The organism is Burkholderia sp. WP42 (genome assembly GCF_000745665.1).
Classification (GTDB): domain Bacteria; phylum Pseudomonadota; class Gammaproteobacteria; order Burkholderiales; family Burkholderiaceae; genus Burkholderia; species Burkholderia vietnamiensis.
Window position 1 is genome coordinate 383,491 of sequence record NZ_JQJT01000003.1, and the last position, 55,797, is coordinate 439,287.

Genomic DNA, 55,797 nt, shown 5'->3' on the forward strand with positions numbered 1-55,797 from the left:
CGCGCTGGAGCGGGCGGCCGCGTAGCCCGCTTTCGCGCGCAATCCCGGCGGCGGCCGCGCAGGTCCACCGCTGCCGGAGCGGTTCGACCGGCCTGCTACAATGCCCGCCTGCCCGGTGCCGCGACCAGCGCGCCGACGGCCCGGCGGTCGGGCCGAAACCGTTGCAAGGCTGAACATGACACGTTTTCCCCACTCGCTATGCTCGTTGCCCCGCCACGGGGCGGAGGCAGTCTGACATGGCCGGGATCCTGATCATCGCGCATGCGCCGCTCGCCACCGCGTTGCGCGACTGCATCGCCCATATCTACGGCGGCGTGCCCGCACGCATCGGCTGCATCGACGTACTCGCCGACAGCGACCCCGCCCAGGTGATGGCGTTCGCGCATGCCGAGCTCGCACGGCTGCGGGAAGAAAACGGCGTCGTCGTGCTCACCGACATGTACGGCGCGACGCCCGCGAACATCGCCGGGCAGCTCGCGAAGCTCGAGAACGTGCGCGTGCTGGCCGGCGTGAATCTGCCGATGCTCGTGCGCGCCGTCTGCTACCGTTCCGTGCCGCTCGACAAGCTCGTCGACAAGGCGCTGTCCGGCGGCGCGAAGGGCGTCCACGAAGTGGCGGCCGGCACGCCGCCGCCGCCGTCAGAAGCCGGCTGCGGGCAGTGCGCGCCGATTCCGCCCGAGCCGCAGCCGCGCACGGAATCGCACTGACGCCCCGTATTCACGTTTTAGACTGACCCGCCGACGGCACGTCGCCGGCGGCCTCGACCGACCCGACCGAGAATCATGCTTCAACAAGAAACCACCATCGTCAACAAATTGGGGCTGCATGCGCGCGCATCGGCCAAGCTCACGCAACTGGCCGGCAACTTCCAGTCGGAAGTCTGGATGACGCGCAATGGGCGCAAGATCAATGCGAAGAGCATCATGGGTGTGATGATGCTGGCGGCCGGCATCGGCAGCACGGTCACGATCGAGACCGAAGGTCCGGACGAGCGCGAAGCGATGGACGCGCTGCTGAAGCTGATCGCCGACAAGTTCGGCGAGGGTCAGTGAGCGTCGCGGGATCGTTGCCGTTTCCGAGCAGAATGCCGCGTTTCCCGCGGCATTTTTTTCGCGCGCGGCATTGATGCGGAAGGTGCAATGCTGCACTGCTCGCAGCCAGCGGGCAGGCGCGGAATTTATAATCGCTGACCGGGGTCATAATCGCATCGCAGCAGTGTGCCGCGGCTTTTCATGTACAGAGGAGGTGCGCGTGTCCTTCACGCTGCATGGCATTCCCGTCTCACGTGGTATCGCGATCGGGCGAGCGTATCTGATCGCGCCGGCGGCGCTCGACGTCGCCCATTACCTGATCGACACGAGCCAGATCGATGCCGAGGTCGAGCGTTTTCGCGCGGCGCGCGAGGGTGTGCATCGCGAGCTCGAGGCGCTGCGTGCCGACCTGACCGACGACACGCCGACCGAAGTCGGCGCATTCATCGACGTCCACGCGATGATCCTCAGCGATGCGATGCTCGTGCAGGAGACCATCGACCTGGTCCGCACGCGACGCTACAACGTCGAATGGGCGCTGACCGAGCAGCTCGAGCTGCTCACGCGTCACTTCGACGACATCGAGGACGAATACCTGCGCGAGCGCAAGGCCGACATCGAGCAGGTCGTCGAGCGGGTGCTGAAGGCGCTGGCCGGCGCGCCGTCGGCGTCGCAGGCGCTCGACCGTGCCGCCGCGCAAGGCCAGAACGAGATGATCGTGGTCGCGCACGACATCGCGCCGGCCGACATGATGCAGTTCAAGTCGCAGTCGTTCCAGGCCTTCGTCACCGATCTCGGCGGCCGCACGTCGCACACGGCGATCGTCGCGCGCAGCCTCGGCATTCCGGCCGCGGTCGGCGTCCAGCATGCGAGCGCGCTGATCCGTCAGGACGACCTGATCATCGTGGACGGCGACCAGGGGATCGTCATCGTCGATCCGGCGCCGATCGTCCTCGAGGAATATTCGTACCGGCAATCGGAGAAACTGCTCGAGCAGCGCAAGCTGCAGCGGCTGAAGTTCTCGCCGACGCAAACGCTGTGCGGCACCAAGATCGACCTGTACGCGAACATCGAGCTGCCCGACGACGCGAAGGCGGCCGTCGAGGCAGGCGCCGTTGGCGTCGGCCTGTTCCGCTCCGAGTTCCTGTTCATGCATCAGAAGCAGATGCCGGAGGAGGAGGAGCAGTTCGCCGCGTACAAGCGCGCCGTCGAATGGATGAAGGGCATGCCGGTGACGATCCGCACGATCGACGTCGGCGCGGACAAGCCGCTCGAGGCGCTCGACGAAGGCTACGAGACGGCGCCGAACCCGGCGCTCGGGCTGCGCGCGATCCGCTGGAGCCTGTCCGAGCCGCAGATGTTCCTCACGCAACTGCGCGCGATCCTGCGCGCGTCCGCGTTCGGGCAGGTGAAGATCCTGATCCCGATGCTGGCCCACGCGCAGGAGATCGACCAGACGCTCGACCTGATCCGCGAGGCGAAGCGCCAGCTCGACGATGCGGGGCTCGCGTACGATCCGAACGTGCGCGTCGGCGCGATGATCGAGATTCCGGCCGCGGCGATCGCGCTGCCGCTGTTCCTGAAGCGCTTCGACTTCCTGTCGATCGGCACGAACGACCTGATCCAGTACACGCTCGCGATCGATCGCGCGGACAACGCGGTCGCGCACCTGTACGACCCGCTCCATCCGGCGGTGCTGCATCTGATCGCTTATACGCTGCGCGAGGCGAAGCGCGCGGGCGTGGCGGTGTCGGTATGCGGGGAAATGGCCGGCGATCCGGCGCTGACGCGTCTGTTGCTCGGCATGGGGCTCACGGAATTCTCGATGCACCCCAGCCAGTTGCTGGTGGTCAAGCAGGAGATCCTGCGGGCGCATCTGAAGGCGCTCGAGAAGCCGACGGCCGACGTGCTGGCCGCGTTCGAGCCGGAGGAAGTGCAGGCGGCGCTCCAGCGCCTGGCGGTCGCCGAGCCGCGCGCGGACGCGGCGGCTTAGGCCGCGGGCCGCCACGCCTGCAATGGCAGCGCGACGTCATGCAGGCGCCCGCGGGCGCATGCATGACGCAATCAGTGCCGGCCGCCGCATACCGGGCAGTCGGCCTGCCGCGCGATCTTCATCGTGGTCCATTCCATCCGCAGCGAATCGAGCATCATCAGCCGGCCGTTGAGCGTCGTGCCGAACGCGCCGATCACGCGCAGCGCCTCGGCGGCCTGCATCGCGCCGATGATCCCGACCGTCGGCGCGAACACGCCCATCGTCGCGCACGCGACTTCCTCGAACGGCTGGTCTTCCGGAAACACGCACGCATAGCACGGCGCGGCCGCGTCGCGGAAGTCGAACGTGCTGATCTGGCCGTCGAAGCGCAACGCGGCGCCCGACACGAGCGGCACGCCGTGCGCGACGCACGCGCGGTTGATCGCATGGCGCGTCGCGAAATTGTCGGTGCAGTCGAGCACGACGCTCGCACGCGGCACATGTTCGTCGAGCCATGCATCGTCGGCGCGCAGCGCGGCCGCATGCACCGTCACTTCCGGGTTCAGCTGCGCGAGCGCGTCGCGGCCCGACTCGACCTTGCTGCGGCCGACCGACGCCGTCGCGTGCAGGATCTGTCGCTGCAGGTTGGTGAGATCGACGGTGTCGGCGTCGGCCAGCGTGATCGTGCCGACGCCGGACGCCGCGAGATACATCGCGGCCGGCGAGCCCAGGCCGCCCGCGCCGACGATGAGCGCATGCGCGTCGAGAAAGCGCTGCTGCGCGTCGATGCCGATTTCGTCGACGAGGATGTGGCGGGAATAGCGAAGGAGTTGATCGTCGTTCATGGAGTGTCGGGCGCCGCATGCCGGCGGCGGCGCGCTTGCCTTGGCGTCTGTCTGCGTATTCTAGGCGCACATGAAAAACGGGCCATCGCGGTCTTCCCGCGATGGCCCGTCGGATGCCGGCCGAGGCTTACTGCGGCGCGGACGCCGGCTTCGGTGCGGCTGCCTTTGCGCCCGACGCCTTCGCGGCGGACGCGGCCTTGCCGGCCGGGCTCTTGGTCGTGCTTTCGGCGAGCAGCGACTTCGATTCCTGCACCGGCTTGCCTTCGAGCTTGTTCAATGCCTGCTGCATCATGAAGTCGTCGGCGCTGCCGAACTCGATCGGCTTGCGATCGCGATCCTTCTGGCGTTGCTCCGGCGTCTTCTTGTCGTTCTGCTCTTCGAGCAGGCGCAGCTGATCCATCCGGCGCTGCTCGCGCTCTTCCTGTTCCTTCTTCTCGTTCGGGTCCTGCGTGTTCGCGAGGTGGTTCGTGTAGTCGACCTCGCGCGTCACGAGCACGTCGTCCGGATCGCCGTCCGCGTACTGATCGACCGGCACGTCGGGCGTGATGCCCTTGTTCTGGATCGAGCGGCCGCTCGGCGTGTAGTAGTAGGCAGTCGTCAGGCGCAGCGCCGTGTCGGCCGTCATCGGGCGCACCGTCTGCACCGAGCCCTTGCCGAACGTCGTCTTGCCCATGATCTGCGCGCGCTTCGAATCCTGCAGCGCGCCGGCGACGATTTCCGACGCGGACGCCGAATACGCGTTGGTCAGCACGACCATCGGCACGGTCTTGAAGATCGGCGGCAGATTCTTCAGCGGATCGCCGTCGAACGAGGGCAGACGGTAGTTGTCGTAGGTGTCGCGGTAGACCTGCTTCGAATCCGGGATCTGGCCGTTGGTCGATACGACGACGGAATCCGGCGGCAGGAACGCGCCGGCGACGCCGACCGCGCTCTGCAGCAGGCCGCCGCCGTTGTTGCGCAGATCGAGAATCAGGCCCTTCAGGTTCGGCTGCTGACGCGCAATGTCCTGCAGCTTCGCGGCGAGGTCGGGCGTCGTGCGTTCCTGGAAGCTCGTGATCCGGATGTAGGCGTAGCCCGGGTCGAGCATCTTCATCTTGACGCTCTGGACCTTGATGATCGCGCGCGTGACCGTGACCGGGAACGTGCGGTCGTCGCTCTTGCGGAAGATCGTCAGCGTGACCTTGGTGCCCGGCTCGCCGCGCATCTGCTTGACGGCCTTGTCGAGCGTCATGCCGCGCACCGGCTTGTCGTTGATGCGGGTGATCAGGTCGCCCGGACGGATGCCGGCGCGGAACGCGGGCGTGTCCTCGATCGGCGAGATCACCTTGACGAGGCCGTCTTCCTGCGAGATCTCGATGCCGAGGCCGGCGAAGCGGCCCTTGGTCTGCTCCTGCAGCTCGTCGTAGTCGGTCTTGTCGAGGAACGACGAGTGCGGATCGAGGCTCGACACCATGCCCTTGATCGCCGCCGTCAGCAGCTTCTTGTCGTCGACCGGCTCGACGTACTCGCGCTTGATCTGGCCGAACACTTCCGCGAACAGACGGAGTTGGTCGAGGGGAAGCGGCGCCGTGGCCGTCTGCTCGGCCGACGCCGAAATCTGCAGCGTGGCGAATACGCCCGTGGCGAGGCCCGCGGCAATCAGGCCGATGTTCTTCAATTTCATTCGCATAGAGAGTCTGGTGCGGTCGGGAAGCGCGTGGCGGTAGCGGGGATGTAGCGGACAAGTATAACTGTTCGTCCGATTACTCAGTGCAACGGTGCGAAACCGGTGCAAAACCGGTGCCAAGCGGCTCCGGCGCCGCACCGCCGCACGCGCGGCGGTGTTCGAAAGCCGCTTCGACAGCGCCGGGGCGGCAAAGGTTCGCGTCGCCCGCCGGGCAGGCCGCGCGCAGCGCGGGCCGCCCGGCGCGACGGGCGTCAGCCCGCCTTGCCTTGCTTCGCGACGGCGGCCTGCGCCTTCGCGATCGCGTCCTGGTCGCCCAGGTAGTAATGCTGGATCGGCTTGAGGTTCTCGTCGAGTTCATAGACGAGCGGCACGCCGTTCGGGATGTTCAGGCCGACGATGTCGCTGTCCGAGATGCCGTCGAGGTACTTGATCAGCGCGCGCAGCGAGTTGCCGTGCGCGGCGATCAGCACCTGCTTGCCGGCGCGCACGGCCGGCGCGATCGACTCGTTCCACAGCGGCAGCACGCGCGCGACCGTGTCCTTCAGGCATTCGGTGAGCGGCAGCTGCTCGCGCGGCACCTTCGCGTAGCGCGGATCGCTGAACGGCGCGCGTTCGTCGGTCGGCTCGAGCGCGGGCGGCGGCGTGTCGTAGCTGCGGCGCCAGACGAGGACCTGGTCGTCGCCGAACTTCGCGGCCGTTTCGGCCTTGTTCAGCCCCGACAGTGCGCCGTAGTGGCGCTCGTTCAGGCGCCACGAGTGAACGACCGGCAGATACATCAGGTCCATCTTGTCCTGCACGTGCCACAGCGTGCGGATCGCGCGCTTGAGCACCGACGTGTACGCGATGTCGAACGTGTAGCCGGCCTCCTTGAGCAATGCGCCGGCCTGGTAGGCTTCGTTGCGACCCTGTTCGGTCAGGTCGACGTCGACCCAGCCGGTGAAGCGGTTTTCCTTGTTCCACGTCGATTCGCCGTGGCGGATGAGAACGAGTTTGTACATGGATCTTGCGGTCGGTAGTGATAGGGAAGCGGGGCGCGTCGCGCGGCTCCCGATCGGGGTCCGCCATCGCGCAAGACGGTTATTTTATAATGGCGGGATTGTCCTTTCCCGATTTCTCTCTTTCTTCTCTTTCCGGCGGCATTCAGTGACGTTCTTTACTCAATACACGAACTTGGCCCTCATCGCGATCCTGCTGGTTTCCGGCGGCCTGCTCGCGTGGCCCGTGCTGCGTCGCGGCCGCGGCGGCCTGTCGGCTGCGGAAGCCACGCAGCTCATCAACCGCCGCAACGCGGTCGTGATCGACCTGCGCGCCGCGCCCGAATTCGCCGCCGGCCATCTGCCGTCGGCGCGCCAGATCGCCGCGGGCGAGCTCGGCGCGAAAATTGCGCAGATCGCCAAGAACAAGAGCACCCCGGTGCTGCTCGTTTGCCAGAACGGCCAGCAGTCGCAGAAGGCGGCGCGCGAGGTCGAGGCGGCAGGTTATGCCGAGGTGCACGTGCTCGAAGGCGGCGTCGCCGCGTGGCAGCAGGCCGGGATGCCGGTCGTCAAACAAGGAGTGGCGAAGTGAACAAGGTTCTGATGTACAGCACGCAGGTGTGTCCGTATTGCATGCAGGCCGAGCGTCTGCTGAAGCTGCGCGGCGTCGAGCAGATCGAAAAGGTGCTGATCGACCGCGATCCGGCCCGCCGCGAGGAGATGATGACGCGCACGGGCCGCCGCACGGTGCCGCAGATCTACATCGGCGACACCCACGTCGGCGGTTACGACGATCTGTCGAAGCTCGATCGCGAAGGCGGCCTGTTGCCGCTTCTGCAAGCGGCCTGATTAGGGCAGAATGGCCGCCGGCCGCGCCGCGGCTCTTGGCGCGCAGGATCCAACCGCGGCGGCCGGCATCGAGCCGGGCCGCCTCGTCACCACTTTTAGGGAAACACCATGTCCGACGTCGAAAACCAACCGTTCTTCAACATCCAGCGCGTCTACCTGAAGGATATGTCGCTCGAGCAGCCGAATTCGCCGGCGATCTTCCTCGAGCAGGACATGCCGTCGGTTGAAGTCGAAGTCGACGTCAAGGCGGAGCGCCTCGCGGAAAGCGTGTTCGAAGTCGTCGTGTCGGGCACCGTCACCGCGAAGGTCAAGGACAAGGTCGCGTTCCTGATCGAAGCGAAGCAAGCCGGTATTTTCGACATCCGCAACATTCCGGACGAACAGCTCGATCCGCTCGTCGGCATCGCTTGCCCGACGATCCTGTTCCCGTACCTGCGTTCGAACATCGCCGACGCGATCACGCGTGCCGGCTTCCCGCCGATTCACCTCGCGGAAATCAACTTCCAGGCGCTGTACGAGCAGCGTCTCGCGCAGCTTCAGCAGCAGGCCGGTGCGGCCGGCGCGCCGAACGGCACGACGCTGAACTGACGTTTCACTCCGGACCGGTGCTGGGTATGAAAGTAGCCGTTCTCGGCGCCGGTGCCTGGGGCACCGCGCTCGCGGGCCATCTGGCCGCGCGGCACGATACGCTTCTCTGGGCGCGCGACGCCGCGCTGATCGCCGGGCTACAGGCCCGGCACGAAAATTCCCGCTATCTGGAAGGCATCGCGCTGCCCGATGCGCTGCGCTACGACGCCGATCTCGACGCCGCGCTCGCGCACGGCGCCGCTGACGACGCGTTGTGCGTGATCGGCGCGCCGGTGGCCGGGCTGCGCACGCTGTTGCGCGCAATGCGCGACGCGCGCTGCGTACCGGCGCACGTGGTGTGGGTGTGCAAGGGCTTCGAGGCCGACACGCATCTGCTGCCGCACCAGGTGATCGCGGCCGAGCTGCCCGAGCAGCGCAGCAACGGCGTGCTGTCGGGGCCGAGCTTCGCCCGCGAGGTCGGGCTCGGGCTGCCGGTCGCGTTGACGGTCGCCAGCGCGTCGGCCGCGTGCCGCGAGCGCACGCTTGCGGCGTTCCATCACGGCGCGATGCGGATCTATACGGGCGACGACGTGGTCGGCGTCGAGGTCGGCGGCGCGGTGAAGAACGTGCTGGCGATCGCCACCGGCATCGCCGACGGCCTCGGGCTCGGGCTCAATGCGCGCGCCGCGCTGATCACGCGCGGCCTCGCCGAAATGTCGCGCCTCGGCGTGGCGCTCGGCGGCCGGGCGGAAACCTTCACGGGCCTCACGGGCCTCGGCGACCTGATCCTCACCGCGACGGGCGACCTGTCGCGCAATCGCACGGTCGGGCTGCAACTGGCGTCCGGCCGCTCGCTGGCCGACATCCTCGGCGCGCTCGGCCACGTGGCCGAAGGCGTGCGCTGCGCGCAGGCGGTGCTCGCACTCGCGCACGCGCAGGCGATCGAAATGCCGATCACCGAGGCCGTGTGCGGCGTGCTGTTCGACGGCGTCGCACCGCGCGATGCGGTGAGCGGGCTGCTGCGCCGCGACGCGCGCGCCGAATGACGCGCTGACGCGTCGGTGCGGGCGCAGCGCGCCGTTCTCGCGCCCGCGTGCCTTCGCGCAACGCGCGCGGCGCGAAAGCGCATTACGCTCGAACCGTCGCCATAGCTTTCGGGAGAGCGTCATGCTGCAGATCGGTTCCACCGCGCTCGACGCGCAACTCGTCGACATCACCACGCTCGACGTCGACGCGATCGTCAACGCCGCGAACGGCTCGTTGCTCGGCGGCGGCGGCGTCGATGGCGCGATCCATCGCGCGGCCGGCCCCGGGCTGCTGGCCGAATGCCGTACGCTCGGCGGCTGTGCGACCGGCGACGCGAAGCTCACGCGCGGGCACGGGCTGCCGGCGCGCTACGTGATTCATGCGGTCGGCCCCGTCTGGTACGGCGGTGCGCGCGGCGAGCCCGAGCTGCTCGCGTCGTGCTACCGGCGCGCCATCGAACTCGCCGAAGAAGTCGCCGCGACGTCGATCGCGTTTCCGGCGATCAGTTGCGGCGTGTACCGCTATCCGGCTGAAGACGCCGTCGACATCGCGGTCGGCACGGTAATCGACATGCTGCCGCAGGCGCCGAACGTCGCACGTGTGGTGTTCGCGTGCTTTGCGCCGGACATCTACGACCTCTATCGCGCGCGGCTCGCGCGCATCTAGCGCGGCCGCGCGCCGCCGTTCAGGCGCCGCCTTCGAAGCCGGCCTGGCGCCAAGCCTCGAACACGACCACGGCCACCGTATTCGACAGGTTCAGGCTGCGGTTGCCGGGCCGCATCGGCAGGCGCACGCGCTGCTCGCCCGGAAAGCGCTCGAGAAGCTCGGCCGGCAGCCCGCGGGTTTCGGAGCCGAACACGAACCAGTCGCCCGGCACGAACGCGTGGTCGTGGAAGCGCCCCGAGCCGCGGGTCGTGAACGCGAACATCCGCGCGGGATCGGGCGACTCGGCCGCGACGAACGCATCCCAGTCGCGGTGCACGCGCATTTCCGCGTATTCGTGATAGTCGAGGCCCGCGCGGCGCATCTTCGCGTCGTCGAGCGGGAAGCCGAGCGGCTCGATCAGATGCAGGCGCGCGCCGGTGTTCGCGCACAGGCGGATCACGTTGCCGGTGTTCGGCGGAATTTCGGGGGCGACGAGAACGACGTTGAACATGGGTTGGGTCTGGCTGGGCCGGCCGGGGCGGAGCAACGCTGCTGCTCGTTCCCGGCCGGCCGGTTCGTGGCGGCCGGCGCCGCATCCGGGCGGCCGGCCTCTTTGCTGTCCATCTAATTAATCCCTCGCGGTGCGCAGCGCAACCAGATTCGTTACGCGCACGGCGCCCGCCGCCTTCAATGCATGCGCGGCGGCCGCGAGCGTCGCGCCGGACGTCATCACGTCGTCGACCAGCGCAACGTGACGGCCGGCGAGCTCGCGCGTCACCGCGAACGCCGCGCTCACGTTGTCGCGCCGCGCGCGGCGGTCGAGCCGCGACTGCGGCGCGGTTTCGGTCACGCGTTCGAGCAGCGCCGCGTCGGCGCGCACACCGAGCTGGCGCGCCAGCGGTCGCGCGATCGCCCACGCCTGGTTGTAGCCGCGCGCGACCAGCCGTCCGCGCGCGAGCGGCACCGGCGCGATCACGTCGAAGCCGCTCGCGCGGCGCAACGTGTCGGTATCGTCGATCCGCGAGGCGAGCCGCGCGGCGAATTCCGCACCGAGCGCGAGGCGCGCGCGAAATTTCAGCCCGCGCGCGAGCCCGTCGAGCGGTGCGCGGTAATCGGCGAGCGCGAGCGTCGCGTCGAACGGCGGCGGCGTCGCGCGGCATCCGTCGCAACAGTAGGCGGACGTCGCGTCAGCGCCGCCGTGTCGGCCGCCCGGCCTGCGCGTGCTTGCTCGACCGACGCCCAGCGGTAGCGCGCAGACCTCGCAACGCAGCCGCGCTTCATTCCAGTACGCGGCATCGCAGGCTTCGCAAATGACGTTATGTGACAAATTGCCGCACAGCGCACACCGATTCGGCAGCGCGGCTGCAATGACGTGTGTCAACAGCATGCGAGCATGCGACAAAACGACGCGCGTGACGCGCGCCGACGAACGGCCGTCCATCGCCAACACTCCGCAGGTGCCCGCTCGCTGAAGGCCGCGAGGCGAGCGAGTATACTTCGGGCTCTTCGCCAGTGTGCCCGACATGTCCCCAGCTTCGACTCCAACCGGCCGTCCGGCCAATGACGCCCGGCGTTTGCGGCGAATCTTCGATCGTCGCGCGGCCGCATTCGACGCCGTTGCGTTCCTGCCGCGCGAGATCGCGCAGCGGATGAACGAGCGGCTCGAATACATCAAGGTGAGCCCCGCGGCCGTGCTCGATGCGGGCTGCGGCCCGGGCGACGACCTGCCGGCGTTGCGCGCGCGCTTTCCCGAAGCGCCGGTGTTCGGCGTCGACCTGTCGGGCGCGATGCTGGCGCGCGCGGGCCAGCGCGAAGTCGAGCAGACCAGCTGGCGCCGCTGGCTGCCCGCCTCGCTCGGCCGCGCGCTGGGCCAGCGCGGCGCGCGCGTCGCACAGGCCGACTTCTCGGTGCTGCCGTTCGCGGCCGGCGCATTCGACCTGATCTGGTCGAATCTCGCGCTGCACTGGCATTCGCGTCCCGATACCGTGTTTCCCGAATGGCAGCGCGTGCTGCGCGTCAACGGCCTGCTGATGTTCAGCACGCTCGGCCCCGATACGCTGCGCGAGCTGCGCGCGGCCTGCGCGGACGCCGAAGCGGCGCTCGGCATCGCGCCGCCCGCCGCGCGCGTGATCGATTTCGTCGACATGCACGACCTTGGCGACATGCTCGTCGAGAGCGGCTTCGAGATCCCCGTGATGGACCAGGAAGTGCTCACCGTTACATATAAGACGCCCGATTCGCTGCTGGCCGACGTACGTCGCTGGGGCGCGTATCCGTTCGAGCGCGTCGCGCCGCAGCGCGCGACGCGGCGCTTTCGCGCGGCGCTCTGCGAGGCGCTGGAAGCGCGCCGCCGCACGGACGGCACGATCGCGCTGACGTTCGAGGTGATCTACGGCCACGCGTGGAAAGCCGTGCCGCGCACGACCGCGGACGGACACGGGATCGTGCGCATCGAGGACATCGGCAAGGGGCGTCCGAAGAATCGGTGAAGCGGTAAAGAGCGGTTTTGTTATGTCAGAAATTAGCGGCGCGAAGCGCGGTCGAAGTGATCCGAAAAACGGCCAGGAGGCTTGTGGCGCTTGGCTCGCGGGCCGATAGTCGCTTGCTTGTGGATGCCATTGAACGCGCCTATAATGCGTCAGCTTGTCGCCCCGGGGTCCCCGCAATACGGTGCGACGAGTCCGATGCAGGCATGCATCGCATGCCATTCGCGTGAGGCGGCGATGGAAGCAGCGAGTGTTTTGGCGGAGTCGACGAACGGCGAACCGGTCATCGCAGACTGGCTCATGAAACGCAACTGTTCGGTATCGCCGCGGCAGTTCGTGCTGTTTTACGTGTCGCTCGCGGGCTTCTCGCTGGTGATCGCGGCATTGCTGATGTGGCGGGGAGCGTGGCTCGTCATGCCCTTCACCGGGATCGAATTGCTGGCGGTAGGCGTCGCGTTCGCGATCTATGCGCGCCATGCAGTCGATTACGAGCGTATCAGGCTGTTTCCGCACCGGCTCGTGATCGAGCGGATGGATGCGGAGCGGTTCACGCAGATCGAATTCAACCCGCGCTGGGTGCGGGTCGAGCCGGGTGCGACGCCACGCGATCCGATTCGACTGGTATCGCGCGGGCAGACCGTCGTAATCGGGCAGCATCTCGCGCAGTACAAGCGTGCGCAGTTCGCCGACGAACTGCGCGTGTCGCTCAGGCGCTGCGGCTGACGAGGCGCAGGCACCGGCCCAGGGCCGGAGGCTTGCGACGGGGGAGGGTTTGAATGGAAATTTTGGGTAAGGATGCTATGAAAACAATCAAGCGAGCCCTCACGGGCGTGCTGGCATGCAGCGGTCTGCTCTTTGCCGGCGCTGCTCTGGCGGTCGGTGATAGCCCGGGCGGCCCCCGCGTCAACGAGATCAACTTTCAGCCGCCGGTCACGAAGATCGCCGAGGAGCTCTACGATCTCCACACGATGATGCTGATCCTCTGTACGGTGATCTTCGTCGGCGTGTTCGGCGTGATGTTCTATTCGATCTTCGCGCACCGCAAATCCAAAGGCCACAAGGCCGCCAATTTCCATGAAAGCACGACCGTCGAAATCATCTGGACGATCGTGCCGTTCATCATCGTCGTGCTGATGGCGCTGCCGGCCACGAAGGCCGTCGTCGCGATGAAGGACACCACCAACGCCGATCTCACCATCAAGGTCACCGGCTATCAGTGGAAGTGGGGCTACGACTACGTGAAGGGCCCGGGCGAGGGCATCAGCTTCCTGTCGACGCTCAGCACGCCGCGTGACGAAGTGATGGGCAAGAAGCCGATCACCGAAACCTATCTGCAGGAAGTCGACAACCCGCTCGTCGTGCCGGTCAACAAGAAGATCCGGATCATCACGACCGCGAACGACGTCGTCCACTCGTGGTACGTGCCCGCGTTCGGCGTGAAGCAGGATGCGATCCCCGGCTTCGTGCGCGATACGTGGTTCAAGGCCGACAAGGTCGGCACGTTCCGCGGCTTCTGTACCGAACTGTGCGGCAAGGAACACGCGTTCATGCCGGTCGTCGTCGAAGTGCTGTCGGACGAAGACTACGCGAAGTGGGTCAGCGCGCAGAAGGGCAAGCTCGCGAACGCAGCGGTCGATCCGAACAAGGTCTACACGATGGCCGAACTCGTCGCGCACGGCGAGGAAGTCTACAAGGCGAACTGCGCGGCCTGCCACCAGGTGAACGGCAAGGGCCTCGGCGCGTTTCCCGCGATGGACGGCAGCGCGATCGTGAACGGCCCGATCGCCGGCCACGTCGAGCGCGTGCTGCACGGCAAGGGCGCGATGCCGTCGTGGGCGTCGCTGTCGGACCTCGACATCGCATCGGTCATCACCTACGAACGCAATTCGTGGGGCAACCACAAGAACGACCTGCTGCAACCGAAGCAGGTAGCCGACGCACGCAACGGCAAGATGCCGGAAGACGCAGCAGGCGCGGCCGCACCGGCCGACGCGGCATCGGCGCCGGCGCAAGCCGCGTCGGGCGCGGCCGAGCAGCCGGCCGCAGCGGCGGCAGTGTCCACGGTCTACTTCGAAACGGGCAAGAGCGTGCTGCCGGCCGACGCGAAGGCGGCGATCGCCGCCGCGGCCGATTATGCGAAGGCGCATCCGGACGCGAAGCTCGCGCTGTCGGGCTTCACCGACAAGTCGGGCTCGGCCGACGCCAATGCGGAGCTCGCGAAGCGCCGCGCGCAAGCCGTGCGCGATGCGCTGAAGGCTGCAGGCGTGGCGGAAGACCACATTGTTCTCAAGAAGCCGGAAACGATCACGGGCGGCGCCGACGCGAAGGAAGCGCGGCGCGTCGAGATCGGGCCGGCGGCTTGACGTGTCGCTGAGTTAGTCGACGTATTCGCATTAGGAGATTCTCATGTCTAGCATCGGGCACGACGTAGCCGCGGGCCACGCGCACGACGACCACGCGCACGAAACACCGCACGGCTGGCGCCGCTGGCTGTTCGCCACCAACCACAAGGACATCGGTACGCTGTACCTGCTGTTCTCGTTCATCATGTTCCTGTCGGGCGGCGTGATGGCGCTCGCGATCCGGGCCGAGCTGTTCGAGCCGGGCCTGCAGATCATGCGTCCGGAGTTCTTCAACGAACTCACGACGATGCACGGGCTGATCATGGTGTTCGGCGCGATCATGCCGGCGTTCGTCGGCTTCGCTAACTGGATGATTCCGCTGCAGATCGGCGCATCCGACATGGCGTTCGCGCGGATGAACAACTTCAGCTTCTGGCTGCTGCCGGTCGCGGCCGTGCTGCTGGTCGGTTCGTTCTTCGCGCCGGGCGGCGCGACGGCCGCCGGCTGGACGCTGTACGCACCGCTGTCGACGCAGATGGGCCCGGGCATGGACTTCGCGATCTTCGCGGTCCACATCATGGGCGCGTCGTCGATCATGGGCGGCATCAACATCGTCGTGACGATCCTGAACATGCGCGCACCGGGCATGACGCTGATGAAGATGCCGATGTTCGCATGGACCTGGCTGATCACCGCGTACCTGCTGATCGCCGTGATGCCGGTTCTCGCGGGCGCGATCACGATGGTGCTGTTCGATCGCCACTTCGGCACGTCGTTCTTCAACGCGGCAGGCGGCGGCGACCCGGTGATGTACCAGCACATCTTCTGGTTCTTCGGCCACCCCGAGGTGTACATCATGATTCTGCCGGCGTTCGGGATCGTGTCGCAGGTGATCCCGGCGTTCGCGCGCAAGACGCTGTTCGGCTACAGCTCGATGGTGTACGCGACCGCGTCGATCGCGATCCTGTCGTTCATGGTCTGGGCGCACCACATGTTCGCCACGGGCATGCCGGTCACCGGTCAGCTGTTCTTCATGTACGCGACGATGCTGATCGCGGTGCCGACGGGCGTGAAGGTGTTCAACTGGCTCGCGACGATGTGGCGCGGCTCGATGACGTTCGAAACGCCGATGATGTTCGCGATCGGCTTCCTGTTCGTGTTCACGTTCGGCGGCCTGACGGGCCTGATGCTGGCGATGGCGCCGCTCGACATCCAGTACCACGGCACTTACTTCGTGGTCGCGCACTTCCACTACGTGCTGGTGGCCGGTTCCCTGTTCGCGCTGTTCGCGGGCTGGTACTACTGGTCGCCGAAGTGGACGGGCTGGATGTACAACGAGACGCGCGGCAAGATCCACTTCTGGTCGTCGATGATCTTCTTCAACCTGACGTTCTTCCCGATGCACTTCGTCGGCCTCGCGGGCATGCCGCGTCGCTATGCGGACTACCCGGCGCAGTTCACCGACTTCAACCAGATCGCGACGATCGGTGCATTCGGTTTCGGCCTCGCGCAGGTGTACTTCCTGTTCGCGGTCGCGCTGCCGGCCTACCGTGGCGGCGGCGACCTCGAAAAGGCGTCGGACAAGCCGTGGGACGGCGCGACGGGCCTCGAATGGACGGTGCCGAGCCCGGCTCCGTTCCACACGTTCGAGCAACCGCCGCACGTGGAATAAGTTACGCCGTGCGTTCCGCCGCTGCCTGCCGTGCAGGCAGGCAGCGGCGGACGCCGGACCGAAGTTTCAGCGCAGTTTCAGCGAAGTTCCAGATGAACCGGAATCCACAAGAAAGACGAACGCCCGAGCAGATTCGCGCGGGCAACAAGCGGCTCGGCCTCATCCTGCTCGTCATCGCCGCCGTTTTCTTTGTGGGTGTCGTGATCAAGCAGTGGTGGCTGTCCACTCACTGATGCAGCAACTGACGCAGTAGCGAGGAAGTAGTCGTATGTCGAAGCCGGAAGATGGCGCCGTCGATCGGGCGTTCAATCGTTCGATGCTGGTGAAGCTCTTCGTCGTCGCCGCACTGATGTTCGGCTTCGGCTTCGCGCTGATTCCGATGTATCGCGCGATTTGCCAGGTCACCGGCATCAACAATCTGGTGCAGCGCGATGTCAGCGCGCGCGAAGCGAAGAGCTCGCAGGTCGACTACGGCCGCACGGTGTCGGTGGAGTTCGATGCGAATGCGCGCGGCCCGCTCGGTTTCAAGCCGGAGCACAACAGCCTCGACGTGCATCCGGGCGAGCTGACGACGATCGTCTACGACGTGACCAACGGGCAGGCCCGGTCGGTGGTGGCGCAGGCGATTCCGAGCTACGCGCCGAAGCAGGCGACGGAGTTCTTCAAGAAGATCGAGTGTTTTTGCTTCACGCAGCAGACGCTGGCCGCGAACGAGTCGCGCAAGATGCCGGTGGTGTTCGTGATCGATCCGAAACTGCCGAAGGACGTGAAGACGATCACGCTGTCGTACACGTTCTTCGAGCTCAATACGCCGGCCGCGCCGGCGCCGGCGCCGCGCAAGAGCGCGGAGCAGGGCGCGGCGAAACCGGCCGCATGACCACGGAGACGGGGCGATGACGGAGACCAAGCGGAGCGGGACGTTCGGCCAGGCGGTACGGGCGGTGTTGTGGTCGTTCTTCGGGGTGCGCAAGCGGCGCGATCTCGAAGCCGATGCGACGCAGCTCAATCCGTTGCACGTGCTGATCGTCGCGTTGATCGCGGCCGGCATGTTCATCGGCGTGCTGATCCTGATCGTGCGTGCGGTCGTGGGCTGACGCCCGCGGCGACGAAAGAATGCAGTGCGTGGCGCCCCGGGCGCCGCGTACGGGAAAGAGTGGCGGCCGTCGCGCCGCGCCAGAAATAAGACCGGAGCGGTTTCCGGTACACAAATTGGACTGAAGTGGAGAATCAAGCATGAGCGGTCAAAACCAGACCCCGTACTATTTCGTGCCGCATCCGTCGCAGCATCCGATCAGCGCGGCCGTCGGCCTGCTGGTCATGCTTGGGTCGGTGGCGCTGTGGCTCAACGGTCACGACTGGGCGCCGTTTACGGCGCTGCTCGGGCTGCTGTGGCTGCTCTTCACGCTGTATCACTGGTTCGGCGACGCGATTTCCGAGTCGGAAGGCGGTCATTACGGCAAGAACGTCGACAAGTCGTACCGCTGGAGCATGAGCTGGTTCATCTTCTCCGAAGTGATGTTCTTCGGCGCATTCTTCGGCGCGCTGTTCTACGCCCGTGAAATCGCGCTGCACCAGCTCGGCAGCCTCGACTACAAGCTGATCTGGCCGGACTTCTCCGCCGTGTGGCCGAACGAAGGGCCGGGCGCGCTCGCCGGTCACTTCAAGACGATGGGGCCGTGGCCGATCCCGACGCTGAACACCGCGCTGCTGCTGTCGTCGGGCGTCACGCTGACGATCTCGCACCATGCGCTGCGCGACGATCACCGCAAGAAGGCGATCGCATGGCTCGCCGCGACGCTCGTGTTCGGTGTCTGCTTCCTGTTCCTGCAGGGCTTCGAGTACTACCACGCGTACAACGAACTGAACCTCACGCTGAATTCGGGAGTCTATGGCTCGACGTTCTTCCTGCTGACGGGCTTCCACGGTTTCCACGTGTTCCTCGGCGGCACGATGCTCGCGGTGGTGCTGGTGCGGATGATCCGCGGCCACTTCAAGCCGGATCACCATTTCGCATTCGAAGGCGCCGCGTGGTACTGGCACTTCGTCGACGTCGTCTGGCTCGGCCTGTACGTCGTCGTCTACTGGCTGTAAATGGAACGACGGCCCGCGCAGCGATGCGCGGGCCGTTTCAGATTGGCGGGGTGCGGGCAGCTGACGGTTGCCGCGCGCCCGACGCCACCGGGCGCCGCCGCGACTCAGTCAGGCGGCGCTTTTGCTTGGCGGCGCCGGTGTGCGGCGATATGTCACAGCGGCTGCTGTGGCCCCGGCAGACGCAGCACCGGCTGCCGCAGCGTCGGTTGCCGCGGCATCGGCCGCCGCACCGAATCCATCAACGCCCGATGGGCAGGCCGGTCGAATGGATCCAGCCCATCCAGTTCGCGAACAGGATGAACAGGAACAGCGACACCGACAGCCCGACGCGGGTGGCGAGCGACCAGGCCATGCGTTTCGTGTGGCCGCGGTCGTGCATCATGAAGTAGAGCGCCGAGCCCATGCTGGCGATGATCAGGACGAAGGCGATGGGAACGAGGATGTGCATGACACGAACCGGACGACGGCAATTCGACAGGAAGCGGATAATTATCTCACTTCGCTTTCGCGGCTGCGGCCGGTGGGCGGCGCGATGAAGATCCGCTGGCTGCCCGCGCTGCTGATACTCGCCGTCGTCGCCGCGGCGATCCGCCTCGGCTTCTGGCAGCGCGACCGCGCGCATCAGAAGGAGGCGCTGCAGGCGGACATCGTGCGCTACGAGCACGCCGCGCCGGTCGACCTGGGCGCGCAGCCGGTTGCGCTGGCGTCGATCGAGTTTCACCGCGTGCGGGCGAAAGGCCGCTTCATGCCCGAGCAGGTGGTGTTCCTCGACAATCGGCCGTATAACGACCAGCCGGGTTTTTACGTCGTGATGCCGTTTAAACTCGCGGGCGGCGGCGTCGTGCTGGTGAATCGCGGCTGGCTGCCGCGCAACATCGCCGATCGCACGGCGATCGAGCCGTTTTCGACGCCCGCGGGCGACATCGAGATCGAAGGCATCGCGCGCGCCGACGCGTCGCGTGCGTTCGAACTCGGCGAAGGCGGCTCGGCCGCGTACCAGAAGATCCGCCAGAACCTGGACGTGGCCGCGTATGCGAAGGAAACCGGCTTGCCGCTGCAGCCGTTCGTGATCCAGCAGACGAGCGACGACGGCGACCGGCTCGTGCGCGACTGGCCGGCCGCGACGACCGGCGTCGAGCGCAATTACGGTTACATGTTTCAGTGGTGGGGCATCGCCGCAGCCGCGCTCGGTTTCGGCCTGTACGCCGCGCGGCGGGCGGCGAAGAAGTCGGCCGACGCGTGAGCGCGGTGCCCGGACGCGGCGACGGCGCCGCGGGTTCGTTTCGAGAGGTTTGATTTGTCCATGCAATCTTCCCGTCAGGGTCCGGCCGCGACGCCGGTTTCGCCGGCGGCGCGCAAGCGCGGCCGCTGGATGCTCGTGCTGCTCGGGCTCGTGTGCGCGGCGCCGATCATCGCGTCGTACTTCACCTATTACGTGATCAAGCCGAAGGGCGGCTCGACCAACTACGGCACGCTGATCGAGCCGCAGCGGCCGATCCCGGCCGACCTGCAGGTCACCGACGAAACCGGCAGGACGGTGCCGCTGGCGTCGCTGCGCGGCGTGTGGCTGTTCGTGATGACCGACCGCAGCGCATGCGACGATGCCTGCGCGCAGAAGCTCTATTTCATGCGCCAGATCCGCGTCACGCAGGCGGGCGAGCGCCACCGGCTGACGATGGTGTGGCTGCGCAGCGATGCGGGCGCGATTCCGCCGAAGGTGCTCGAGGCCTACCCGGACACGCGGCGGCTGGTCGCCGATCCGGCCGCGGTCGCCGCATGGCTGCCGGCCGACGCGGGCACGACGGACAGCGATCACCTCTACCTGGTCGATCCGAACGGCAACCTGATGATGCGTTTCCCGAAGAACCCGAACCCCAGCAAGATCAAGACGGACGTCACGAAGTTGCTGAAGTGGTCGAGCATCGGTTAAGGCGACACAACGAGGCACACATTCGATGTCGTATCTACTGCAACTCGGCCTGATCGGCCTGTGCATCGCGCTGCTGCCGCTGTCGTACGTGTGGGTGAAGGCCGACGACGACAAGTTCCGCAAGCTGGTGTGGGTCACCACCTTCATGACGCTGGACCTCGTGATGTTCGGCGGCTTCACGCGTCTCACCGATTCGGGCCTCGGCTGCCCCGACTGGCCGGGCTGCTACGGCACGTCGTCGCCGTTCATCGCGCACGCGGCGATCACGGCCGCCCACCAGGCGATGCCGAGCGGCCCCGTCAGCATGTCGAAGGCGTGGATCGAGATGATCCACCGCTATTTCGCGATGGCGATCGGCGTGCTGATCATCGCGCAGGTGGTGATCGCGTGGTCGGCGCGGCTGCGCCGCCGCCCGCTGTCGGTGTCGCCGTGGTGGCCGACGAGCCTGCTGCTGCTGATCGTCGTGCAGGGCGCGTTCGGCGCGTGGACCGTCACGATGAAGCTGCAGCCGGTGATCGTCACGACCCATCTGCTGCTCGGCCTCGCGCTGCTCGGCACGCTCGGCTGGCTCGCGGCGCGGCAGACGCCGCTGCCCGCGCATGATCCGGAGGCCGGCCGCTACCGCGCCGCCGCACTCGCCGCGCTGGTGTTGCTGGTCGTGCAGATCGCGCTCGGCGGCTGGGTGAGCACGAACTACGCGGTGCTCGCGTGCACCGACTTCCCGACCTGCAACGGCCAGTGGATTCCGCCGATGAATTTCGGCCAGGGCTTCCATCTGTGGCGCGCGCTCGGGATGACGAAGGACGGCGACGCGATCACGCAGGACGCGCTGGTCGCGATCCACTGGACGCACCGCACGTTCGCGTTCGTCGTCGTCGCGTATCTGGTCGCGTTCGCGCTGAAGATGCGCCGCTTCGAGTCGCTGCGGCGGCCGGCGAACGGCGTGCTGCTGGTCGTGCTGCTGCAGTTTCTGACGGGCCTGACCAACATCGTGCTGCAGTGGCCGCTGCCGGTCGCCGTCGCGCACAACGGCGGCGCCGCGATCCTGCTGCTGCTCGTCGTCATGTTAAACTTTCGCATCCTTTCAAGCCGCCCCGGCCGTGTCGTGCAGCCCGCGCGCGACGCCGCCCCGGCGTGACCGCCCCCATGCAAAGCATCCTCTCCCAATCGCCCGGTAGCCGGTTTTCGCAGTACATGGCGCTGACGAAGCCGCGTGTTACGCAGCTCGCGGTGTTCTGCGCGGTGATCGGCATGTTCCTCGCGACGCCGGGCATGGTGCCGTGGCGCGTGCTGATCGGCGGTACGGTCGGCATCTGGCTGCTGGCCGGCGCCGCGTTCGCGATCAATTGTCTGGTCGAGCAGAAGATCGACGCGATGATGCGCCGTACCGCGTGGCGGCCGTCCGCGCGCGGCGAGATCACGACGCCGCAGATCCTGCTGTTCTCGGCCGTGCTCGGCAGCATCGGCGCATGGACGCTCTACACGTTCACGAACCCGCTGACGATGTGGCTGACGATCGCGACGTTCGTCGGCTACGCGGTGATCTACACGCTGCTGCTCAAGCCGATGACGCCGCAGAACATCGTGATCGGCGGCGCGTCGGGCGCGATGCCGCCGGCGCTCGGCTGGGCCGCGGTCACCGGCGCGGTGCCGGGCGACGCGTGGATTCTCGTGCTGATCATCTTCGTGTGGACGCCGCCGCATTTCTGGGTGCTCGCGCTCTATCGCCGCAAGGATTACGAAAACGCGGGGCTGCCGATGCTGCCGGTCACGCACGGCGAGCAATACACGCGGCTGCACATCCTGCTGTACACGGTGATCCTGTTCGCCGTCACGCTGATGCCGTTCATTTCCGGCATGAGCGGCGCCGTCTACCTGACGAGCGCGGTGCTGCTCGGCGCGGTGTTCCTCGCGTATGCGTGGAAGATCTACCGCGACTATTCGGATGCGCTGGCCCGCAAGGCGTTCCGCTACTCGATCGTCTACCTGTCGCTGCTGTTCGCCGCGCTGCTCGTCGATCACTATGCGCGCCCGTTGCTCGGCGTGTAACTGCACGGTTTGAACGCAATGCTCCATTCACGGTTCGGGCGCCGCGCGCGCCAAGGCTGGCTGCTCGCGTGCGCGTTCGCCGCCGCGACGCTGCTCGCCGGTTGCGACAACGCGCCGAAATTCCAGAATCTCGACATCACCGGCAATACGCAGTTCGGCACCGACTTCTCGCTGCCCGACACCGCCGGCAAGGTGCGCACGCTCGCCGACTTCAAGGGCCGCGCGGTCGTGATGTTCTTCGGCTATACGCACTGTCCGGACGTGTGCCCGACCACGATGGCCGAGCTGTCCGAGGCGCTGAAGCAGCTGGGCCCCGATGCGGCGAAGCGGGTGCAGGTGCTGTTCGTCACCGTCGATCCGGAGCGCGACACGCCGGCGCTGCTCGGCCAGTACGTGCCCGCGTTCGATCCGTCGTTCATCGGGCTGCGGCCGGCCGACGAAGCGCAGCTCAAGAAGGTCACGAAGGACTTCCGCGTGTACTACGCGAAGGTGCCCGGCAAGACGCCCGGCAGCTACACGATGGATCACACCGCCGCGAGCTACGTGTTCGATCGCGACGGCAAGCTGCGCCTGTTCGTGCGCGACGGCCAGGGCCCCGGCCCGTGGGTCCACGACCTGAAACTGCTGGTCGACTGAGCGGCGCCAAGCCGCCTCGGCGCCTCAGCGCGCGGGCCGCTGCCCGGCGCGACGCGTGACGGCGCCGCCGTCACGCCTGCTTCCCTCTTTCCTGTCCGATTGCGATGCACGATGCGCGTGCGCACGTCGTGCGCGCGTGCGTTCATGCGCCGCCGCGTCGGTCACGGCAGCGCCGGCACGTTGAAACCCTGCGCGGCGCGCGTGATCCGGAATTCGGTGACGCGATAGGTCGCGAGCCCTTCGGTCACGAACGGATCGGTGGCGAGAATCGCGTCGAGTTCGTCGCGGTCGATGCGCGCGGCGAGAATCACGCCGCCTTCGCGCGGCACCTTCGGCCCCGCCGCGATGAAGATGCCGCGCTCGAACAGCGGCTGCAGATACGCGCGATGGCGTTCGAGTGCATCGTCGATGCGCTCGAGCGACGCGTGGTACTGGATGTCGATGACGTACATGGATGATCCCGGAATGGCGCCGGCGCGCTGCGCGCCGGTCAGCCGGTCTTTGTAGCACAGGCGCGCACCGGTGTCGTGCCGTGCGCCGGCCGGTTGTATTCAAGTCGTAAGCGTCGCTGCCGTAAATACGTACGCAACCGTTTGCGCGCGGCTGGCCGTCGGCGCGCAGCGGGGCATGACTTCGACAACAAGGCACGTAGATGAGCAGAATGAGTTTGAACCGCAAGCTGTGGCTCGCGCTTGCGCTGGTATGGATCGGTCTGCTGGGCGTAGGCGCATGGAGCGCATACGAGACGCGCGCGACGATGCTCGCCGAACGCAAGCAAGGCATCGCGAATCTCGTCGATTCGGCGGCCGGCATCGTGGCCGCGTATCACGCGCTCGCGCAGAGCGGCACGCTGCCCGAGGCCGACGCGAAGCGCGACGCGCTCGCGAGCCTCGCCGCGATGCGCTACGGCGAGTCGGGCTACGTGTTCGTGATGGATTCGAAGCCGGTCGTGCTGATGCACCCGACGTTGCCGAAACTGGTCGGCACGCAGGTCGGCGATTATCTCGATCCGGACGGCAAGCCGCTGTTCGTCACGATCCTGAACGCCGCGAAGGCGACCGGCAGCGGCTTCGCCGAGTATCGCGGGCGACTGCCGCACAGCGAGACCGCGGTGCCGAAGATCAGCTACGTGACGCGCTTCGCGCCGTGGGACTGGAACATCTCGAGCGGCGTGTTCCTGAAGGACATCGATACCGTCTACTACCGCACGCTGTTCGGCCACCTCGCGGTCGTGCTGGTGATCGGCCTGGTGATCAGCGCGGCGATGCTCGTGATCATCCGCAACGTGCGCGGGAGCCTCGGCGGCGAGCCGGACGAAGCGGCCGCGCTGGCGGCCCGCATCGCGCAGGGCGACCTCACGCAGCCAGTGCCGGTGCGCGCGGACGACCGCACCAGCATGATGGCCGCGATGCGCGACATGCAGGCGCGCCTGCAGGCGACGATCGGCGGGATTCGTCAGTCGGCGGAGTCGATCGCGTCGGCGAGCCGCGAGATCGCGTCGGGCAACAACGACCTGTCGCAGCGCACCGAGGAGCAGGCCGCGTCGCTCGAGGAAACGGCCGCGAGCATGGAGCAGTTGACCGCGACGGTGAAGCAGAACGCCGACAACGCACGGCAGGCGAGCGGGCTCGCGAACAACGCGTCGGAGATCGCGCGCACCGGCCACGACGTCGTGAGCCGCGTGATCGGCACGATGGGGCAGATCGACGACAGTTCGCGCAAGATCGCCGACATCATCGGCGTGATCGAGGGCATTGCCTTCCAGACCAACATCCTCGCGCTGAACGCGGCGGTCGAGGCCGCCCGCGCGGGCGAGCAGGGACGCGGCTTCGCGGTGGTCGCGGGCGAGGTGCGCTCGCTCGCGCAGCGCAGCGCGACGGCCGCGAAGGAGATCCGCGCGCTGATCGTCGATTCGGTCGAGCGCGTGCGCAACGGCTCGGCGCTGGTCGGCCAGGCCGGCACGACGATGGGGGAGATCCTGCAGGCGGTCGCGCGCGTGACCGACATCATGGGCGAGATCGCGGCCGCATCGGAGGAGCAGGCAAGCGGCATCACGCAGGTCGGGCGCGCCGTCACGCAGATGGACCAGGTGACGCAGCAGAACGCGGCGCTCGTCGAGGAGGCCGCGGCCGCCGCCGCGTCGCTGCAGGAGCAGGCCGGGCGGCTGCGCGAGGCGATCGGCGCGTTCCGCGTCGCCGAGGCGGCCGGCGGCGCGCGCTGACTCATCCGGCCGGCGGGCGGCGGCCGGTGGCCGTGGCGGCGGTCGTTCGTCGGCCCCGTTGCGGTGCATACATATATGAGCGGGATGTATTTCACTTCCGCGCGATCCTGTGACACCATTTGCCCCTTCCTGCGAGTCCGGGGATACCCGTATCGCGCCCCTATTTCAGTTAGCAACGAAGTGAGAAACAGATGAAGCGTCGCAGTCTCCTGAAGGTATTTTCCGTGGTGGCCACCGGTGCCGCGCTGACGCTGTCGGCGGGCGCCCACGCCGAAGACAAGGTGATCAAGGTCGGTACGGTTGCCGGCCCGGATGCGCAGGTGTGGCAGGTCGTGCAGAAGGTCGCGAAGGAGAAGCAAGGCCTGAACGTGAAGGTCATCGAGTTCAACGACTACGTGCAGCCGAACGCGGCGCTCGACGCGGGCGACCTCGATGCGAACAGCTTCCAGCACCAGCCCTACCTCGACAGCCAGGTGAAGCAGCGCGGCTACAAGATCGTCAGCGCGGGCCTGACCTACATCTCGCCGATCGGCGTGTATTCGAAGAAGTTCAAGGCGCTGAAGGATCTGCCGCAAGGCGCGAAGCTCGCGGTGCCGAACGATCCGTCGAACGAGAACCGCGCGCTGCTGCTGCTGCAGACGCAAGGCGTGATCAAGCTGAAGGCCGGCGCCGGCACGGGCGGCAACAACGCGACGGTGCTCGACATCGCCGAGAACCCGAAGAAGCTGAAGATCTCCGAGCTCGACGCCGCGCAACTGCCGCGCGTGCTGTCGGACGTCGACGCGGCCGTGATCAACACGAACTACGCGCTCGCCGCGAACCTGCAGCCGACCAAGGACGCGATCGCGCTCGAATCGCTGACGAGCCCGTATGCGAACCTGATCGCCGTGCGCGCGAAGGACAAGGACCAGCCGTGGGTGAAGAAGCTGGTCAGCGCGTACCAGTCGCCGGAAGTGCGCGAATTCATCAAGAAGCAGTTCAAGGGCTCAATGGTCGCGTCGTTCTGAACGCCGCACACCGGTCCGATTGCCGACCCGAAGGGCCTGCCGCGCGCAGGCCCTTTTTCATTGGGGCGGGCGCTGGCCCGTGGCCGCTGGCGGCGCGTGCGGCCACGGGCACGTTCATCTGACGAAAGGCCGGTTTCGTGCCGAGACTGTGCGACGCGGGCGCATTGCCATATACTGTATATCCATACAGTTGTGGGTGGCGTCATGCTCGCATCCTCCATTTCTCCCGAATCCCTTCATCCGTCGCTGTGGCGCGGTTCGCAGCTCGCGCGCGGCGGCCCGCGCACGATCGACACGGGCTTCGCGTCGCTGTCCGCCGAGCTGCCGGGCGGCGGCTGGCCGGTCGGCGCACTCGTCGAGCTGCTGGCCGCGCAGCCGGGCTGCGGCGAGATGCGCCTGCTCGCGCCCGCGCTCGCGCAGTCGGTCAGCGCGCGGCGTCCGCTCGCGCTGGTCGCGCCGCCCCATGCGCCGCATGCGAGCGCGCTGGCCGCCCTCGGCGTGCCGTCCGATGCGCTGCTGTGGCTGCGCGCGGGCAGCCGTACCGACGCGTTGTGGGCCGCCGAGCAGGCGCTCAAGACGGGCTGCTGCGGAGCGCTGCTGCTGTGGCAGGACGCGCGGCCCGATGCACTGCGGCGCCTGCATCTGGCGGCCGCGCGCACCGGCGACACGCTGTTCGTGATGCTGCGCGCGCTGTCGGCCGTGCGGCAGCCGTCGCCGGCCGTGCTGCGCGTCGCGCTGCATCCGGTGCCGGGCGGCGTGTCGCTCGACATCGTCAAGCGTCGCGGGCCCGCGCGCAGCGAACCGCTCGCGCTCGAATTGCCGTCGCCCATCGTGGAGAGCCGCTATGCGCGTCTTGCTCGGCATCCATCTGCCGCGCCTGCCGCTCGACGTGTGCGCCCCGCCGCCGTCTGACGCAGAAGCCGGCGCGGCCGGCTGCGCGGTGCTCGAGCAGGGCGTCGTGCTGATTGCCGACGCGCCCGCGCGCCGGCACGGCGTGCGCGCGGGCATGAAGCGCGGCGGCGTGCTGACGCTCGCGCCCGGCACGCGGCTCGTCGAGCGCGATCCGGCGCGCGAGGCCGACGCGCTGCGCGCCGTCGCGCTCGCGTTGCTGCGCTTCTCGCCGTGCGTCGCGCTCGACGACGAAGCGACGCTGATCGTCGACGTCGGCCCGAGCCTGCGGCTGTTCGGCGGCTTGCCGTCGCTGTGCCGCCAGGTGCGCGCGACGCTCGCGGCGCTCGGCTATGCGGCGCACCTGTCGGCCGCGCCGACCGGGCGCGGCGCGTGGCTGCTCGCGCGCACGTCGGCGCGTGCGCGGGTGCGGCGCCGCGTGGCGCGACCGGCTTCGCTCGGCCGCACGCTCGATCGGTTGCCGTGCGTGCTGCTGCCGGATGCGCGTCCGTATGCGGGCTGGCTCGACGGGCTCGGCTGCCGCACGCTCGCCGATCTGCGCGCGCTGCCGCGCGCCGGGCTGCAGCGCCGCTGCGGGCCCGCGCTGCTCGCGGCGCTCGATCGCGCGTACGGCGATGCGCTCGAGCCGCTCGCATGGATGACGGTGCCGCCCGTCTTCGACGTGCGGCTCGAGCTGCCGGAGCGCGTCGAATACGCGCAAGCCGTGCTGTTCGCCGCGCAGCGGCTCGTGGTGCAGCTCTGCGGCTGGCTGGCCGCGCGCCAGCTGTCGCTCGCTGCGATGACGTTCGATCTCGAGCACGAGCGCGGCCGCCAGGCCGTGCCGCCGACCGCGCTGGAGCTCGCGTTCGCCGCGCCCGTGCGCGACGAAGCGCACTTCATGCGGCTGCTCGGCGAGCGGCTCGCGCGCGTCGAGCTGCCGGCCGCGGTGATCGCGGTGCGGCTGAAGGCCACGCGCGTCGAATCGGTCGCGCCGCCGGCCGACGATCTGTTTCCGGAGCCGGGCGGCACGCGCGAGACGCGCGCGCGGCTGTTCGAGCTGCTGTCGGCGCGGCTCGGCGCGGACAACGTGCTGCGCGCGGCGCGCGTCGCCGATCACCGTCCGGAGGCCGCCAACCGCTGGCTGCCGCTCGACGCGCAGGCGGGCAAGGCCGCGGCCGGGCCGCCCGACGCGCCGCCGCGTCCCGCATGGCTGCTGGCCGAGCCGTTGCCGCTGCTGATGCGCGGCGAGCGGCCGGTATTCCATACGCCGCTCAGGATGATGTCGTCGGCCGAGCGGATCGAAGGCGGCTGGTTCGACGGGCAGCACGTGGCGCGCGACTACCACGTCGCGCAGGACGAAGCGGGTGCGTGCTACTGGGTGTTCCTCGAGCGTTCCGAAAGCGCGGCCGAGCCGCGCTGGTTCCTGCACGGCCTGTTCGGGTGAGCGACGATGGCCGCGCAAATCACCTGGCTGCCCGACTACGCGGAGTTGTTCTGCCGCTCGAACTTCTCGTTCCTGCATGGCGCGTCGCATGCGGAGGAGCTCGTCGCGCGCGCGGCGGAGCTCGGCTATCGCGGCCTCGCGATCACCGACGAATGCTCGCTGGCCGGCGCGCCGCGCATGCATGTCGCCGCGCAGGCGCAAGGGCTGCCGCTCGTCGTCGGCGCGTATTTCGCCGTCACGCCCGATGAGGTCGCGCCGGGCCACGATCCGGGGCCCGGCGCCTTCGGGCTCGTGCTGCTCGCGCAGAACCGCGAGGGCTACGGCAATCTTGCCGAGCTGATTTCCTGGCGGCGCATGGCGGCGCCGAAGGGCACCTACACGCTGACGTCGCGGATGCTGTCGGCGCCGCCTGCGGCGTTCGCGCACCTGCGCGGCATGCCCGACTGTTTCGCGATCCTCGTGCCCGTGTATCCGGTGCGCGCCGACGTGCTCGATGCGCAGGTCGCATGGTTTCGCGCGACCTTCGGCGAGCGCGCGCGGCTCGGGCTCGTGCAGTTGCAGCGCGCGCTCGACGGCGCGCAGCGCGAGGAGATCCGCGCGGCCGGCGAGCGGCGCGGCGTGCCCGTCGTCGCGCTCGGCGACGTGACGATGCACCGGCGCTCGTGCAAGCCGTTGCAGGACGTGATGACGGCGATCCGCGTCGGCATGCCGGTGGCCGAGTGCGGCTACGCGCTGGCGCCGAATGCCGAGCAGCACCTGCGGTCGCGGCAGCGCATCGGGCAGCTGTACTCGCCGGACGAGATAGCGCAAACCTGCGAGATTCTCGACGCGTGCGATTTCGAGCTCGGCTCGCTGCGCTACGAGTATCCCGACGAGATCGTGCCGGCGGGGCTCACGCCGACGCGCTATCTGGAACAGGAAACCCTCGCCGGCGCGCGCGCGCGTTATCCGCGCGGGGTGCCGGAGAAGGTCGCGAAGCTGATCCGCCATGAGCTCGACCTGATCGCGAAGCTGAGCTACGAGCCGTTCTTCCTGACCGTCTACGACATCGTCAAATTCGCGCGCAGCCGGAACATCCTGTGCCAGGGCCGCGGCTCGGCTGCGAATTCGGTCGTCTGCTATTGCCTCGGCATCACCGAGGTCGATCCCGATCAGAGCACGATGCTGTTCGAGCGCTTCATCAGCGAGAAGCGCGGCGAGCCGCCCGACATCGACGTCGACTTCGAGCACCAGCGCCGCGAAGAGGTGATTCAGCACATCTACCGGAAGTACGGCAAGGATCGCGCGGCGATCGCCGCCGCCGTCTCGACCTACCGCCCGCGCGGCGTGCTGCGCGAAACCGGCAAGGCGCTCGGCGTCGATCCGATGCTGGTCGACCGCGTCGCGAAGGCGCACCGCTGGTTCGACGGCAGCCGCGATCTGCTGAAGCAGTTCGCGTCGACTGGGCTCGATCCGGCCACGCCGCTGATCGCCACGTGGGCCACGCTCGCCGCGCGGCTGCTGAACTTTCCGCGCCACCTGTCGCAGCACTCGGGCGGCTTCGTGATCAGCCGCGGCAAGCTCACGCGGCTCGTGCCGGTCGAGAACGCGGCGATGGACGGACGGCGCGTGATCCAGTGGGACAAGGACGATCTCGAAGCGCTCGGCCTGATGAAGGTCGACGTGCTCGCGCTCGGCATGCTGTCGGCGCTGCATCGCGCCTTCGACCTGCGCACCGCGTGGCGCGGCCCGCAGCCGGACGGCGAGCCGTTCACGATGAAGCACGTCCCGCAGGACGACGAGGCGACCTACGACATGATCTGCCGGGCCGATACGGTGGGCGTGTTCCAGATCGAGTCGCGCGCGCAGATGTCGATGCTGCCGCGGCTGAAGCCGCGCAACTACTACGACCTCGTCGTCCAGGTGTCGATCGTGCGGCCGGGGCCGATCCAGGGCGGCGCCGTGCATCCGTACCTGAAGCGGCGCCGGATCATGTCCGGCGAGGAGCAAGGCAAGGTCACCTATCCGAGCGACGCGCTCAAGGAGGTGCTCGAGCGCACCCTCGGCGTGCCGATCTTCCAGGAGCAGGTGATGCAGATCGCGATCGTCGCGGCGGGCTTCACGCCGGGCGAGGCCGACGAGCTGCGGCGCGCGATGGCCGCGTGGAAGCGCAAGGGCAATCTCGAGAAGTATCACGACAAGATCGTCGAAGGGATGCTCGCGCGTAATTACACCCGTGAATTCGCCGAGCAGATCTTCGAGCAGATCAAGGGCTTCGGCGAATACGGCTTCCCCGAAAGCCACGCGGCCAGCTTCGCGAAACTCGCGTATGCGAGCAGCTGGCTCAAGTGCCACGAGCCCGCGATCTTCGTCGCGGCGCTGCTGAACAGCCAGCCGATGGGTTTCTATGCGCCCGCGCAGCTCGTGCAGGACGCGAAGCGCCACGGCGTGCAGGTGCTGCCGGCCGACGTCACGCAAAGCGGCTGGGAGACGTCGCTCGAAGCGCTGCCCGGTCAGCCGCCGCCACACGGCCAGCCGGCGGTGCGGCTCGGCCTGGCGCTCGTGCGCGGGCTCGGCGAGGCGGCCGCGCGGCGCATCGAGGCCGCGCGCGCGGCCGGCCCGTTCGACAGCGTCGACGCGCTCGCGCGCCGCGCGCAGCTCGAGCGGCGCGATCTCGAGGCGCTCGCCGCCGCGAACGCGCTGGCGGCGCTCGCCGGCCATCGCCGCGACGCATTGTGGCAGGCCGTCGCCGCGGCGCCCGAGCGCGACCTGCTCGCCGCCGCGCCGATCGACGAAACGGAGCAGCCGGCGCTCGGCGCGCCGTCCGAAGCCGACGACATCCTCGCCGACTATCACACCATCGGCCTGACGCTGAACCGCCATCCGGTCGCGCTGCTGCGGCCCGCGTTGCGCGCGCAGCGGCTGTCGTCCGCGGCCGAGCTGCGCGACCGTCCCGACGGCCGGCTCGCGCGCGCGTGCGGGCTCGTGATCGCGCGGCAGATGCCGGGCACCGCGAAGGGCGTGATGTTCATGACGCTCGAAGACGAAACGGGCTGCGTGAACGTGATCGTGCGGCCCGAGCTGCTCGCCCGGCAGCGGCGCGAAACGCTCGACTCGCGGCTGCTCGCTGCGTCGGGCGTGTGGCAGGTCGTCAGCGACGTGAGGCACCTCGTCGCGCAGCATTTCGAGGATCTGACGCCGCTGCTCGGCGGCCTGCGCACGTCGAGCCGGGAATTTCACTGAGGGCGCGACAGAGGGCGGGGCGTGTCGATTGCCGCTCACCGCTCACCGCTCACCGCGAAACGCTCATCCATACACCGGTCATCCCGGCTCACCCGCACCTCGCTCGGTCGCATGCATACCAGTGGCCCTAACTGGTTCTATTCCGGTATCGTTTCTGCCTCGTTGCGCACGCCGAAGCGAGGCTGCAACCCGTCCCTTTGCATACCACTCCGGGTAAATCCCTATCCAGCATCGCCTTGTAAACAAAGGACTTCTTGCGACTAAACCGCTTGTCGGACAAGGCTTCCCGCGATTTCCACACGTCTAATACCAGTTCGTTGACTGGTATTATGGTGGTTATATAATGCGTTCACTTTCGACGGCTCGACGGCCGTCGTCCGACCCGCGGAGGCATATGGAAACCGGCTGCTCCGAACTGGCGCCCGATCCCCTCGACGACACGCCGCTGTATCTGCAGCTCGCCCGCAATCTGGCGAGCGCGATCCACGCTGGCGCGTGGCGCGCGGGCGAGGCGCTGCCGTCGGAGCGGCTGCTGTCGGACACGGTCGGCGTATCGCGCATCACGGCGCGCCGCGCGCTCGCGCTGCTGGTCGAGCAGGGGCTGATCCGGCGGGTGCGCGGGGCGGGCAGCTTCATCACGCCGCGCGTCGCCGATCCGCTGTCGCGGCTCGTCGGCTTCACCGAGAAGATGCGGCAGCGCGGCTTCATCCCCGATTCGGTGTGGCTCGCGCGCACGCTGCGCGTCGCGAGTCGCGACGAAATCGCGCATCTGGGGCTCGCGCCGGGCGCGACGGTTGCGCGGCTCGAGCGGCTGCGCCGCGCGGACGGCACCGTGATGGCCGTCGAGCACTCGACGCTGCCGGCCGCGGTGCTGCCCGATCCGCAGGCGCTCGGCGCATCGCTGTACGACTATCTGGCGGCGCACGGGTCGAGCGTCGTGCGCGCGCTGCAGCACTTTCGCGCGGCCAACGCGACGCACGAGATCGCGAAATGGATGGGCGTGAAGCCGGGCGCGGCGCTGCTGGTGATCAGGCGGATCGGCTATGGCGCCGATCAGCGCGCGCTCGAAGTGACCGAATCGTATTGCCGCGACGACTATTACGACTTCGTCGCCGAACTGAAACGCTGACGCGCGAGACTGCGCGCGCCACACGACTGGAACGCAATGCAACGCAACGGAACGCAATCGCGCGCAATGCATCCCAACGAACTGGCACATCGCGACGCGGCGCTCCGCGTCACCGGATCATCAAGAGAAACGTCATGCTGACTGGCAACATCCTCACCCCCGACGGCTGGATTCACGGCTCGCTCGACAGCGAGAACGGCCGCATCACGATGGTCGACGGCACGCCCGCCGACCCGGCCAACAACGACGCGCCGTACATCCTGCCCGGCTTCATCGATCTGCACGTGCACGGCGGCGGCGGCGCCGACGTGATGGAAGGCGGCGACGCGATCGAGACGATCGCGCGCACCCACGCGCAGTTCGGCACGACGAGCCTGCTCGCCACCACGATGACCGCGCCGCGCGACGAGCTGATGGAAGTCGTCGCGAACCTCGGCACCGCCGCGCGCGCGCGCACGCCGGGCGGCGCACGCGTGCTCGGCGTGCATCTCGAAGGGCCGTACATCAACCCCGGCAAGCTCGGCGCGCAACCGGACGCGGCCGTGTCGGCCGTGCTCGACGAAGTGCTGAAATACCTGTCGATCGCGCCGATTCGCGTGGTCACGCTCGCCCCGGAGATCGCCGGCCACATCGAGATCATCGGCGAGATGGCCGCGCGCGGCGTGCGCGTGCAGCTCGGCCACTCGCTCGCGACGTACGACGACGCGGTCACCGCGCTCAAGCACGGCGCGTGCGGCTTCACGCATCTGTTCAACGCGATGTCGCCGCTGCATCACCGCAACCCCGGCCTCGTCGGCGCGGCGCTCGCGCATGCCGAGTACGCGGAAATCATCCCCGACCTGCTGCACGTGCATCCCGGCGCGATCCGCGCGGCGCTGCGCGCGATCCCGCGCCTGTACGTGGTGACCGACAGCACGTCGGCCACCGGCATGCCCGACGGCGAATACCGGCTCGGCAGCCAGCACGTGACCAAGTGCCTCGGCGGCGTGCGGCTCGCCGACGGCACGCTCGCGGGCAGCACGCTGACGATGGATCAGGCGCTGCGCAACCTCGTGTCGCTCGGCCTGCCGATCGCCGACGTGTCGAACCGCATGTCGCGCTACGCGGCCGACTACCTCGGCATCGCGGATCGCGGCCGCCTCGAGCGCGGCGCATGGGCCGACCTCGCGGTATTCGATCGCGACCTGAACCTCACCGCGACCTACGTCGAAGGAGAATCGATTGTCGAATATGCTTAAGGAAGCACGCGAGGCCGCCCAGGTCGTCGCCGCGCAGCTCGCCGATACCGCGCGCGTCGAGGCGCTCGCCGGCCAGCTGCTCGATCACCCGCCGGCCGTCGCGCTGACGGTCGCGCGCGGCAGCTCGGATCACGCCGCCAGCTATTTCGCGAGCCTGACGATGAGCCGCCTCGGCGTGCCGGTCGCGTCGCTGCCGATGTCGGTCGCGACCTTGCAGCAGGCGCCGCTGAAGGTGCACGACCAGCTCGCGCTCGCGTTTTCCCAGTCGGGCCAGAGCCCCGATCTCGTCAACACGATGGCCGCGCTGCGCGAAGCCGGCGCGCGGACCGTCGCTGCCGTCAACGTGCTGCCGTCGCCGCTCGCCGATGCGTGCGAGCACCAGTTGCCGCTGCTGGCCGGCCCCGAGCTGTCGGTCGCCGCGACCAAGAGCTATATCGCGATGCTGTCGCTGTCCGCGCAGATCGTCGCGTTCTGGCAGCGCGACGCCGCGCTGGTCACCGCGTTGCGCGGCCTGCCCGACGTGCTCGCGCAAGCGGGCCGGCTCGACTGGTCGGCGGCGGTGGCCGCGCTTTCGGGCATCGAGCGGATGATCGTGATCGGCCGCGGCCTTGGCCTCGCGATCGCGCAGGAAGCCGCGCTGAAGCTGAAGGAAACCTCGGGCATCCAGGCCGAGGCATTTTCGAGCGCCGAAGTCCGGCACGGCCCGATGGAGCTGATCGAGCGCGACTATCCGCTGCTCGTGTTCGCGCCGCCGGGGCCGGAGCAGGCCGGGCTGCTGCAGCTCGCGCAGGACATGCGCGCACGCGGTGCGGCGGTGCTGCTCGCTGCGCCCGCCGGCACGCCGGGCGCGAACCTGCCGCTCGCGCAGTCCGCCCATGCGGCGCTCGATCCGATCGCCGCCATTCTGTCGTTCTACGTGATGGCGGCCGAGCTCGCCGTCGCGCGCGGTCGCAATCCCGACACGCCGCGTCACCTGAACAAAGTCACCGAAACGCACTGATAGCCGAGACAGCCGATGAGACGCGCCGAGGAGTCCCAGTTGAAGAGTTCCGCCCAAGATCAGATCGTCCTGCTCGCCCCGCTGAGCGGGCCGATCGTCGCGCTGGCCGATGTGCCCGATCCGGTGTTTGCCGGCGGGATGTTCGGCGACGGCATCGGCATCGACCCGCTCGCGGGCCGGCTCGTCGCGCCGTGCGCGGGCGTCGTGTCGCATCTGGCGCGTACCGGCCATGCGGTGACGATCACGACGCCGCAAGGCGCGCAAGTGCTGCTGCACATCGGCATCGACACCGTCGAGCTGAACGGGCAGGGCTTCACCGCACGCGTCGAGGACGGCGCGCACGTCGCGCCGGGCGACCTGCTGATCGAGTTCGATCAGGACGTGGTCGCACGCAGCGCGCATTCGCTCGTGTCGGTGATCGCGATCGCGAACTCGGATGCATTCGACGTCGTCGAGCGCGCCAGCGGCTTCGCGACGGCCGGCGAGACGCCGCTGCTGACGCTGCGCGCCAACGGCGCAGCGGCCGGGCAGGCCACGCAGGCCGCTCATGCGACGGCGACCGCGACTTCGGCGCACGAAGTGCGCCGCCAGATCGTGCTCACGCAGCCGGGCGGCCTGCATGCGCGCCCGGCCGCGCGGGCGCGCGAGTCCGTGCGCGGTTTCGACGCGACGGTCGACGTGCAGTTCGACGGCCGCCACGCGTCGATCGCGAGCGTCGTGGGCCTGCTCGGCCTCGGCGCCGGCGAAGGCGCGACGGTCGAGCTGATCGGCCGCGGCGCGCATGCGCAGCAGGCCGTCGACGCGGTCGCGCGCGAGCTGCTGCGCGAAGCGCACGGCGAAGTGGAAGAGACGCCGGCACGGCTGCGCTCGCCGGCGCCGCCGACGCTGCGGCACGACGACGGCGCGGCGCGCGCCGGCGCGCCCCTCGATCCGAACACGCTCGCGGGCGTATGTGCGGCGCCCGGCATCGCGGTCGGCACGCTGGTGCGGCTCGACGATGCCGACATCGTGCCGCCCGAACAGGCGAGCGGCACGCCCGCGTCGGAAAGCCGCCGCCTCGATGAGGCGCTGAAGGCGGTCGACGCCGAGCTCGGCGAAACGGTGCGCAACGCGTCCGCGCGCGGCGCGGTGGGCGAGGCCGGCATTTTCGCGGTGCATCGCGTGCTGCTGGAGGACCCGACGCTGGTCGACGCGGCGCGCGACCAGATCAGCCTCGGCAAGAGCGCCGGCTTCGCGTGGCGCGCGACGATCCGCGCGCAGATCGACACGCTGTCGCGGCTCGACGACGCGCTGCTCGCCGAGCGCGCGGCCGATCTGCGCGACATCGAGAAGCGCGTGCTGCGCGCGCTCGGTCACACGAGCGGCGCGACGCGCGCGCTGCCCGACGAGGCCGTGCTCGCCGCCGAGGAGTTCACGCCGTCGGACCTGTCGTCGCTCGATCGCGAACGCGTGACCGCGCTCGTGATGGCGCGCGGCGGCGCGACCTCGCATGCGGCGATCATCGCGCGCCAGCTCGGCATCCCGGCGCTCGTCGCGGTCGGCGATGCGCTGTACGCGATTCCGGACGGCACGCAGGTCGTCGTGGACGCGAGCGTGGGCCGGCTCGAACATGCGCCGAGCGCGGTCGACGTCGAGCGTGCGCGCCACGAACGCGAGCGCCTCGACGGCGTGCGCGAAGCGAACCGCCAACATGCGCGCGAAGCCGCCGCGACGGCCGACGGCCGCGCGATCGAAGTCGCCGCGAACATCGCGACGCTCGACGACGCGAACACCGCGCTCGACAACGGCGCCGATTCGATCGGGCTGCTGCGCACCGAGCTGATGTTCATCCATCGTCAAACCGCGCCGAGCGTCGTCGAGCACCGGCAGAGCTACCAGTCGATCGTCGACGCGCTGCAGGGCCGCACCGCGATCATCCGCACGCTCGACGTCGGCGCGGACAAGGAAGTCGACTATCTGACGCTGCCGCCGGAGCCGAATCCGGCGCTCGGCCTGCGCGGCATCCGGCTCGCGCAGGTGCGCCCCGATCTGCTCGACGATCAGCTGCAGGGTCTGCTCGCGGTGAAGCCGTTCGGTGCGGTGCGCATCCTGCTGCCGATGGTCACCGACGCGGGCGAACTCGTGCGGCTGCGCGCGCGCATCGACGAATTCGCGCGGGCGCAGGGCCGCACCGAGCCGATCGAGGTCGGCGTGATGATCGAGGTGCCGTCGGCGGCGCTGCTTGCCGATCAACTCGCACGGCACGCGGATTTCCTGTCGATCGGCACCAACGACCTCACGCAGTACACGCTCGCGATGGACCGCTGCCAGGCCGACCTCGCCGCGCAGTCCGACGGCCTGCATCCGGCCGTGCTGCGCCTGATCGACATCGCGGTGCGCGGTGCGGCGAAGCATGGCAAGTGGGTCGGCGTGTGCGGCGCGCTCGGCGGCGATCCGCTCGCGGTGCCGATCCTCGTCGGCCTCGGGGTGACCGAGCTGTCGGTCGACCCGGTGGCGGTGCCGGGCATCAAGGCGCGCGTGCGCCGTCTCGATTACCAGCTGTGTCGCCAGCGTGCGCAGGATCTGCTCGCACTCGACTCGGCACAGGCGGTAAGGGCAGCAAGCCGCGAGGTCTGGCCGCTCGACTGAACGTCGACGGCGGGCGCGCGTCCCGTATCACCACGAAAGCAATTAGGTCAACGACGCTTCACGACGAGACAATGGACTGGAGGACTGAATGGACGGGAATCCGTTTCTGAAGATACAGGGGCTGGGCCGCGCCCTGATGCTGCCGATCGCGGTGTTGCCGGTCGCCGGCATCCTGCTGCGCCTCGGCCAGCCGGACGTGTTCAACATCAAGATGATCGCCGACGCCGGCGGGGCGATCTTCGACAACCTGCCGCTGCTGTTCGCGATCGGCGTGGCGGTCGGCTTCGCGAAGGACAACAACGGCGTCGCGGCGCTCGCGGGCGCGATCGGCTATCTGATCGAAACCGCGATCATGAAGGACATCGATCCCAAGCTGAACATGGGCGTGCTGTCCGGGATCATCGCGGGCGTGGTGGCGGGCTTGCTGTACAACCGCTACAAGGACATCAAGTTGCCCGACTACCTCGCCTTCTTCGGCGGCAAGCGCTTCGTGCCGATCATCACGGGGCTCGCGTGCGTGGTGCTCGGCATCGTGTTCGGCTATGTGTGGCAGCCGATCCAGCATGCGATCGACGCGGCCGGGCAATGGCTGACGACCGCGGGTGCGATCGGCGCGTTCGTGTTCGGCTTCCTGAACCGCTTGCTGCTCGTCACGGGCCTGCACCACATCATCAACTCGCTCGCGTGGTTCGTGTTCGGCAACTTCACGCCGCCGGCCGGCGGCGAGATCGTGCACGGCGACCTGCACCGCTTCTTCGCGGGCGATCCGACCGCGGGCACCTTCATGGCCGGCTTCTTCCCGATCATGATGTTCGGCCTGCCGGCCGCGTGTCTCGCGATGCTGCACGAAGCGCCGAAGGAGCGCCGCGCGATGGTCGGCGGCCTGCTGTTCTCGATGGCGCTCACGTCGTTCCTGACCGGCGTGACCGAGCCGATCGAGTTCAGCTTCATGTTCCTCGCGCCGGTGCTGTACGTGATCCACGCGGTGCTGACCGGGCTGTCGCTCGCGATCTGCCAGATCCTCGGCGTGAAGCTCGGCTTCACGTTCTCGGCCGGCGCGATCGACTACGTGCTGAACTACGGGCTGTCGACGAAGGGCTGGATCGCGATTCCGCTCGGCATCGCGTACGGCGTCGCGTACTACGGGCTGTTCCGCTTCTTCATCCGCAAGTTCAACATGGCGACGCCCGGCCGCGAGCCGGCCAGCGCAGATGCGGCGGCCGAATCGTACGCGTCGGGCGGCTTCGTCGCACCGGCCGGCGGCGCGGCTGCGGCCGCCCCGCGCGCGCAGCGCTACATCGCTGCGCTCGGCGGTGCGGGCAACCTGACGGTCGTCGACGCCTGCACGACGCGTCTGCGCCTGAGTGTCGTCGATCCGGACAAGGTGTCGGAGCCGGAGCTCAAGGCGATCGGCGCGCGCGGCGTGCTCAAGCGCGGCGGCAACAGCGTGCAGGTGATCATCGGGCCGGAGGCCGACATCATCGCCGACGAGATGCGGGCGGTGATCGGGAGCGGTGCGGCCGGGGCCGCAGCCGCAGCGCCGGCCGCGGCCGCGCAATCGACGGCGCAAGCGGTCACGGGCGCGGCGGCCGGGCCGCTCGATCCCGATCCGCTGCGCTGGCTCGCGGTGTTCGGCGGCGCGACCAACGTCGCAGCGCTCGACGCGATCGCGACCACGCGGCTGCGCGTGGTCGTGCGCGACGCATCGGCCGTCGATCGCGAACGGCTCGGCACGCTCGACGCCGCATGGGTGTCGCCGGACACGTTCCACATCGTCTGCGGCAATGCGGCCGCGCGCTATGCGCAGCAGCTCGGCGCACGCCTGCCGTCGACCGGGGGCGGCGCGGCCGCGCAACCGGCCTGACGCGACGCTGCCGGTCCGTCTGCGTTGCCGCAGCGGGCCGGCTGCCGGCCCCAGTACGAAAACGGCTTGCGACCGATGGGGCGCAAGCCGTTTTTACTTGGGGGCGGTGCCACTGCTCAGTGTTCAGTGCCGGTGCTCCGATCCGCCTCGCGCCTCGCCCACCCCGTGCAACTGTGCGCCCCTTACGGGTTCGTCACCGTGAAGCTCGGCTTGCGATAACCGATCCCCGCGCGGTCGAGCTTCGGCAGCTCGCGCTGGACGACCAGCGTCGCGAAGCCGGCCCAGTCTCGCTGGAGTGCCGCGGTGTCGACGTGATGCGTGTCGCCGCGCTTGTAGCGCACGCCGGCCGCATAGGGCAGCTCCCAGTCGGCGCGATGCCACGCGCGTTCGGCGAGTGCGAGCAGCCGCGGATACACCATGTACTCGAGGAATGTGTCGTTGCGCATCACCTCGCCCCATGCCTGCCCCTGGATGCCCTCGATGCGCGGCGCGGGGCCCGTGCCGGTCGCCTCGAACGCGTTGCCGTCGCGATCGCCCATCACCTCGGCGTTCTGCGGCAGGTTCTCGGGCGCGAGCGAGAACACCTTGTACTCGTCGGTTGCCTGCGATCCCCAGTAATAGCCGCGCTCGCGCGGATTCAGCGTGTACGGGAAGTCGAAGTACAGGTAGTCGGGCAGCGCGAGCACGGTCAGATAGCCGGCGTTGCTGAGGTCGCGCGCGCTGTCCGCCGCGCCCCAGAAGATCGTGTCCCACAGCGACACCATCACGTGGCGCGTGCTGAAATCGCGCGGCCCGTTTGCGTGCTTGATGCCGTCCTGCCACGCGGCCATCGTGTCGATCCCGTTCGCGTCGACCGCCGCGCTGACCTGTTTCGCGAAGCGCGTCGGCAGCTCGTCGATCGAGCGGATCTCGCCACCCTGCAGCAGCGCCGCGCACGCGGGCGAGCGCGCCCACGGCTTGTCCTGTGCGGCGAGGTCGATGCGCCCCTTGTTCGGATCGGTGCCGTTCAGCGGCTGGAAGCCGCCGCCGAGCAGGATGTTCTTCGCTTCGTCGCCGCCGAAATGCCAGATCCGCAGCGGCGCCTGCGCGTCCGCGTGCATCGCCGCGATCTCGCGGATCACCTTCGACGCGAAGTTCAGCGCGCCCGGCACGCACGGGTTCAGATCGCTGCGTCGATCGTAGAACTGCACCGTGGTCAGGTTCGACGTGTCCTGCGGGTCGAGCAGCCGATACGCGTTCGCCTCCTGGTCGCGGCCGGCCGCATGCAGGCGCCGGTAGCGCGCTTCCATCGACACGACGGCCGCGCGCGCGTGGGCCGGCATGTCGATTTCGGGAATCACCTCGACGAAGCGGTCGGCCGCGTAGCGCACCAGCGCGACGTAGTCGGCGCGCGTCAGATAGCCGCCGCCCGAGCGGTTGTCCGGACCGGAGCCGAGCTGCGGCAGCAGGCAACGCGTCTCGGACGGATCGTGACAGCGGCGCGCGCCGATGTCGGTCAGCTCGGGCAGCCCGGGGATCTCGATGCGCCAGCCTTCGTCGTCGGACAGGTGCAGGTGCAGCCGGTTGAGCTTGTACGCGCTCATCTGGTCGATCAGGCGGCGCAGCGTCGCCGGATGCTTGAAGTTGCGCGCGAGATCGACGTGCATGCCGCGATGCGTGAAGCGCGGCGCGTCCTCGACGAGCAGTGCCGGAACCGGGCCGCCGCCGGCCGGCGCGAGCGAGAACAGCGTCTGCACGCCGTAGTAGAGGCCGGCGCGATCGTAGCCTTCGACGAGCACGCCGCGCGGCCCGATCGCGAGCCGGTAGCCGCCCGGCGTCGCGATGTCGGCCGGCAGCCGGCGCGGCGCGACCACGCCGCGCACGCGCGCGCGGGCGCCGTCCAGCCCGAGCGTCGCCGCGCGTTCGCGCAGCGCCGCGACCTGCGCATCGGGCAACTCGGGCAGCACCAGCTCGACGCCGCGCAGCTCGAGCGCGCCGGGCAGCCGCTGCTCGCGCTTCACGCTCGGCAGCGCGCGGCTCGCGTCCGGCCGCGCGGCCACCGGCGGCGCATTGCCGGTCGAGCTGTTCTGCGCATCGGCCGGCAGCGATTCGACGTAGCGCAGTTCGTCGTCGGTATCGTTGTAGCGCAGCACCGCCGGCGGCGCGCCGTCGACCACCACATACGGGCGCGGTATCACGTCGCTGTAGCGTCGCAGCCAGTATTCGGCGACGAACGGCAACGCGATGCGCTCGCCGGGCGCGAGCCGCAGCGAGCCCGGCTGCGGCGTCAGCTCGTACAGGTCGCCCGTGAGCCGCCGCAACGCGAAGCCCGGACGATCGATACGCAGCAGCCGTCGGATGCTGTGCAGATAGAGCTTCCAGCCGCCGTCGGCGATCGGCTGGTGGCCGCGGTTCTGCAGGAACAGGCGGCCGGTCGCGCAGGCGGCGCCGTCGGCGCCGAGATCGGCGCACGGCACGCCGGCCGCCGCCGCATGGTTGTTGTCGACGGCGACGCGCAGCGCGAGGCCGTTCGACAGCAACGCAGCGAGGTCGGCCGGCTGCATGGCGGGCCGCGCGATGCCGGCGGCCGGCACGACCACCGAGGCGGCCACCGAGCCGGCGCCGGCCGGCACGGGTTCGGCGCGGCTTGCGGACGGCAGCAGCGCCGCGATCAGCACGCCGGCAAACAGGAAGGGCAACGGGCGTTTCATTGGAACTCCTGAGAAAAAGGGTGGCGCCGCGGCGGCGTCGGATGACGTCGCTGCGATCGGGTCTTTCAACGGAGCTGCGGGGACATCGACGCGCGGTGCGAGCGGATCGCCCCACGCGGGTTCGGCACGCGACGCGCGTGCATTACGGAACGGGAGGCGGGCGCGCGTGCCGATCGGGGCGGCCGGCGCGTGACGGCGTGTTCATCGAGGGAGAGCGGCCGCGGCGGAGTCGACGCGGGGGTCGTGGCCGCGCTGCGCCAGGCCGGCCACGTGATACGCCGCTGCACGGCGATCAGCCGCGGCGTGCGGCCGGCGAAACGGCGCGCGTGCGCGCGCCTGACACGGGATGCGCATGTCTGCCCCACCAGATGGATCCGGCCTTGCGGCGGCCGTGTCCAACGATCTTATGAAACCTTTGATTGGTATTCAAGTGGTATCAATCTGGCGCTAAATTGGCATCGGCGCCACCGGCATACGCGCCGCCTGCGGACGAAAAAAAACCTCGCGCGAGGCGAGGTTCTTTCCGGACGACGGCGGCGCAGCGATCTGCCGCCGGCCGCGGGTCAGTCGCGGCGCGTACGCACCGCTGCTTCCTGCGGCTTCTGCCGCGCTTCGAGCCACATCGCGTTGACGATGCCGAACGACAGCGCGACGCCCATACCGAGAATCCAGCTGAAATACCACATGGTCCGACTCCTTGCGAAACGGTGGACGAGGGCGCCGTGCGCCCCCGGCCGAGTTCAATACATCGAGTGCTTGTTCTCTTCGAGCGCCTGATGCGTGACCTTGCCGCGCATCACGCGATACACCCAGCCCGTGTAGAGCAGGACGATCGGCAGGAACACGATCACCGCGATCAGCATCACCTGCAGCGTCTTGTGGCTCGACGTCGAATCCCAGACGGTCAGGCTGCTGCGCGGGTCGAGCGACGACGGCATGATGAACGGGAACATCGAGAAGCCCGCCGTCATGATCACGCCGGCGATCATCAGGCCGGTGCAGAAGAACGCGGTCTTTTCCTGCTTCGAGCCGGCGAGCAGCAGCGCAAGCAGGCCGCCCGCGATGCCGACGACGGGCGCAGCGATCATCCACGGGAATTCGTGGTAGTTCGACAGCCACAGGCCCGAGCCGGCGGCGACGTCCTTCAACAGCGGGTTCGCGACCGTGTCGGTCGGCGCGGCGTGGGTGATGTGGAAGCCGCCGATGTACGACGCGACCAGCACGCCGGCCAGCACGAACAGCACGACGGCGAGGAACGACGACACGCGCAGTGCGACCGACGCGCGGCGCGCGATCGCGCCGTCCGTCTTCATCTTGATGAATGCGGCGCCGTGCGCGACGAGCATCGTGAGGCTGACCAGCCCGCAGAGCAGCGCGAACGGGTTCAGCAGCGCCCAGAAGCCGCCGTAGTAAGTGACGCGCAGGTCGGTGTCGAACTGGAACGGCACGCCTTGCAGCAGGTTGCCGAACGCGACGCCGAACACCAGCGCCGGGACGAAGCCGCCGACGAACAGCGCCCAGTCCCAGCCCGCGCGCCAGCGCGGATCGGGCCGCTTGCTGCGGTAGTCGAAGCCGACCGGCCGGAAGAACAGCGCGAACAGCACGAGCAGCATCGCGAAGTAGAAGCCGGAGAACGATGCGGCGTAGACGAGCGGCCAGGCTGCGAACATCGCGCCGCCTGCCGTGATCAGCCACACCTGGTTGCCTTCCCACGTCGCGCCGACCGTGTTGACGATGATGCGGCGTTCGTCGTCGGTCTTGCCGAGGAACGGCAGCAGCGCGGTTGCGCCCATGTCGAAGCCGTCCGTGACGGCGAAGCCGACCAGCAGCACGCCGACGAGCAGCCACCAGATCAGCTTGAGAGTTGCGTAGTCCATAGCGATTCCTTGTTCCGTTGCGAGGGCGTGCTCAAACCGAGGCACGCTCGCCAGCCGGGGCGAGTTCGTGGTGATAGCGGCCGGTATGCAGCGACGACGGGCCGAGGCGCGCGTACTTGAACATCAGCTTGATTTCGATGATGAACAGTGCCGTGTAGAACAGCACGAAGCCGGCGATACTCAGGTACAGGTCGTTCACTTGCAGGCTGGACGAGGACAGATGGGTCGGCAGCACGCCCGCGATCGTCCACGGCTGACGGCCGAGCTCGGCGACGATCCAGCCGAATTCGATCGCGATCCACGGCAGCGGGATCGCCCACACCGCATAGCGGAGGAACCAGCGGCGGTTGTCCTGCAGCAGCTGACGGCGCGCGCACAGCCAGAACGCGGTAACGAACGTCGCGACGAACAGGAAGCCGAGAGCCACCATGATCCGGAACGAGAAGAACACGGGCGCCACCGGCGGGATCGTCTTCTTCGCCGCGGCCTTGATCTGGTCCGGCGTCGCATCGGTCACGTTCGGCGTGAACTGCTTGAGCATCAGCCCGTAGCCGAGATACTGCTTGTGCTGGTCGAACAACGCGCGGGTTGCGTCGCTCTTGTCGCCCTGCTTCATCTTCTGCAGTGCGCCGTACGCGATCATCCCGCTCTGGATGTGCTCCTCGCTGAGCTTGGCGAGATCGCGCAGGCCGGTCACCGGTTCGTCGATCGAGCGCGTCGCGATCAGGCCGAGCGCGTACGGGATCTTGATCGCGTAGTCGGTGCGCTGTTCTTCCTGATTCGGCATGCCGATCAGCGTGAACGAGGCGGGCGCCGGCTGCGTTTCCCATTCGGATTCGATCGCGGCGAGCTTCATCTTCTGCACTTCGCCGGTCGTATAGCCCGACTCGTCGCCGAGCACGATCACGCACAGCGTCGCCGCGAGGCCGAAGCCGGCCGCGACCGCGAACGAGCGCAGCGCGAAGTCGACGTCGCGCTTGCGCAGCAGGTACCACGACGACACGCCGAGCACGAACATCGCCGCCGACACGTAGCCGGCCGACACGGTATGCACGAACTTGACCTGCGCGACGGGGTTGAACACCACGTCGAACAAGCTCGTCATCTCCATGCGCATCGTCTGGTAGTTGAACTCGGCGCCGACCGGATTGTTCATCCAGCCGTTCGCCACCAGAATCCACAGCGCGGAGAGGTTCGAGCCGAGCGCGACGAGGAACGTCACGATCAGGTGCTTGACCTTCGACAGCCGGTTCCAGCCGAAGAAGAACAGGCCGACGAACGTCGATTCGAGGAAGAACGCCATCAGGCCTTCGACCGCGAGCGGCACGCCGAAGATGTCACCGACGTAGTGCGAGTAGTACGACCAGTTCGTACCGAACTGGAATTCCATCGTGATCCCGGTGGTCACGCCCATCGCAAAGTTGATACCGAACAGCTTGCCCCAGAACTGCGTCATGTCCTTGTAGACCTGTTTGCCGGTCATCACGTATACCGCTTCCATGATGACGAGCAGCCAGGACATGCCGAGCGTCAACGGCACAAACAAGAAGTGGTAGAGCGCCGTGATGCCGAACTGCAGACGTGACAGATCGACTACTTCGCTACTTATCATGGTGGTCTCCCTCGGTGGATGCAGGCGCCGGCACCGAGAGCAGCTTCTCGGCGACGACGGCAGGCGGAAGCGACATGTGCGCAGCCTGCGGATGATTGAAAAATGCGTATTTGAGCGACATCAGGAGGATCAGCTTGACGATCAATAGCAGCGTGATGTCGCGCATCAATGTGGGCCCTCGCGCCCACGCGACGATGCGCGTGCGCCAGCCGATCGGGGCGGCGGCCTGCGCGGGGGGCGGCGCAGGCTCTTTATTGATCGAGATCAAGGTAATTATCCTGAATCGACGTGTGTGGTTTGGGGGCGACTTTACGTCGGATTTATGACCGCAATGAAGGTGTTTTAATCCTTTTAAGCCGACATGCCAATTTTAGATTGCGCGCCTTACGATGCCGAGTGTCGCGCTGCGGCAGACCGTCGCGAACTGCCGGCCAAAGATTGAGGCAGATCAAGGTTGTGCGGAAGGGGCTCGCAGCCTGCCGATACCCAATCGAATATGTCTATTAACGGCGGAAAGGCGGCAATCATAAGTGCAAAAAAAACCGCTGCCGTTTGGCAGCGGTTTTTGCGTGAAGCGCGCTGAATTGCCGGTGCTTATGCCGGCGCTTATGCGTACTCGGCGAGTGCAGTGCGCATCTTTTTCATTGCGCTCGCTTCGATCTGACGAATGCGCTCTGCGGACACGCCGAATTCGGCCGCGAGGTCGTGCAGCGTCGAGCCGCCCGAGCCGTCGTCGTCGACGTTCAGCCAGCGCGCCTCGATGATGCGACGGCTGCGCGCGTCGAGTGCCTCGAGCGCTTGCGCGATGCCGTCCGTCTGCAGCATGTCGCGTTGGCGCGCGGCGAGCACGGCGGTCGGCTCGTTGTGCGAGTCGGCCAGATACGCGATCGGCGCGTATGCTTCCTCGCCGTCTTCGACCTGGCCTTCGAGCGCGATGTCGCCACCCGACAGGCGCGTTTCCATCTCGGTCACTTCTTCGCGCTTGACGTTGAGCTCCTGCGCGAGGCCGTCGATTTCCTCCGGCGTCATCGCCTGCATGCTCTTCTTGTGGCTGCGCAGGTTGAAGAACAGCTTGCGCTGCGCCTTCGTCGTCGCGACCTTCACCATGCGCCAGTTGCGCAGGATGTACTCGTGGATCTCCGCCTTGATCCAGTGGATCGCGTACGACACCAGGCGCACGTTTTGCGCAGGGTCGAACCGCTTCACCGCCTTCATCAGGCCGATGTTGCCTTCCTGGATCAGGTCGCCGTGCGGCAGGCCGTAACCGAGATAGTTGCGCGCGATCGACACGACGAGCCGCAGGTGCGACAGCACGAGCTTGCGTGCCGCGTCGAGGTTGTTGTCCTCGCGGAACTCGGTCGCATACCGGCGTTCTTCCTCGGCGCTCAGCAGGGGAATCCGGTTGACGGCCTGGATATAGGCGTCGATGTTGCCCAACTGGCCCGGCAACAGCGATTGGGTTGCGAGCGCCAGCGAGCCTGCCGATGCGGCCTTGGCCGGCGTCGGGCTCAGGGTGTTCGGAAGGGTCAGGGCGTGGCTCACTAAAAACTCCTTTGGAATCAGGGACAAACCCCTGGTCTCGGACGAGATTCCGAGTCTCATCTTAGCACTCCCGTAATCCGAGTGCTAATTCCTTAGAGCGCGGGTGGGCATCGAAGTTCCCGTTTTCTATCGGAATGCCCATGTTGATAGTATATCGTGCGACTCGCCAACTCGGGCGAAGTTCCGTAAAGCGTTGTTTTTGTTGGTAATCAGTACAGGTTTTCGATTTTTGTTGTTTCGGAAGGAAACCATTTCACTTCGTGATGCCGATCCGAAAAGTCCTTTACCATACCATTCTGTTCGCTCGGGCCCGGCCGGTGCGGCAAGGCCCACATTCAACCCATAAAGTTGGAGTGTTAGATGAACAACAAGAAGAACCGTCGGCCCCGTAGCCGGCTTGCCTTGCATGCGTTGCTCACGGCGTCGCTGCTGGCCGGATCGGGAGCCGCGTGCGCCGATCGTTGGGGGATTCAGGCCGGCGGCGGTTTCTCCGATCGCCACGGCGTCGACAAGGGCGATCTCGGCGTCGTGTGGGATCCGGGCTGGAACTGGTGGGAAATCGGCGGGTGGCACTTCGCTTTCGTGGTCGAAGGGCATGCCGGCTACTGGCATACGGGCGGCAACGTCCACAGCAACATCGGCGAATTCGGAGTGACGCCGATGTTCCGCTTCGTCAAGAGCGCGGGGCAGATCCGTCCGTTCATCGAGGCCGGCGGCGGCGTGCGGGTGCTCACGCATCCGACGATCTCCGATCATTTCTCGCTGTCGACGGCGTTCCAGTTCGCGCCGACCGCAGGCGTCGGCGTGGAGTTCGGCCAACGGCAACAGTATCAGGTCGGCTACCGTTTCGAACATGTGTCTAACGCGGGTATCAAAGAGCCGAATCCTGGTATAAATTTCCACCAGTTCTACCTGCAGTACAACTTCTGATCCGCACGCCCGCCCACGGCGGGCGCGTTGCCGAGGAGTCAGGCGATGGCGAAGGTGGTCGATGCGATTCGCGCACTCGAGCGCGATCGGTTCCGAGCGATGGTCGATGGGGACGGCGAGGCGCTCGACGCGCAATTGTCCGACAAGGTGTTCTTCGTGCACACCAACGGCAAGCGCGAGACCAAGCAGCAGTTCATCGACGCCATCGTCGCCGGCCGCCGCCGCTACCGCCAGATCGAGATCCAGTCGCAGGACCTGCTGCCCGTCGGCGACGCAACCTGCGTCGTCACCGGGCGCGCGCTGATCGAGATGGAAACCAACAACGGCGGCCTGGTGTTTCCGATTGCCTATACGGCCGTCCATACCCATGAGCACGGGCAGTGGCGTCTGCTCGCGTGGCAGGCGACGCGATGCGCGACCGAGACATGAGCGCGCGTGGCGCTCGTTTTCGTGTCCCGACCGAAGCGGCTTTCTGAGCCGCTTTTCATTGGCCCGTGCAGCGCGGATCGCGCGGTGCACGGGCGGTCACGCACCGCTCGCTGACCTTTGAACCTGTTCCCGCAGCCCGTTCAGGCCGCCGCACGGCGGTCAGCGCAGTGCCACGCCGACCGGTTGATCGCGCTCACGAGCGCATCGAGCGCGGCGCTCGCCACGTCGGCATGCACGCCGACGCCATGCCGCAGCGGCGCATCGCCGACCCGGCAGCCGACCGATATCGCAATCCGGCCGTCCGTCGTGCGCGTGTGTTCGCACGACGCGACCTCGATCGGCGCGCCGGCGGCGCCCGCGAAGGCCGCGGCCGCCTGCTGCACGACCTCTTCGGGCGCGGCGTTGGCCGGCGCTGCGTACGCGAGGTCGCGATTGCTCCAGCGCGCCGTATCGCCGTGGCGCGCGGCCGGCCCGTCGGTCTCGAAGAATTCTCGGGCGAACAGCGCGCAGATCGCGTCGCCGGTCACTTCTTCGCCGGAGGCGTCGGCGAGCGTCTGCACGGCGTGGCTGAACTCGATCTGCACGCGGCGCGTCGGCGTGAAGCCCATCCCGCGTTCGAGCAGGAACGTCGCGCCGCCCTTGCCGGACTGGCTGTTCACGCGGATCACCGCGTCATAGCTGCGGCCGAGGTCGGCCGGGTCGATCGGCAGATACGGCACTTCCCATACGGCGTCCGGGCGCTGCTGCGCGAAGCCCTTGCGGATCGCGTCCTGGTGCGAGCCGGAGAAGGCGGTGAACACGAGATCGCCCGCGTACGGATGGCGCGGATGCACCGGAATCTGGTTGCAGCGCTCGACCACGCGGCGCACCGCGTCGATGTCGGAGAAATCGAGGCCGGGGTCGATGCCCTGCGTATAGAGGTTCAGCGCGAGCGTGACGAGATCGACGTTGCCGGTGCGCTCGCCGTTGCCGAACAGGCAGCCCTCGATGCGATCGGCGCCCGCGAGCAGCGCCAGCTCGGCGGCGGCTACCGCGGTGCCGCGATCATTGTGCGGATGCACGGACAACACGATGCTGTCGCGGTACGCGAGATTGCGGTCCATCCACTCGATCTGGTCGGCGAACACGTTCGGGGTCGCCGCTTCGACGGTCGCCGGCAGGTTCACGATCATCTTGTGATCGCGCGTCGGGCGCCAGGCCTGCGCGACCGCGTCGCACACTTCGCGCGCGAACGTCAGCTCGGTCATGCTGAAGGTTTCCGGCGAGTATTGATAGGTCCAGTGCGTGTCCGGGCGGGCGGCCGCGTGCTCCTTGATGAGCCGCGTGCCGTCGACCGCGAGCGCCTTCACGTCGTCCTTCGACATCCCGAACACGATGCGCCGGAACGACGGGCAGATCGCGTTGTACAGATGGACGATCGCGCGCGGCACGCCGTCGAGCGCATCGAACGTGCGTGCGATCAGGTCTTCGCGCGACTGCACGAGCACTTCGATCGTCACGTCGTCCGGAATGCGCTTTTCGTCGATCAGCTTGCGGACGAAATCGAAGTCGGTTTGCGACGCCGACGGAAAACCGACTTCGATTTCCTTGAAACCGATCGCGACCAGCATGTCGAAGAACTCCAGCTTCTGCTCGATGCTCATCGGCTCGATCAGCGACTGGTTGCCGTCACGCAGGTCGGTGCTCATCCAGACCGGCGCACGCTCGATGGTGCGGGTCGGCCAACGGCGGCCATTGATGCGGACGGGTTCGAACGGACGGTACTTGTCTTGCGGATTGCGCTTCATCTTCTGGACCTCGGGTCTCAAGTCGCGAGCGAAGACGGGCGGCATGGGCGACGGTTGGCGCTGCCTCGCACCGGCGCGCGCAACGCGCGCAGCAGATGCGGATGATCTTCGCGAATCGACCGACGGATAGACGGACGAATGCTGACGACTTCGGGTTGTAAAAACTGCGAGAAAGGTGCTGCGAGGAACTGCAGGGAGGGACCGTGCGGACAGCACACGGCGCTAGGACAGCCTTAGGCTAGTCGTAGCGATAGCGACCGCGCTAGGCGGCCGGAGGTAATTCGGAGGGGGTTCGGAAAGGAACGCATGGCGAGAACTCTATGCCAGGATGCCAGCGCGTGTCAAATGGTCGGGAAAATCGCGGCCTGGATAGTCGGCCGAATGGCCGGCACGACAGCGGCCGATACGTCAGCGGCCGGCACGACAGCGCGCCGCCCGCGGAGGCCCGTCACGGTGCGAGCCGCGTCAGCCGCACGATCGTTTCGACCTGACGCGCGAGCGCGTCGGGCACCGGCACCTCGCCGCGCAGCACGGCGCCGGTCCACGCGGCCGTCGTCGCGGCGTCGCGCGATTCCGGCAGCGCGACGGGCGGCGCGTCGTCCGACGAGCGCTCGGCCGCGATCAGCGTGTCGCAGATGCCGTCGTGCAGCCAGTCGACCTGCACCTGGCGGCGCGTGTCGGCCACCGCCTCGCCTTCGGTGCCGCGCGCGAGCAGCGCGCCGCCGAGCGCCGCTTCCGGATGCTCGCGAAACAGTTGCGCGAGGCTGTCGCGGTACGGCGGATGCGTGTAATTGACGAGCCGCAGGCCGGCCGGTGCGAACGGCTGCAGGATCTTGACCAGCGTATGCGTGGAGTTGCGCACGCCGAGCACGGCGCGCAGCGACAGCAGACGCGCAATGCGCGGCGCCAGCACGTCGATCGGCGCGAAGGCGACGCGGCGTTCGGCGAGCGTGTCTTCGATTGCGTCGTGCGAGCTTGCCGACGCGATCGACAGCGCCGCAAAGATCTCCGCGCTGGTCACCCGGCCGGGATCGCGCTCGACGCCGTGCACCAGCACCGGCACGCCTTCGCGCGCGAGCAGCAGCGCGAGCAGCGGCACGAGATTGGGTTGCTTGCGCGCGCCGTTGTAGCTCGGGATCGACACCGGCCGGAACGCCGCGTCCTGCACGTGCACGGGTTCGAACGACGCCTGTGCGGCGGCCAGCATCGCCGCCAGCTCGTCGGCGGTTTCGCCCTTCAGTCGATATGCGATCAGGATTGCGCCGAGTTCGACGTCCGACACGCGCGCATCGAGCATCGCGCGATAGAGCTCGAACGTGTCTTCGGCCGACAGCGCGCGTGCGCCGTGCGGACCGCGGCCGATTTCCTTGATGAAGCGGGCGCACGGGAACGGCGAAGCGGCTGTGGAGTCTTGGGAAGCGGTCATCGTGACGGGGCGGGCGGCCGGCATCGGGCCGCGCGCTGAGCGGTGAGGAATGCCCGAGTATCGCACGGGCGCGCGTCGCGCAAGCGCGGCCGCGTATGCCGACGCGGTGCGGCGCGCTAAACTCGGAGTCCCCGGCGGCGCATCGCGGCTTCCGCCCGGCGGCGCCGGCCGAATACGATTACGAGAGACAACCGATGAAGCTCTACAGCTATTTCCGCAGTTCCGCGTCTTACCGCGTACGGATCGCCCTGAACCTGAAGCAGCTGCCGTTCGACACGGTGCCCGTGCACATGCTGCGCGACGGCGGCGAGCAACTGAAGGACGCATACCGCGCGGTGAATCCGGATGCGGTCGTGCCGACGCTGATCGACGGCGACGCGACGCTGCAGCAGTCGCTCGCGATCATCGAGTATCTCGACGAAATGCACCCCGAGCCCGCGTTGCTGCCGAAGGCGCCGGCCGACCGCGCGTATGTGCGCGCGATCGCGCTGCAGATCGCGTGCGAGATCCATCCGCTGAACAACCTGCGCGTGTTGAAGTACCTGAAGCACACGCTGCAAGTGTCCGAGGACGCGAAGAGCGAATGGTATCGGCACTGGATCGACGCGGGCTTCGCGTCGCTCGAGACGCGTCTCGCGAACGATCCGCGCACCGGCAAGCTCTGCTTCGGCGACTCGCCGACGCTCGCCGATATCTGCATCGTGCCGCAGATGTTCAACGCCGACCGTTTCTCGATCGATACGACGCGCTTCCCGACGCTGCGGCGGATCGCCGATTACGCGTCGACGCTCGATGCGTTCAAGGCCGCCGCGCCCGGTGTGCAGCCCGACGCCGAATGATGGCCGGCTGACGTCGCCGCGGCCCGCCGCCGCCAATGAAAACGGGCGCCCGAAGGCGCCCGTTGCAGGACGTGTCGACGGCGTTCAGCCGAGCAGCGCGTCCGCGAATTCCACCGCGTTGAACGGCTGCAGGTCCTCGACCTTCTCGCCGACGCCGATGAAGTAGACGGGCACCGGACGCTGCCGCGCGATCGCGGCGAGGATCCCGCCCTTCGCGGTGCCGTCGAGCTTCGTGACGATCAGCCCGGTGAGGCCGAGCGCATCGTCGAAGGCCTTCACCTGCGTGAGCGCGTTCTGGCCGGTGTTCGCGTCGATCACGAGCAGCACCTCGTGCGGCGCGCCGTCGTGCGCCTTCGCGATCACGCGCTTCACCTTTTTCAGCTCCTCCATCAGGTGCAGCTGAGTCGGCAACCGGCCGGCCGTGTCGGCCATCATCACGTCGATCTTGCGCGCGCGCGCGGCGCTGACCGCATCGAAGATCACCGCGGCCGGATCGCCGCTTTCCTGCTGCACGACCGTCACGTTGTTGCGCTCGCCCCAGACGGCCAGCTGTTCGCGCGCGGCCGCGCGGAACGTGTCGCCCGCGGCCAGCAGCACCGACTGGTCGAAGCTCTGCAGATGCTTCGCGAGCTTGCCGATGCTGGTCGTCTTGCCCGCGCCGTTCACGCCGGTGATCATCATCACGAGCGGCTGCGCGCGGCCGAGCATCAACGATTTCTCGAGCGGCTGCAGCAGCTCGACGAGCAGATCGTGCAGCGCCGCCTTCACCTGCTGCGGGTCGGTCAGCCGGCCCACGCGCACCTTCTCGCGCAGCGCGCCGAGCAGGTATTCGGTCGCATCGACGCCGGCATCGGACATCAGCAGCGCGGTTTCGAGTTCTTCGTACAGGTCCTCGTCGATCTTCGTGTTGACGAACACGCTGGTGATGCTCGAGCCCGTCTTCGCGAGCCCCGATTTCAGGCGCGACAGCCAGGACTTCTTCGCGGACGCGTCCTGCGTCGGCGGCGGCACGATCTCGACCGCTTCGACGACTTCGTCGCTGCCGTCGTTGGTGGGCGTGACCGTCATCACGACGGCGGGCGCGCGCGCAGTGTCCGCCGCTCGCGCGGCGGGGGCCGGCGCAGCGGACGGCTCGTCCGGCTGCGGCGCGTCGGCCGGTTGCGATTCCGCGGAGTCGGGCTCCTGCGTTTTCTTGAATCGTTTGAAGAAGCTGAACATGGTTTGACGTCGGGAAGAGGGCGGGGGCCGGCATGGCGGCGCGCCGGGAGGCGTCGGGCGTGCGCACGGCGGCCGAAACCGAGCATTTTATCAGTGCGGCGAGACAGTCGCGTCAGCCGTCGCCGCCGCTGTGGTAACGTGCGCCTGTTTGGCGGCACGCCCGCGTGCGCGCCCCCGTCTCCCCCGTCGTCGATACTCCGTATGTCCCGTTCCTCTTCCGGCCGCCCCGCGGCCTCTGCCGGCCGCGGCAAGCCGCACACGATCCGCATCATCGGCGGTGACTGGAAACGCACTCCGCTCGCCGTGCTCGATCTCGACGGCCTGCGGCCGACCCCCGATCGCGTGCGCGAGACGCTGTTCAACTGGCTCGGCCAGGATCTCGCCGGCCGGCGCTGCCTCGACCTGTTCGCGGGCACCGGCGCGCTCGGCTTCGAGGCCGCGTCGCGCGGCGCGGCGAGCGTCGTGATGGTCGAGCGCCACCCGCGCGCGGCGCAGCAGCTTCGCGCGATCAAGGACAAGCTGGGCGCGCGCTCGGTCGAGGTCGCGGAAGCCGACGCGCTGCGGCTCGCGGCCGGGCTGACGCCGGGCGCGTTCGACGTCGTGTTCCTCGATCCGCCGTTCGGCGAGCCGGCCGTGCTGGCGCGCGCGCTCGCGCTGGCGGCGCCGCTCGTCGCGCCGGACGGCGCGCTGTACGTCGAAACCGGCGAGGCGCTGGAACCCGATGCGCACGAAGCGCTGGCCGGCTGGCAGGTGGTGAAGCACGGCAAGGCAGGCGCGGTTCACTATCATTTGCTGCAACGCGAAAATGATGAATAATGCGCGTTCCATACGAGGCGGCGCGCCCCAAAGGCGACGCAAGCCCATCTCGGCAGCCACGTGCGCACGGCACGGCTGCCACCCCGTTGGCGTGATGACAGGAGGAGCGACATGGTAGTCGCCGTGTATCCCGGTACGTTCGATCCGCTGACGCGCGGGCACGAAGACCTCGTGCGGCGTGCGTCGAGCATTTTTGATACGCTGGTGGTCGGCGTCGCCGACAGCCGCGCGAAGAAGCCGTTCTTCTCGCTGGAAGAACGTCTGAAGATTGCGAACGAGGTGCTCGGTCACTATCCGAACGTGAAGGTGATGGGCTTCAAGGGCCTGTTGAAGGACTTCGTCCGCACCAACAACGCACGCGTGATCGTGCGCGGCCTGCGTGCCGTGTCCGATTTCGAATACGAGTTCCAGATGGCGGGGATGAACCGCTATCTGCTGCCCGACGTCGAGACGATGTTCATGACGCCGTCCGATCAGTACCAGTTCATCTCCGGCACGATCGTGCGCGAAATCGCGCAGTTGGGCGGCGATGTCAGCAAGTTCGTGTTCCCGTCCGTCGAGAAGTGGCTGACCGAGAAAGTCGCCGCGATGGGAGGCCCGGCCGCATGACGCGGCGCCGGCCGGTTTCGCCCCGAAGCCGGCCGCGGGCTTGAAGAAGTGAGATCAGTATGGCTTTGATGATTACCGACGAGTGCATCAATTGAAAATTGGGGTCGGATTCTAATTTAACCGTGGCCCAAGGCTTTCCAGCTTTTCCAATTGTCCGAAATCATGTTTTTGCAACTCAACCGCAACTCAGAGGCAAAAGCATGGCGACATTCAGTCAGCGCAGCGGACGCTGGCAAGTCAAAATCAATCGCAAGGGATTTCCTACGCAGTACAAATCGTTTGCGACGAAGGCAGAAGGGCAAGTCTGGGCACGTTCCGTCGAAACGTCGATGGACGACGGAACGTGGGTCGATCCGGCAGGCACGACCGACATAACCTTCGGCAAACTGCTGGAGCGTTACAAGGAATCGATCACGCCGACCAAGCGTAGCAGGCGCAGCGAAGAATATCGGATCGGCAAAATGCTGCGCCACAAGATCGCCGAGTACTGCATGCGAAATTTGACCGCGAGCTTGGTGGCCGATTACCGCGATCAACGTCTCAAGGTTGCTACCAACTCGTGCGTCTGCCGCGAACTCGCAACGATCAGCGCGGTGATCA

The 55,797-nt window shown here is 67.9% G+C and carries 54 protein-coding genes (2 of these 54 cut by a window edge); 38 read left to right on the plus strand and 16 right to left on the minus strand.

Features of this window, described 5'->3' with window-relative positions; translation table 11 throughout:
- The 4 genes from gshB to ptsP (EX20_RS01750) form a co-directional block, all read left to right on the plus strand.
- Positions 1-25: the final stretch of a glutathione synthase gene (gene gshB / locus EX20_RS01735; RefSeq protein WP_011886118.1), read on the plus strand. Its footprint begins 932 nt before the window's first position; the window shows 25 of its 957 coding nt (coding positions 933-957); its start codon lies off the left edge, out of view; its stop codon occupies positions 23-25.
- A 211-nt stretch (positions 26-236) separates the two neighbouring features.
- Positions 237-707, plus strand: a complete 471-nt coding sequence (locus tag EX20_RS01740) for a PTS sugar transporter subunit IIA (protein ID WP_011886117.1) — start codon at positions 237-239, stop codon at positions 705-707.
- A gap of 75 nt (positions 708-782) precedes the next feature.
- On the plus strand, positions 783-1,052 hold the full coding sequence (locus EX20_RS01745; RefSeq protein WP_006477716.1) for an HPr family phosphocarrier protein: 270 nt from the start codon (positions 783-785) through the stop codon (positions 1,050-1,052).
- 199 nt (positions 1,053-1,251) lie between these two features.
- Positions 1,252-3,024, plus strand: coding sequence for a phosphoenolpyruvate--protein phosphotransferase (gene ptsP / locus EX20_RS01750; RefSeq protein ID WP_014723702.1), 1,773 nt, complete (start codon positions 1,252-1,254; stop codon positions 3,022-3,024).
- Between the two features lie 71 nt (positions 3,025-3,095).
- Here the strand turns inward: ptsP (EX20_RS01750) and EX20_RS01755 are convergent, their stop codons facing one another.
- From EX20_RS01755 to gpmA, 3 genes are all read right to left on the minus strand, one after another.
- Positions 3,096-3,848: a HesA/MoeB/ThiF family protein gene (locus tag EX20_RS01755; RefSeq protein ID WP_011886115.1), complete on the minus strand. Its 753-nt coding sequence runs from the start codon at positions 3,846-3,848 to the stop codon at positions 3,096-3,098.
- 127 nt (positions 3,849-3,975) lie between these two features.
- Entirely contained in the window at positions 3,976-5,517 is a 1,542-nt protein-coding gene (locus tag EX20_RS01760; RefSeq protein WP_011886114.1) for a S41 family peptidase, read from the minus strand.
- A gap of 248 nt (positions 5,518-5,765) precedes the next feature.
- Entirely contained in the window at positions 5,766-6,512 is a 747-nt protein-coding gene (gene gpmA, locus EX20_RS01765; RefSeq protein WP_011886113.1) for a 2,3-diphosphoglycerate-dependent phosphoglycerate mutase, read from the minus strand.
- A 145-nt stretch (positions 6,513-6,657) separates the two neighbouring features.
- On the opposite strand from gpmA, the gene EX20_RS01770 reads away from it, so the two are divergent.
- From EX20_RS01770 to EX20_RS01790, 5 genes are all read left to right on the plus strand, one after another.
- Entirely contained in the window at positions 6,658-7,080 is a 423-nt protein-coding gene (locus EX20_RS01770) for a rhodanese-like domain-containing protein (RefSeq protein WP_011886112.1), read from the plus strand.
- On the plus strand, positions 7,077-7,337 hold the full coding sequence (grxC, locus tag EX20_RS01775; protein WP_011886111.1) for a glutaredoxin 3: 261 nt from the start codon (positions 7,077-7,079) through the stop codon (positions 7,335-7,337). The genes EX20_RS01770 and grxC overlap by 4 nt, the downstream gene beginning before the upstream one ends.
- 108 nt (positions 7,338-7,445) lie before the next feature.
- Positions 7,446-7,925 carry a protein-export chaperone SecB gene (gene secB, locus EX20_RS01780; protein WP_011658008.1) on the plus strand — a complete coding sequence of 160 codons (480 nt, stop codon included), beginning with the start codon at positions 7,446-7,448 and terminating at the stop codon, positions 7,923-7,925.
- Positions 7,926-7,951: 26 nt separating this feature from the next.
- Complete coding sequence (locus EX20_RS01785) at positions 7,952-8,950, plus strand: NAD(P)H-dependent glycerol-3-phosphate dehydrogenase (protein ID WP_034192543.1); 999 nt, start codon at positions 7,952-7,954, stop codon at positions 8,948-8,950.
- A gap of 121 nt (positions 8,951-9,071) precedes the next feature.
- Complete coding sequence (locus tag EX20_RS01790; protein ID WP_034192544.1) at positions 9,072-9,596, plus strand: O-acetyl-ADP-ribose deacetylase; 525 nt, start codon at positions 9,072-9,074, stop codon at positions 9,594-9,596.
- A gap of 19 nt (positions 9,597-9,615) precedes the next feature.
- Here the strand turns inward: EX20_RS01790 and trmL are convergent, their stop codons facing one another.
- The gene (trmL, locus tag EX20_RS01795; RefSeq protein ID WP_014723697.1) at positions 9,616-10,086 is read right to left on the minus strand and encodes a tRNA (uridine(34)/cytosine(34)/5-carboxymethylaminomethyluridine(34)-2'-O)-methyltransferase TrmL; all 471 of its coding nucleotides are present in this window, start codon (positions 10,084-10,086) and stop codon (positions 9,616-9,618) included.
- Positions 10,087-10,203: 117 nt separating this feature from the next.
- Entirely contained in the window at positions 10,204-11,016 is an 813-nt protein-coding gene (locus EX20_RS01800) for a ComF family protein (RefSeq protein ID WP_034192545.1), read from the minus strand.
- Between the two features lie 82 nt (positions 11,017-11,098).
- On the opposite strand from EX20_RS01800, the gene EX20_RS01805 reads away from it, so the two are divergent.
- The 8 genes from EX20_RS01805 to EX20_RS01840 all read left to right on the plus strand — a co-directional run bounded on the left by EX20_RS01805 (position 11,099) and on the right by EX20_RS01840 (position 18,166).
- Entirely contained in the window at positions 11,099-12,064 is a 966-nt protein-coding gene (locus EX20_RS01805) for a methyltransferase domain-containing protein (RefSeq protein WP_034192546.1), read from the plus strand.
- A 195-nt stretch (positions 12,065-12,259) separates the two neighbouring features.
- The gene (locus EX20_RS01810) at positions 12,260-12,784 is read left to right on the plus strand and encodes a DUF2244 domain-containing protein (RefSeq protein WP_045578759.1); all 525 of its coding nucleotides are present in this window, start codon (positions 12,260-12,262) and stop codon (positions 12,782-12,784) included.
- A 53-nt stretch (positions 12,785-12,837) separates the two neighbouring features.
- On the plus strand, positions 12,838-14,424 hold the full coding sequence (coxB, locus tag EX20_RS01815; RefSeq protein WP_011886104.1) for a cytochrome c oxidase subunit II: 1,587 nt from the start codon (positions 12,838-12,840) through the stop codon (positions 14,422-14,424).
- Between the two features lie 43 nt (positions 14,425-14,467).
- Positions 14,468-16,075 (plus strand): cytochrome c oxidase subunit I, encoded by a 1,608-nt coding sequence (ctaD, locus tag EX20_RS01820; RefSeq protein ID WP_011886103.1) that lies wholly within the window; start codon positions 14,468-14,470, stop codon positions 16,073-16,075.
- A gap of 92 nt (positions 16,076-16,167) precedes the next feature.
- Complete coding sequence (locus EX20_RS32415; protein WP_006760728.1) at positions 16,168-16,308, plus strand: cytochrome oxidase small assembly protein; 141 nt, start codon at positions 16,168-16,170, stop codon at positions 16,306-16,308.
- A 35-nt stretch (positions 16,309-16,343) separates the two neighbouring features.
- The gene (locus EX20_RS01830) at positions 16,344-16,952 is read left to right on the plus strand and encodes a cytochrome c oxidase assembly protein (protein ID WP_034192547.1); all 609 of its coding nucleotides are present in this window, start codon (positions 16,344-16,346) and stop codon (positions 16,950-16,952) included.
- Positions 16,953-16,968: 16 nt separating this feature from the next.
- A complete protein-coding gene (locus EX20_RS01835; protein ID WP_011886101.1) occupies positions 16,969-17,169 on the plus strand; it encodes a DUF2970 domain-containing protein in 201 nt (66 codons plus the stop codon).
- Between the two features lie 139 nt (positions 17,170-17,308).
- Positions 17,309-18,166, plus strand: coding sequence for a cytochrome c oxidase subunit 3 (locus tag EX20_RS01840; RefSeq protein WP_011886100.1), 858 nt, complete (start codon positions 17,309-17,311; stop codon positions 18,164-18,166).
- A 238-nt stretch (positions 18,167-18,404) separates the two neighbouring features.
- On the opposite strand, the gene EX20_RS01845 is transcribed toward EX20_RS01840, so the two are convergent.
- A complete protein-coding gene (locus EX20_RS01845; protein WP_011886099.1) occupies positions 18,405-18,614 on the minus strand; it encodes a twin transmembrane helix small protein in 210 nt (69 codons plus the stop codon).
- Between the two features lie 84 nt (positions 18,615-18,698).
- Between EX20_RS01845 and EX20_RS01850 the strand changes: the two genes are divergently transcribed.
- The 5 genes from EX20_RS01850 to EX20_RS01870 are packed head-to-tail and all read left to right on the plus strand — an operon-like array spanning position 18,699 to position 22,781.
- Positions 18,699-19,409 carry an SURF1 family protein gene (locus tag EX20_RS01850; protein WP_034192578.1) on the plus strand — a complete coding sequence of 237 codons (711 nt, stop codon included), beginning with the start codon at positions 18,699-18,701 and terminating at the stop codon, positions 19,407-19,409.
- A gap of 60 nt (positions 19,410-19,469) precedes the next feature.
- Positions 19,470-20,096, plus strand: coding sequence for an SCO family protein (locus EX20_RS01855; protein WP_014723691.1), 627 nt, complete (start codon positions 19,470-19,472; stop codon positions 20,094-20,096).
- A gap of 25 nt (positions 20,097-20,121) precedes the next feature.
- On the plus strand, positions 20,122-21,234 hold the full coding sequence (locus EX20_RS01860; protein ID WP_014723690.1) for a COX15/CtaA family protein: 1,113 nt from the start codon (positions 20,122-20,124) through the stop codon (positions 21,232-21,234).
- Positions 21,235-21,242: 8 nt separating this feature from the next.
- Entirely contained in the window at positions 21,243-22,145 is a 903-nt protein-coding gene (gene cyoE / locus EX20_RS01865; RefSeq protein WP_011886095.1) for a heme o synthase, read from the plus strand.
- Between the two features lie 18 nt (positions 22,146-22,163).
- Complete coding sequence (locus tag EX20_RS01870) at positions 22,164-22,781, plus strand: SCO family protein (RefSeq protein ID WP_014723689.1); 618 nt, start codon at positions 22,164-22,166, stop codon at positions 22,779-22,781.
- 161 nt (positions 22,782-22,942) lie between these two features.
- Here EX20_RS01870 and EX20_RS01875 read toward each other — a convergent pair whose 3' ends face one another.
- Positions 22,943-23,233, minus strand: coding sequence for a YciI family protein (locus EX20_RS01875; RefSeq protein ID WP_011886093.1), 291 nt, complete (start codon positions 23,231-23,233; stop codon positions 22,943-22,945).
- Between the two features lie 200 nt (positions 23,234-23,433).
- Here EX20_RS01875 and EX20_RS01880 point away from each other — a divergent pair, with 200 nt between their 5' ends.
- The 10 genes from EX20_RS01880 (at position 23,434) to nagE (ending at position 39,422) form a co-directional block, all read left to right on the plus strand.
- Entirely contained in the window at positions 23,434-25,002 is a 1,569-nt protein-coding gene (locus EX20_RS01880; RefSeq protein ID WP_011886092.1) for a methyl-accepting chemotaxis protein, read from the plus strand.
- 191 nt (positions 25,003-25,193) lie between these two features.
- On the plus strand, positions 25,194-26,009 hold the full coding sequence (locus EX20_RS01885; RefSeq protein ID WP_011886091.1) for a MetQ/NlpA family ABC transporter substrate-binding protein: 816 nt from the start codon (positions 25,194-25,196) through the stop codon (positions 26,007-26,009).
- Positions 26,010-26,213: 204 nt separating this feature from the next.
- Positions 26,214-26,921 (plus strand): translesion DNA synthesis-associated protein ImuA, encoded by a 708-nt coding sequence (gene imuA / locus EX20_RS01890; RefSeq protein WP_011886090.1) that lies wholly within the window; start codon positions 26,214-26,216, stop codon positions 26,919-26,921.
- Entirely contained in the window at positions 26,854-28,341 is a 1,488-nt protein-coding gene (locus EX20_RS01895) for a Y-family DNA polymerase (RefSeq protein WP_034192548.1), read from the plus strand. The genes imuA and EX20_RS01895 overlap by 68 nt, the downstream gene beginning before the upstream one ends.
- A 6-nt stretch (positions 28,342-28,347) precedes the next feature.
- Complete coding sequence (locus EX20_RS01900) at positions 28,348-31,563, plus strand: error-prone DNA polymerase (protein WP_011886088.1); 3,216 nt, start codon at positions 28,348-28,350, stop codon at positions 31,561-31,563.
- Positions 31,564-31,957: 394 nt separating this feature from the next.
- On the plus strand, positions 31,958-32,692 hold the full coding sequence (locus tag EX20_RS01905) for a GntR family transcriptional regulator (RefSeq protein WP_034192549.1): 735 nt from the start codon (positions 31,958-31,960) through the stop codon (positions 32,690-32,692).
- A 134-nt stretch (positions 32,693-32,826) separates the two neighbouring features.
- Positions 32,827-33,930 carry an N-acetylglucosamine-6-phosphate deacetylase gene (gene nagA, locus EX20_RS01910; RefSeq protein WP_011886086.1) on the plus strand — a complete coding sequence of 368 codons (1,104 nt, stop codon included), beginning with the start codon at positions 32,827-32,829 and terminating at the stop codon, positions 33,928-33,930.
- On the plus strand, positions 33,923-34,930 hold the full coding sequence (locus EX20_RS01915; protein WP_014723683.1) for an SIS domain-containing protein: 1,008 nt from the start codon (positions 33,923-33,925) through the stop codon (positions 34,928-34,930). Before nagA ends, EX20_RS01915 begins: the two co-directional genes overlap by 8 nt.
- Before the next feature lie 15 nt (positions 34,931-34,945).
- Positions 34,946-37,558 carry a phosphoenolpyruvate--protein phosphotransferase gene (gene ptsP, locus EX20_RS01920; protein WP_034192550.1) on the plus strand — a complete coding sequence of 871 codons (2,613 nt, stop codon included), beginning with the start codon at positions 34,946-34,948 and terminating at the stop codon, positions 37,556-37,558.
- Between the two features lie 88 nt (positions 37,559-37,646).
- Positions 37,647-39,422: an N-acetylglucosamine-specific PTS transporter subunit IIBC gene (gene nagE, locus EX20_RS01925; protein WP_034192551.1), complete on the plus strand. Its 1,776-nt coding sequence runs from the start codon at positions 37,647-37,649 to the stop codon at positions 39,420-39,422.
- Between the two features lie 182 nt (positions 39,423-39,604).
- Here nagE and EX20_RS01930 read toward each other — a convergent pair whose 3' ends face one another.
- The 6 genes from EX20_RS01930 to rpoH all read right to left on the minus strand — a co-directional run bounded on the left by EX20_RS01930 (position 39,605) and on the right by rpoH (position 47,143).
- Complete coding sequence (locus EX20_RS01930) at positions 39,605-42,112, minus strand: family 20 glycosylhydrolase (protein ID WP_034192552.1); 2,508 nt, start codon at positions 42,110-42,112, stop codon at positions 39,605-39,607.
- Positions 42,113-42,675: 563 nt separating this feature from the next.
- A complete protein-coding gene (cydX, locus tag EX20_RS30100; RefSeq protein WP_014723679.1) occupies positions 42,676-42,798 on the minus strand; it encodes a cytochrome bd-I oxidase subunit CydX in 123 nt (40 codons plus the stop codon).
- 54 nt (positions 42,799-42,852) lie between these two features.
- The gene (gene cydB / locus EX20_RS01940; RefSeq protein WP_011886081.1) at positions 42,853-43,989 is read right to left on the minus strand and encodes a cytochrome d ubiquinol oxidase subunit II; all 1,137 of its coding nucleotides are present in this window, start codon (positions 43,987-43,989) and stop codon (positions 42,853-42,855) included.
- Between the two features lie 31 nt (positions 43,990-44,020).
- A complete protein-coding gene (locus EX20_RS01945) occupies positions 44,021-45,601 on the minus strand; it encodes a cytochrome ubiquinol oxidase subunit I (protein WP_011886080.1) in 1,581 nt (526 codons plus the stop codon).
- On the minus strand, positions 45,591-45,869 hold the full coding sequence (cydP, locus tag EX20_RS01950; protein WP_011886079.1) for a cytochrome oxidase putative small subunit CydP: 279 nt from the start codon (positions 45,867-45,869) through the stop codon (positions 45,591-45,593). The genes EX20_RS01945 and cydP overlap by 11 nt, the downstream gene beginning before the upstream one ends.
- Positions 45,870-46,207: 338 nt before the next feature.
- On the minus strand, positions 46,208-47,143 hold the full coding sequence (rpoH, locus tag EX20_RS01955; RefSeq protein ID WP_014723678.1) for an RNA polymerase sigma factor RpoH: 936 nt from the start codon (positions 47,141-47,143) through the stop codon (positions 46,208-46,210).
- A 360-nt stretch (positions 47,144-47,503) separates the two neighbouring features.
- Between rpoH and EX20_RS01960 the strand changes: the two genes are divergently transcribed.
- Together EX20_RS01960 and EX20_RS01965 are read left to right on the plus strand one after the other, a co-directional pair.
- Positions 47,504-48,073 (plus strand): acyloxyacyl hydrolase, encoded by a 570-nt coding sequence (locus EX20_RS01960; protein ID WP_011886077.1) that lies wholly within the window; start codon positions 47,504-47,506, stop codon positions 48,071-48,073.
- Positions 48,074-48,118: 45 nt separating this feature from the next.
- Positions 48,119-48,502: a nuclear transport factor 2 family protein gene (locus tag EX20_RS01965; protein WP_011886076.1), complete on the plus strand. Its 384-nt coding sequence runs from the start codon at positions 48,119-48,121 to the stop codon at positions 48,500-48,502.
- 140 nt (positions 48,503-48,642) lie between these two features.
- Here EX20_RS01965 and leuA read toward each other — a convergent pair whose 3' ends face one another.
- Both leuA and ybiB read right to left on the minus strand, forming a co-directional pair.
- Positions 48,643-50,289 carry a 2-isopropylmalate synthase gene (gene leuA, locus EX20_RS01970; RefSeq protein ID WP_011886075.1) on the minus strand — a complete coding sequence of 549 codons (1,647 nt, stop codon included), beginning with the start codon at positions 50,287-50,289 and terminating at the stop codon, positions 48,643-48,645.
- Positions 50,290-50,737: 448 nt separating this feature from the next.
- Positions 50,738-51,715, minus strand: coding sequence for a DNA-binding protein YbiB (gene ybiB, locus EX20_RS01975; RefSeq protein WP_011886074.1), 978 nt, complete (start codon positions 51,713-51,715; stop codon positions 50,738-50,740).
- 194 nt (positions 51,716-51,909) lie between these two features.
- Here ybiB and maiA point away from each other — a divergent pair, with 194 nt between their 5' ends.
- A complete protein-coding gene (gene maiA / locus EX20_RS01980; RefSeq protein WP_011886073.1) occupies positions 51,910-52,554 on the plus strand; it encodes a maleylacetoacetate isomerase in 645 nt (214 codons plus the stop codon).
- 84 nt (positions 52,555-52,638) lie between these two features.
- Here maiA and ftsY read toward each other — a convergent pair whose 3' ends face one another.
- Positions 52,639-53,772 (minus strand): signal recognition particle-docking protein FtsY, encoded by a 1,134-nt coding sequence (ftsY, locus tag EX20_RS01985; RefSeq protein ID WP_011886072.1) that lies wholly within the window; start codon positions 53,770-53,772, stop codon positions 52,639-52,641.
- Between the two features lie 201 nt (positions 53,773-53,973).
- Between ftsY and rsmD the strand changes: the two genes are divergently transcribed.
- The 3 genes from rsmD to EX20_RS02000 form a co-directional block, all read left to right on the plus strand.
- Entirely contained in the window at positions 53,974-54,588 is a 615-nt protein-coding gene (rsmD, locus tag EX20_RS01990; protein WP_011886071.1) for a 16S rRNA (guanine(966)-N(2))-methyltransferase RsmD, read from the plus strand.
- Between the two features lie 111 nt (positions 54,589-54,699).
- Positions 54,700-55,197: a pantetheine-phosphate adenylyltransferase gene (coaD, locus tag EX20_RS01995; protein WP_006398238.1), complete on the plus strand. Its 498-nt coding sequence runs from the start codon at positions 54,700-54,702 to the stop codon at positions 55,195-55,197.
- Positions 55,198-55,397: 200 nt separating this feature from the next.
- On the plus strand, positions 55,398-55,797 hold the beginning of the coding sequence (locus EX20_RS02000; RefSeq protein ID WP_034192553.1) for a tyrosine-type recombinase/integrase. It continues 587 nt past the right edge of the window; 400 of the gene's 987 nt are visible here — the first part of the coding sequence; it begins with the start codon at positions 55,398-55,400; the stop codon falls past the right edge of the window.

What these genes read in the sequence shown, in the direction of transcription:
- ybiB (WP_011886074.1), bottom strand. Translation starts at nt 51,715, where the DNA reads ATGACCGCTTCCCAAGACTCCACAGCCGCTTCGCCGTTCCCGTGCGCC.
- EX20_RS01810 (WP_045578759.1), top strand. Translation starts at nt 12,260, where the DNA reads ATGCAGGCATGCATCGCATGCCATTCGCGTGAGGCGGCGATGGAAGCA.
- EX20_RS01785 (WP_034192543.1), top strand. Translation starts at nt 7,952, where the DNA reads ATGAAAGTAGCCGTTCTCGGCGCCGGTGCCTGGGGCACCGCGCTCGCG.
- imuA (WP_011886090.1), top strand. Translation starts at nt 26,214, where the DNA reads ATGCTCGCATCCTCCATTTCTCCCGAATCCCTTCATCCGTCGCTGTGG.
- EX20_RS01960 (WP_011886077.1), top strand. Translation starts at nt 47,504, where the DNA reads ATGAACAACAAGAAGAACCGTCGGCCCCGTAGCCGGCTTGCCTTGCAT.
- EX20_RS01760 (WP_011886114.1), bottom strand. Translation starts at nt 5,517, where the DNA reads ATGCGAATGAAATTGAAGAACATCGGCCTGATTGCCGCGGGCCTCGCC.
- EX20_RS01880 (WP_011886092.1), top strand. Translation starts at nt 23,434, where the DNA reads ATGAGCAGAATGAGTTTGAACCGCAAGCTGTGGCTCGCGCTTGCGCTG.
- EX20_RS01835 (WP_011886101.1), top strand. Translation starts at nt 16,969, where the DNA reads ATGACGGAGACCAAGCGGAGCGGGACGTTCGGCCAGGCGGTACGGGCG.
- nagE (WP_034192551.1), top strand. Translation starts at nt 37,647, where the DNA reads ATGGACGGGAATCCGTTTCTGAAGATACAGGGGCTGGGCCGCGCCCTG.
- ftsY (WP_011886072.1), bottom strand. Translation starts at nt 53,772, where the DNA reads ATGTTCAGCTTCTTCAAACGATTCAAGAAAACGCAGGAGCCCGACTCC.
- EX20_RS01850 (WP_034192578.1), top strand. Translation starts at nt 18,699, where the DNA reads ATGAAGATCCGCTGGCTGCCCGCGCTGCTGATACTCGCCGTCGTCGCC.
- coxB (WP_011886104.1), top strand. Translation starts at nt 12,838, where the DNA reads ATGGAAATTTTGGGTAAGGATGCTATGAAAACAATCAAGCGAGCCCTC.
- EX20_RS01745 (WP_006477716.1), top strand. Translation starts at nt 783, where the DNA reads ATGCTTCAACAAGAAACCACCATCGTCAACAAATTGGGGCTGCATGCG.
- EX20_RS01930 (WP_034192552.1), bottom strand. Translation starts at nt 42,112, where the DNA reads ATGAAACGCCCGTTGCCCTTCCTGTTTGCCGGCGTGCTGATCGCGGCG.
- EX20_RS01855 (WP_014723691.1), top strand. Translation starts at nt 19,470, where the DNA reads ATGCAATCTTCCCGTCAGGGTCCGGCCGCGACGCCGGTTTCGCCGGCG.
- EX20_RS01755 (WP_011886115.1), bottom strand. Translation starts at nt 3,848, where the DNA reads ATGAACGACGATCAACTCCTTCGCTATTCCCGCCACATCCTCGTCGAC.
- ctaD (WP_011886103.1), top strand. Translation starts at nt 14,468, where the DNA reads ATGTCTAGCATCGGGCACGACGTAGCCGCGGGCCACGCGCACGACGAC.
- rsmD (WP_011886071.1), top strand. Translation starts at nt 53,974, where the DNA reads ATGTCCCGTTCCTCTTCCGGCCGCCCCGCGGCCTCTGCCGGCCGCGGC.
- gpmA (WP_011886113.1), bottom strand. Translation starts at nt 6,512, where the DNA reads ATGTACAAACTCGTTCTCATCCGCCACGGCGAATCGACGTGGAACAAG.
- EX20_RS01800 (WP_034192545.1), bottom strand. Translation starts at nt 11,016, where the DNA reads ATGGACGGCCGTTCGTCGGCGCGCGTCACGCGCGTCGTTTTGTCGCAT.
- secB (WP_011658008.1), top strand. Translation starts at nt 7,446, where the DNA reads ATGTCCGACGTCGAAAACCAACCGTTCTTCAACATCCAGCGCGTCTAC.
- EX20_RS01915 (WP_014723683.1), top strand. Translation starts at nt 33,923, where the DNA reads ATGCTTAAGGAAGCACGCGAGGCCGCCCAGGTCGTCGCCGCGCAGCTC.
- EX20_RS01740 (WP_011886117.1), top strand. Translation starts at nt 237, where the DNA reads ATGGCCGGGATCCTGATCATCGCGCATGCGCCGCTCGCCACCGCGTTG.
- coaD (WP_006398238.1), top strand. Translation starts at nt 54,700, where the DNA reads ATGGTAGTCGCCGTGTATCCCGGTACGTTCGATCCGCTGACGCGCGGG.
- EX20_RS01830 (WP_034192547.1), top strand. Translation starts at nt 16,344, where the DNA reads ATGTCGAAGCCGGAAGATGGCGCCGTCGATCGGGCGTTCAATCGTTCG.
- EX20_RS01945 (WP_011886080.1), bottom strand. Translation starts at nt 45,601, where the DNA reads ATGATAAGTAGCGAAGTAGTCGATCTGTCACGTCTGCAGTTCGGCATC.
- EX20_RS01905 (WP_034192549.1), top strand. Translation starts at nt 31,958, where the DNA reads ATGGAAACCGGCTGCTCCGAACTGGCGCCCGATCCCCTCGACGACACG.
- nagA (WP_011886086.1), top strand. Translation starts at nt 32,827, where the DNA reads ATGCTGACTGGCAACATCCTCACCCCCGACGGCTGGATTCACGGCTCG.
- EX20_RS01860 (WP_014723690.1), top strand. Translation starts at nt 20,122, where the DNA reads ATGTCGTATCTACTGCAACTCGGCCTGATCGGCCTGTGCATCGCGCTG.
- leuA (WP_011886075.1), bottom strand. Translation starts at nt 50,289, where the DNA reads ATGAAGCGCAATCCGCAAGACAAGTACCGTCCGTTCGAACCCGTCCGC.
- EX20_RS01965 (WP_011886076.1), top strand. Translation starts at nt 48,119, where the DNA reads ATGGCGAAGGTGGTCGATGCGATTCGCGCACTCGAGCGCGATCGGTTC.
- EX20_RS01895 (WP_034192548.1), top strand. Translation starts at nt 26,854, where the DNA reads ATGCGCGTCTTGCTCGGCATCCATCTGCCGCGCCTGCCGCTCGACGTG.
- ptsP (WP_034192550.1), top strand. Translation starts at nt 34,946, where the DNA reads ATGAGACGCGCCGAGGAGTCCCAGTTGAAGAGTTCCGCCCAAGATCAG.
- EX20_RS01805 (WP_034192546.1), top strand. Translation starts at nt 11,099, where the DNA reads ATGTCCCCAGCTTCGACTCCAACCGGCCGTCCGGCCAATGACGCCCGG.
- EX20_RS01845 (WP_011886099.1), bottom strand. Translation starts at nt 18,614, where the DNA reads ATGCACATCCTCGTTCCCATCGCCTTCGTCCTGATCATCGCCAGCATG.
- trmL (WP_014723697.1), bottom strand. Translation starts at nt 10,086, where the DNA reads ATGTTCAACGTCGTTCTCGTCGCCCCCGAAATTCCGCCGAACACCGGC.
- maiA (WP_011886073.1), top strand. Translation starts at nt 51,910, where the DNA reads ATGAAGCTCTACAGCTATTTCCGCAGTTCCGCGTCTTACCGCGTACGG.
- EX20_RS01870 (WP_014723689.1), top strand. Translation starts at nt 22,164, where the DNA reads ATGCTCCATTCACGGTTCGGGCGCCGCGCGCGCCAAGGCTGGCTGCTC.
- EX20_RS32415 (WP_006760728.1), top strand. Translation starts at nt 16,168, where the DNA reads ATGAACCGGAATCCACAAGAAAGACGAACGCCCGAGCAGATTCGCGCG.
- cydX (WP_014723679.1), bottom strand. Translation starts at nt 42,798, where the DNA reads ATGTGGTATTTCAGCTGGATTCTCGGTATGGGCGTCGCGCTGTCGTTC.
- EX20_RS01790 (WP_034192544.1), top strand. Translation starts at nt 9,072, where the DNA reads ATGCTGCAGATCGGTTCCACCGCGCTCGACGCGCAACTCGTCGACATC.
- cydB (WP_011886081.1), bottom strand. Translation starts at nt 43,989, where the DNA reads ATGGACTACGCAACTCTCAAGCTGATCTGGTGGCTGCTCGTCGGCGTG.
- EX20_RS01885 (WP_011886091.1), top strand. Translation starts at nt 25,194, where the DNA reads ATGAAGCGTCGCAGTCTCCTGAAGGTATTTTCCGTGGTGGCCACCGGT.
- cyoE (WP_011886095.1), top strand. Translation starts at nt 21,243, where the DNA reads ATGCAAAGCATCCTCTCCCAATCGCCCGGTAGCCGGTTTTCGCAGTAC.
- EX20_RS01840 (WP_011886100.1), top strand. Translation starts at nt 17,309, where the DNA reads ATGAGCGGTCAAAACCAGACCCCGTACTATTTCGTGCCGCATCCGTCG.
- EX20_RS01900 (WP_011886088.1), top strand. Translation starts at nt 28,348, where the DNA reads ATGGCCGCGCAAATCACCTGGCTGCCCGACTACGCGGAGTTGTTCTGC.
- EX20_RS01875 (WP_011886093.1), bottom strand. Translation starts at nt 23,233, where the DNA reads ATGTACGTCATCGACATCCAGTACCACGCGTCGCTCGAGCGCATCGAC.